Annotated in this window: 45 protein-coding genes and 3 pseudogenes; 27 read left to right on the forward strand and 21 right to left on the reverse strand. The window is 35.4% G+C overall.

Translation table 11 applies throughout. The features are described from left to right. Positions 1 to 440: 440 nt before the first annotated feature. The 5 genes and pseudogenes from ACFQ02_RS08430 to ACFQ02_RS08450 all read left to right on the forward strand — a co-directional run bounded on the left by ACFQ02_RS08430 (position 441) and on the right by ACFQ02_RS08450 (position 3,669). Positions 441 to 1,355, forward strand: coding sequence for a hypothetical protein (locus tag ACFQ02_RS08430; RefSeq protein ID WP_380821748.1), 915 nt, complete (start codon positions 441 to 443; stop codon positions 1,353 to 1,355). Beyond that, positions 1,355 to 1,738, forward strand: a complete 384-nt coding sequence (locus ACFQ02_RS08435; RefSeq protein WP_380821751.1) for a hypothetical protein — start codon at positions 1,355 to 1,357, stop codon at positions 1,736 to 1,738. The genes ACFQ02_RS08430 and ACFQ02_RS08435 overlap by 1 nt, the downstream gene beginning before the upstream one ends. A gap of 79 nt (positions 1,739 to 1,817) precedes the next feature. Beyond that, positions 1,818 to 2,084, forward strand: a complete 267-nt coding sequence (locus tag ACFQ02_RS08440) for a hypothetical protein (RefSeq protein WP_380821754.1) — start codon at positions 1,818 to 1,820, stop codon at positions 2,082 to 2,084. Further along, positions 2,032 to 2,406 (forward strand): hemagglutinin repeat-containing protein, encoded by a 375-nt coding sequence (locus ACFQ02_RS08445; RefSeq protein WP_380821757.1) that lies wholly within the window; start codon positions 2,032 to 2,034, stop codon positions 2,404 to 2,406. Before ACFQ02_RS08440 ends, ACFQ02_RS08445 begins: the two co-directional genes overlap by 53 nt. A gap of 223 nt (positions 2,407 to 2,629) precedes the next feature. Continuing rightward, a pseudogene (locus ACFQ02_RS08450) lies at positions 2,630 to 3,669 on the forward strand (IS481 family transposase). Positions 3,670 to 3,797: 128 nt separating this feature from the next. On the opposite strand, the gene ACFQ02_RS08455 reads toward ACFQ02_RS08450, so the two are convergent. From ACFQ02_RS08455 to ACFQ02_RS08475, 5 genes and pseudogenes are all read right to left on the reverse strand, one after another. Beyond that, positions 3,798 to 4,202 (reverse strand): hypothetical protein, encoded by a 405-nt coding sequence (locus tag ACFQ02_RS08455; RefSeq protein WP_380821760.1) that lies wholly within the window; start codon positions 4,200 to 4,202, stop codon positions 3,798 to 3,800. A 1-nt stretch (position 4,203) separates the two neighbouring features. After that, complete coding sequence (locus ACFQ02_RS08460; protein WP_380821763.1) at positions 4,204 to 6,243, reverse strand: integrase; 2,040 nt, start codon at positions 6,241 to 6,243, stop codon at positions 4,204 to 4,206. A 1-nt stretch (position 6,244) separates the two neighbouring features. Then, positions 6,245 to 7,414 (reverse strand): annotated as a pseudogene (locus ACFQ02_RS08465) (site-specific integrase); the annotation flags it as partial. Positions 7,415 to 7,755: 341 nt separating this feature from the next. After that, a complete protein-coding gene (locus tag ACFQ02_RS08470; RefSeq protein WP_380821765.1) occupies positions 7,756 to 9,027 on the reverse strand; it encodes a site-specific integrase in 1,272 nt (423 codons plus the stop codon). 151 nt (positions 9,028 to 9,178) lie between these two features. Continuing rightward, the gene (locus ACFQ02_RS08475; RefSeq protein WP_380821768.1) at positions 9,179 to 9,673 is read right to left on the reverse strand and encodes a single-stranded DNA-binding protein; all 495 of its coding nucleotides are present in this window, start codon (positions 9,671 to 9,673) and stop codon (positions 9,179 to 9,181) included. A 170-nt stretch (positions 9,674 to 9,843) separates the two neighbouring features. Between ACFQ02_RS08475 and uvrA the strand changes: the two genes are divergently transcribed. The 4 genes from uvrA to mreD all read left to right on the forward strand — a co-directional run bounded on the left by uvrA (position 9,844) and on the right by mreD (position 15,489). After that, the gene (gene uvrA, locus ACFQ02_RS08480; RefSeq protein WP_380821771.1) at positions 9,844 to 12,675 is read left to right on the forward strand and encodes an excinuclease ABC subunit UvrA; all 2,832 of its coding nucleotides are present in this window, start codon (positions 9,844 to 9,846) and stop codon (positions 12,673 to 12,675) included. 158 nt (positions 12,676 to 12,833) lie between these two features. Further along, positions 12,834 to 13,886: a rod shape-determining protein gene (locus ACFQ02_RS08485; RefSeq protein ID WP_380821774.1), complete on the forward strand. Its 1,053-nt coding sequence runs from the start codon at positions 12,834 to 12,836 to the stop codon at positions 13,884 to 13,886. Positions 13,887 to 13,956: 70 nt separating this feature from the next. Then, positions 13,957 to 14,982, forward strand: a complete 1,026-nt coding sequence (gene mreC / locus ACFQ02_RS08490) for a rod shape-determining protein MreC (protein ID WP_380821777.1) — start codon at positions 13,957 to 13,959, stop codon at positions 14,980 to 14,982. Positions 14,983 to 15,000: 18 nt separating this feature from the next. Next, positions 15,001 to 15,489 (forward strand): rod shape-determining protein MreD, encoded by a 489-nt coding sequence (gene mreD, locus ACFQ02_RS08495; protein ID WP_380821780.1) that lies wholly within the window; start codon positions 15,001 to 15,003, stop codon positions 15,487 to 15,489. A 161-nt stretch (positions 15,490 to 15,650) separates the two neighbouring features. Here the strand turns inward: mreD and ACFQ02_RS08500 are convergent, their stop codons facing one another. From ACFQ02_RS08500 to ACFQ02_RS08545, 10 genes and pseudogenes are all read right to left on the reverse strand, one after another. Continuing rightward, complete coding sequence (locus tag ACFQ02_RS08500; protein ID WP_380821783.1) at positions 15,651 to 16,493, reverse strand: DNA adenine methylase; 843 nt, start codon at positions 16,491 to 16,493, stop codon at positions 15,651 to 15,653. Positions 16,494 to 16,546: 53 nt separating this feature from the next. Beyond that, positions 16,547 to 16,672 (reverse strand): Com family DNA-binding transcriptional regulator, encoded by a 126-nt coding sequence (locus ACFQ02_RS08505; RefSeq protein ID WP_380821786.1) that lies wholly within the window; start codon positions 16,670 to 16,672, stop codon positions 16,547 to 16,549. Between the two features lie 134 nt (positions 16,673 to 16,806). Continuing rightward, a pseudogene (locus ACFQ02_RS08510) lies at positions 16,807 to 17,078 on the reverse strand (DUF3164 family protein); the annotation flags it as partial. 9 nt (positions 17,079 to 17,087) lie between these two features. Then, complete coding sequence (locus ACFQ02_RS08515) at positions 17,088 to 17,318, reverse strand: hypothetical protein (protein ID WP_075290826.1); 231 nt, start codon at positions 17,316 to 17,318, stop codon at positions 17,088 to 17,090. After that, a complete protein-coding gene (locus tag ACFQ02_RS08520; RefSeq protein ID WP_012341475.1) occupies positions 17,315 to 17,509 on the reverse strand; it encodes a helix-turn-helix domain-containing protein in 195 nt (64 codons plus the stop codon). The genes ACFQ02_RS08515 and ACFQ02_RS08520 overlap by 4 nt, the downstream gene beginning before the upstream one ends. A gap of 8 nt (positions 17,510 to 17,517) precedes the next feature. After that, positions 17,518 to 17,733, reverse strand: a complete 216-nt coding sequence (locus ACFQ02_RS08525) for a hypothetical protein (protein WP_012341473.1) — start codon at positions 17,731 to 17,733, stop codon at positions 17,518 to 17,520. 18 nt (positions 17,734 to 17,751) lie between these two features. Next, positions 17,752 to 17,946: a hypothetical protein gene (locus ACFQ02_RS08530; RefSeq protein ID WP_041605015.1), complete on the reverse strand. Its 195-nt coding sequence runs from the start codon at positions 17,944 to 17,946 to the stop codon at positions 17,752 to 17,754. A 9-nt stretch (positions 17,947 to 17,955) separates the two neighbouring features. After that, entirely contained in the window at positions 17,956 to 18,831 is an 876-nt protein-coding gene (locus ACFQ02_RS08535; RefSeq protein WP_380821792.1) for an AAA family ATPase, read from the reverse strand. A gap of 3 nt (positions 18,832 to 18,834) precedes the next feature. Beyond that, positions 18,835 to 20,820 carry a Mu transposase C-terminal domain-containing protein gene (locus ACFQ02_RS08540; RefSeq protein ID WP_380821795.1) on the reverse strand — a complete coding sequence of 662 codons (1,986 nt, stop codon included), beginning with the start codon at positions 20,818 to 20,820 and terminating at the stop codon, positions 18,835 to 18,837. 8 nt (positions 20,821 to 20,828) lie between these two features. Continuing rightward, positions 20,829 to 21,017, reverse strand: coding sequence for a helix-turn-helix domain-containing protein (locus ACFQ02_RS08545; RefSeq protein WP_041605240.1), 189 nt, complete (start codon positions 21,015 to 21,017; stop codon positions 20,829 to 20,831). 136 nt (positions 21,018 to 21,153) lie between these two features. On the opposite strand from ACFQ02_RS08545, the gene ACFQ02_RS08550 reads away from it, so the two are divergent. Together ACFQ02_RS08550 and ACFQ02_RS08555 are read left to right on the forward strand one after the other, a co-directional pair. Beyond that, positions 21,154 to 21,681 carry a helix-turn-helix domain-containing protein gene (locus ACFQ02_RS08550; RefSeq protein ID WP_012341470.1) on the forward strand — a complete coding sequence of 176 codons (528 nt, stop codon included), beginning with the start codon at positions 21,154 to 21,156 and terminating at the stop codon, positions 21,679 to 21,681. 191 nt (positions 21,682 to 21,872) lie between these two features. Then, a complete protein-coding gene (locus ACFQ02_RS08555; RefSeq protein WP_012341469.1) occupies positions 21,873 to 22,118 on the forward strand; it encodes a S24 family peptidase in 246 nt (81 codons plus the stop codon). A gap of 372 nt (positions 22,119 to 22,490) precedes the next feature. Here the strand turns inward: ACFQ02_RS08555 and leuD are convergent, their stop codons facing one another. The 4 genes from leuD to leuA form a co-directional block, all read right to left on the reverse strand. Further along, positions 22,491 to 23,093 carry a 3-isopropylmalate dehydratase small subunit gene (gene leuD, locus ACFQ02_RS08560; RefSeq protein WP_380821800.1) on the reverse strand — a complete coding sequence of 201 codons (603 nt, stop codon included), beginning with the start codon at positions 23,091 to 23,093 and terminating at the stop codon, positions 22,491 to 22,493. Positions 23,094 to 23,102: 9 nt separating this feature from the next. After that, positions 23,103 to 24,512, reverse strand: a complete 1,410-nt coding sequence (gene leuC, locus ACFQ02_RS08565) for a 3-isopropylmalate dehydratase large subunit (RefSeq protein ID WP_380821803.1) — start codon at positions 24,510 to 24,512, stop codon at positions 23,103 to 23,105. 73 nt (positions 24,513 to 24,585) lie between these two features. After that, positions 24,586 to 25,662 (reverse strand): 3-isopropylmalate dehydrogenase, encoded by a 1,077-nt coding sequence (gene leuB / locus ACFQ02_RS08570; RefSeq protein WP_380821806.1) that lies wholly within the window; start codon positions 25,660 to 25,662, stop codon positions 24,586 to 24,588. A gap of 11 nt (positions 25,663 to 25,673) precedes the next feature. Beyond that, positions 25,674 to 27,224, reverse strand: a complete 1,551-nt coding sequence (gene leuA, locus ACFQ02_RS08575; RefSeq protein ID WP_380821809.1) for a 2-isopropylmalate synthase — start codon at positions 27,222 to 27,224, stop codon at positions 25,674 to 25,676. A gap of 640 nt (positions 27,225 to 27,864) precedes the next feature. Here leuA and ccmA point away from each other — a divergent pair. The 9 genes from ccmA to ccmI all read left to right on the forward strand — a co-directional run bounded on the left by ccmA (position 27,865) and on the right by ccmI (position 34,756). Beyond that, positions 27,865 to 28,515: a cytochrome c biogenesis heme-transporting ATPase CcmA gene (gene ccmA / locus ACFQ02_RS08580; protein ID WP_380821812.1), complete on the forward strand. Its 651-nt coding sequence runs from the start codon at positions 27,865 to 27,867 to the stop codon at positions 28,513 to 28,515. Positions 28,516 to 28,517: 2 nt separating this feature from the next. Next, positions 28,518 to 29,183 carry a heme exporter protein CcmB gene (ccmB, locus tag ACFQ02_RS08585; RefSeq protein ID WP_380821815.1) on the forward strand — a complete coding sequence of 222 codons (666 nt, stop codon included), beginning with the start codon at positions 28,518 to 28,520 and terminating at the stop codon, positions 29,181 to 29,183. Between the two features lie 39 nt (positions 29,184 to 29,222). Continuing rightward, positions 29,223 to 29,954: a heme ABC transporter permease gene (locus tag ACFQ02_RS08590; protein ID WP_380821818.1), complete on the forward strand. Its 732-nt coding sequence runs from the start codon at positions 29,223 to 29,225 to the stop codon at positions 29,952 to 29,954. A 177-nt stretch (positions 29,955 to 30,131) separates the two neighbouring features. Further along, a complete protein-coding gene (gene ccmD, locus ACFQ02_RS08595; protein ID WP_380821821.1) occupies positions 30,132 to 30,338 on the forward strand; it encodes a heme exporter protein CcmD in 207 nt (68 codons plus the stop codon). Then, entirely contained in the window at positions 30,335 to 30,859 is a 525-nt protein-coding gene (gene ccmE, locus ACFQ02_RS08600; protein WP_380821824.1) for a cytochrome c maturation protein CcmE, read from the forward strand. Before ccmD ends, ccmE begins: the two co-directional genes overlap by 4 nt. Continuing rightward, on the forward strand, positions 30,849 to 32,801 hold the full coding sequence (locus ACFQ02_RS08605; protein WP_380821827.1) for a heme lyase CcmF/NrfE family subunit: 1,953 nt from the start codon (positions 30,849 to 30,851) through the stop codon (positions 32,799 to 32,801). The genes ccmE and ACFQ02_RS08605 overlap by 11 nt, the downstream gene beginning before the upstream one ends. Continuing rightward, a complete protein-coding gene (locus tag ACFQ02_RS08610) occupies positions 32,802 to 33,356 on the forward strand; it encodes a DsbE family thiol:disulfide interchange protein (RefSeq protein WP_380821830.1) in 555 nt (184 codons plus the stop codon). Then, the gene (locus ACFQ02_RS08615; protein ID WP_380821833.1) at positions 33,356 to 33,853 is read left to right on the forward strand and encodes a cytochrome c-type biogenesis protein; all 498 of its coding nucleotides are present in this window, start codon (positions 33,356 to 33,358) and stop codon (positions 33,851 to 33,853) included. Before ACFQ02_RS08610 ends, ACFQ02_RS08615 begins: the two co-directional genes overlap by 1 nt. Positions 33,854 to 33,856: 3 nt before the next feature. Further along, complete coding sequence (ccmI, locus tag ACFQ02_RS08620) at positions 33,857 to 34,756, forward strand: c-type cytochrome biogenesis protein CcmI (protein WP_380821836.1); 900 nt, start codon at positions 33,857 to 33,859, stop codon at positions 34,754 to 34,756. A gap of 93 nt (positions 34,757 to 34,849) precedes the next feature. On the opposite strand, the gene typA is transcribed toward ccmI, so the two are convergent. After that, complete coding sequence (gene typA, locus ACFQ02_RS08625; protein WP_380821839.1) at positions 34,850 to 36,700, reverse strand: translational GTPase TypA; 1,851 nt, start codon at positions 36,698 to 36,700, stop codon at positions 34,850 to 34,852. 344 nt (positions 36,701 to 37,044) lie between these two features. Between typA and glnA the strand changes: the two genes are divergently transcribed. Beyond that, positions 37,045 to 38,463, forward strand: coding sequence for a type I glutamate--ammonia ligase (glnA, locus tag ACFQ02_RS08630; RefSeq protein ID WP_380821842.1), 1,419 nt, complete (start codon positions 37,045 to 37,047; stop codon positions 38,461 to 38,463). Between the two features lie 75 nt (positions 38,464 to 38,538). Here the strand turns inward: glnA and infA are convergent, their stop codons facing one another. Next, positions 38,539 to 38,757 (reverse strand): translation initiation factor IF-1, encoded by a 219-nt coding sequence (infA, locus tag ACFQ02_RS08635; protein WP_049356144.1) that lies wholly within the window; start codon positions 38,755 to 38,757, stop codon positions 38,539 to 38,541. A gap of 189 nt (positions 38,758 to 38,946) precedes the next feature. On the opposite strand from infA, the gene rfbB reads away from it, so the two are divergent. The 6 genes from rfbB to ACFQ02_RS08665 form a co-directional block, all read left to right on the forward strand. Continuing rightward, positions 38,947 to 39,999, forward strand: coding sequence for a dTDP-glucose 4,6-dehydratase (gene rfbB, locus ACFQ02_RS08640; RefSeq protein ID WP_380821846.1), 1,053 nt, complete (start codon positions 38,947 to 38,949; stop codon positions 39,997 to 39,999). A 103-nt stretch (positions 40,000 to 40,102) separates the two neighbouring features. Continuing rightward, a complete protein-coding gene (gene pepB, locus ACFQ02_RS08645) occupies positions 40,103 to 41,398 on the forward strand; it encodes an aminopeptidase PepB (RefSeq protein WP_380821849.1) in 1,296 nt (431 codons plus the stop codon). 5 nt (positions 41,399 to 41,403) lie between these two features. Beyond that, a complete protein-coding gene (ndk, locus tag ACFQ02_RS08650) occupies positions 41,404 to 41,823 on the forward strand; it encodes a nucleoside-diphosphate kinase (protein ID WP_380821852.1) in 420 nt (139 codons plus the stop codon). 175 nt (positions 41,824 to 41,998) lie between these two features. Continuing rightward, a complete protein-coding gene (metK, locus tag ACFQ02_RS08655; protein WP_380821855.1) occupies positions 41,999 to 43,153 on the forward strand; it encodes a methionine adenosyltransferase in 1,155 nt (384 codons plus the stop codon). A gap of 309 nt (positions 43,154 to 43,462) precedes the next feature. Beyond that, entirely contained in the window at positions 43,463 to 45,184 is a 1,722-nt protein-coding gene (locus ACFQ02_RS08660; protein WP_380821858.1) for a ShlB/FhaC/HecB family hemolysin secretion/activation protein, read from the forward strand. 30 nt (positions 45,185 to 45,214) lie between these two features. Further along, on the forward strand, positions 45,215 to 51,892 hold a 6,678-nt coding region (locus tag ACFQ02_RS08665; protein ID WP_380821861.1), incomplete at its 3' end, for a two-partner secretion domain-containing protein.

A 51,892-nucleotide genomic window follows, 5' to 3' on the forward strand; every position in this document is an offset into this window, starting at 1 on the left:
ATTCTCAAGCTAATCAGAATATAAATAACTTGAAGTATGTTTATAAAATTGATAATCAAGAAGATGAAAGAAAACGGGAGCAAGCTAGAGATACTTTAAATAAAATTTATCCTAATGGTGGTATTAGGGAATTTAATAAAGTTAATGAGGGAAAATAATGAGAATTATCATTTACTTATTTGCCCCGTTCTTTATAACTAGTTGTTTAGTTTGGGATCTAATGCCGGCTTATTCATCTTATTGGAATGAAGATGTATGGAGACACATAGATACAAAGGAACCTTTACCTGATCACATTCATGTATCCTGTTTTCGTGAATCTCTTCAAGGGTTTGAAATAAGAGATATTTCGGGCTTTCCTGAAGTTATAGGCGTAGAAAATAAAAAACAATCAAATAGGAAATATGCCATTTGTTTAAGAAATAAAGGGTTTGTATTTAATGCCAGTTATAAATACTGCTATAAATTTAGAGAAATTTGTGATCGATATAATGAATATAGAAAATGAACAATTAGCAAGAATATACGCACATGGCATTATGAATAAGAAAGATGATGACCGCTTGCAAGGGGCTATTCAATATGGAGGCAAAGATTATTTAGAAAATGATGTTTTAGTGGTCAGAAAACCTTATACCTCACTTCAATCTGAACTGATTTACACCGTATTTGAGCGTTTAAGAGCAGGCTTGGATATGCCGAGTATTTTCGGAGCTTCAAATGCCAGCCGAGAGCAAGCAAAAGTTTGGGGATTATTGGAAGAATATAACCGCAATAATCCGAATGCACAGGTAGATTTAAAACATCTTTCACATAGTTTAGGTGTTTCAAGCACAAAGAATGCGATGAACTGGGCAAATTATAAAGGGATGAAATTCGATAATACGACATTAACCGCTAATACAGTGGATACGTCTTATCCGATGACAAATAAAACCATTGGAGGTAGATTATCTTTTGGTTTATATGATCAAGGTTATACAGAGAAAGCCTCCTCTTTATTTAGAGATGGAAAAGTGGAATATGCGGTAGCACCGGGCGATATTGTTGGTACAGGACTAGGATTACCATATTTACCGGGAAGTTGGAGTATTGGAATTGGCAACACCAATACAACGGGAAATAATTTTTCAAGAATACCGGGTAGGATTTTAACTGGGGATCATAATACTGCTTATTATAAAGATGATACTGTCATCAAGTTTTTAAGTACAGATAAGCAAGGACGAGTATTAAAAGAGAAGGTTGATAGCATAAAAAACTATCAAAAGGACATTTGGAAACATACTGAGCCTAAGACAAATACTATCCATTTTAGTAATGAAAAATTATTGAAAGATAAGGAGGATGAATAATGAGAATTACATTATTTATCATAGCCTTAATTTTATCTGGTTGTTATTTGGCAAATGGTTCACCAAATTCAAGTAACTTTTGGAAAAAAGTCTATGGGACTTATAACATTGGGGACTGGAAACACTGTCAGCGTGAATCTTATGATAAGTTGAATTCAACTCAAAGAGAATTGCTTGATAAGGGAGATAAAAATTGGGAAGAAGTTTACTCAAATCAAGATGAGTATAAGCTTTATAAAGAATATATAGATTTAGAGGATACTTATTTTTCAGATTGTCTTTATGCTCTTGGATATAGATTTAGACCGCCACTATCTTGGTGTCTGGCTCAGGATGGTAATAACACAAAAATATGTATAAATAATATGAAATATAGGAATTAGGAGTGATTTTTCTTATGAGATCACCGCAGCACGTTCAGATTATGAAAGTAACTACAAACGGACTTATGAGCAGAAAGGGGTGACGATTGCGGTGAATATTCCTGTGGTGCAAGCGATACAAGCGGTCGAAAAAAGCGTAAATTCTGCAAAATCGGTGGGTAGCAGTAAAAACGACCGAATCAACGCATTAGGGGCGGTGAATGCCAGTTTTGAGGCGTGGCGAACCGCAGAGCAAGTGGGCAAGTTAGCCGAAGCGATGGGGCAAAACCCAGCACAAGCCCTCAGCCAAAGATGTGAGTGTATCGATAACTTATGGCGAGCAAAAAAGTGTCGAAACCCAACATAGCAAAGGGAACAAGGCAGAGAAAAGCCAAATTAACGCCAGCGGTAAGGTCAATATCAAAACCGAAGGAGACGGCAAAAACTCGACCTTAACGATTGCAGGTAGCGATGTCTCAGGCAGAGGTGGTACGCTTCTGAAAGCTGAAAGCGATGTGGATATTTTAGCCGTGGATGAAAATCACCTTGAACGAAGTAAAAACAAATCCAGCGGCTTTAATGCTGGGGTAGCAATCAGCTACGGCTCAAGCGGTTTTGTGTTTGGTGTTACGGCAGGTGGCAATGTGGCAAAAGGCTACGGCAATGGCGAAAGCCAAACGGATAAATAAAACAACAGTTTCCAATCCTGCATACTGACAACCAAGATATTCAAAACTACAGTGAATTGAAAAGCAAAGTTCGTTTATCAGCGTTGACAATGGTGTGATGGCTGCTAAACAAGCCTTAGATGTAGAAGATCAGACTTGATCTGACAATTCACTCTAAAAAGTGAGAGTTTCCCGTTTAGAATATGAGTGTCCAAATTCAATCTAAACAAAAAAGGAAACTCTCATGTTTTATTCTAACAATCCCCTTATTAAACACAAGACTGGTTTATTAAATTTAGCAGAAGAACTGGGCAATATCGCTCAAGCCTGTAAGGTAATGGGCATGAGTCGAGATACATTCTATCGCTATCAACAAGCGGTTGAGCAAGGTGGAGTGGATGCCTTACTCAATCAAAATCGGCGTGTTCCTAATCTAAAAAATCGTGTGGATGAGGCAACAGAGCAAGCTGTTGTGAAGTTTGCACTCGATAATCCGGCATTTGGGCAGGTACGAGTCAGTAACGAACGCCGTAAACAAGGTATTTTTATTTCAGCCAGTGGTGTGCGTTCTATTTGGCTACGCCATAATCTCGCTAACTTTAAACAGCGTTTAAAGGCGTTAGAAAAAGCAGTTGCTGAGAAAGGCATTATTCTGAGTGAAAACTAAGTTCAAGCCTTGGAGCGTAAAAAAGAAGACGACGTGGCTTGTGGCGAAATTGAAACGGCTCATCCGGGCTATCTAGGTTCACAAGATACTTTCTATGTGGGGAATCTTAAGGGGTTGGACGCATTTATCAACAGACCTTTATTGATACTTATAGTAAAGTCGCATTTGCAAAACTGTATACGATGAAGACAGCGATTAGTGCAGCAGATATGCTCAATGATAAAGTTCTACCGTTCTTTGAATCCCAAGGATTACCGATGTTGCGTATTCTTACTGACCGTGGCAGTGAGTACTGTGGCAAGGTGGAAAATCACGATTATGAGCTTTATTTAGCGATAAATGACATAGAACACACGAAAACGAAAGTGAAACATCCCCAGACGAATGGTATCTGCGAACGCTTCCATAAGACGATTTTACAAGAGTTTTACCAAGTCGTATTTAGGAAGACAATCTATATGGATTTAGCAACATTACAAGCGGATTTAGATGAATGGTTAATGTATTATAATCATCATCGAATACATCAAGGAAAAATGTGCTGCGGCAGAACACCGATGGAAACATTACTTGATGGAAAACGGATTTGGGCGGAAAAGCATTTAAGCTCAAATTAATCTGACAGACACTGTGATTTTAAACGGGGACTGTCAGATTAGGTTTGATCTTCTACACTTGTTATTGATGGTAAGCGGTACTATCGTTGTCCTTAAATATTTAGCAAGATACCCCTAATCATAATAATTTATTGTCTATTTACTGCTACTAATGGCTTATTCAAATCATTCTCTGTCATACCTTTCATATAAGCATTATATTGCCATATAACAAATGTTTTTTTATATCTATCATTAATCTCCTCTAAGCGTTGAACTTGAGCCTTTAAATTATTTACCTGCTTTTGTAGATAATCTATAGTTACATTTTTTTCAGGAATAGCAGCTTCCTGTTCTTTCATTTTTTGTTTTCGTTTACTAAATGCTTTTTGAATATCTGGATAATTTGCCAAAGATTGTCTCTCAATACTTCTAACATTTAATAATTCTGCAACTTTATGACAAAGTAAGTCCCATGTTAATTTACTATCCCACGTATTGATGAGTAATAAAATTTCTTCTAAATTTTCTTCTGTAATAAGAATCTTCGGCATATTAAAACTCCATCAATCTATATAAATCATCATCTAATTTGGCTGTTTCTTCTTTTTGAATATCCACATACATTCCTTTTTCTAGCAAAGATAATTTCACTGGTGATGGATCATACTCGTCAGGCATTCTGAATAGTACCTCATTCGGGATATCATTATTTTCTAAAAACTTAATTTTTGTTCTTATATGTGTTAGTCGCCACCCTAAATTACTTATCCATCTATCAGCACCAAAATACCCCATTTTATGATGTTTTTTAGCTCTAGTGAATTGTTCCATAAGTAGTTGTTCTCTCTCTTTTAAGATTTCTAAAGATGATTCTAGATCTTTTATACAAACAAGTTCTTTACATGTTTCACATTCACCATGACGTGAGCATAGAGACATTGCATAATCATGTTCGCAAACACCTATTTCTGTTATGATCGCAACTCCAACTCTATCTTTTCCTAAATCTTCATAGGTAATAGGAAGTTTTAAATGAATTTTATCTAAAATTGAAATATCTTCCGAAATTAATAAATCTCTAGTCTCTTCACTTTTTTCCTTTTCTGTTCTATGGTCATAAAATTTATTATCAGCAACTCTTGCTCTTCCTGCCCAATTAGCTAAAGTTAGTTCATCCATACCTCCTCTTTCCGCTTTTGTACTTAGCCAATGTCTTGCATTATGTGATGGTAATTTGATGAATTCACCTTTTGATGTTCCTATGCAATGTTTTTCCCATAATGATGTTTTAGGTCTGGTCTCTGAATAGCAGAATCTATCATTAATTTGATTAACAGTCGGTAAAATAAAGGAAAAATTTTTAGGTGAAAAATCATCATGAAACTCGTTTTCCCTAAATAGTAATAATGTTTCGGAGACTTTAACCTTTTTATTTTTATCTGCGTACGGCCAAAAATTAAATTTTGAAGTGTATTTTCTATATAAAAACCTTCCTAGGGTATCATAAGTTATAATTCCATTATTTTCATTCATTAGCTTTTTAAACCATTTAGTATTAATTCCATTTCTTCCATCAATTCCTAAGATATTACCTATTTCAATCTCAGTTAAAGATTTCATTAATAAAGAAGAGTCTGACTGGATGTTGGTATCCAAAAACATCAACTTATTAGGATTCTCCTCAGCAAACCTTGCAGCTTTCCTAGCAAGGTAACTAATATCCGTTAAACGTTTAACAGCTTCTACAATGACATCTTGCATACTACTAGGAATCCATTTTAACCCCTCCTTGCCATTTTTAGCCGGTATCCAGCGAATACCCAATTGTTTATTTCCTAGGCTATCTTCTTCCCATTCTAAACAATTAATAGAAAGAGACATTAACTCTGAACAACGAGATGGTGCAACCATAAGTAATGCCATAATAGCTGTATAGTATTCTGTTTCCTTGTCCAAATTAGGGGCATCATGAAACAATTTTGCTACCAACATCATCTCCTCATCTGTTGGCATTTTTTGAGAGCGATATTCTTTTCCCTTTTCATCAAGCAGTATAGTTAAGTCTCTCGGGTACTTATAAGGATTGTTCCATATGGGTAAATTAGGAGTAATATAATTTATTCGACAAAAATCGAATAATTTTTCAAGTTGATATCCCAATTTATTAATTGAGTCTGAGCCTTTTTCATATTTTTTCATAGATAAAGACTCAACTTCTCTAATGACTAAATAATCTAAGAGTAATATGTTTGCACTAGATTTTACATTGTAAAGAGCTATTTCAACTAAACGTAATGCTTCAATGTGTCTTGCTAATTGTCTAATTGGTTGTAGAGAATATGTATAAAGAATATATGCCTTTGCGAAATCAATAAATGGCTCTGATAATGGCTTATATTTATAGGCTGTCGACTTAATTCTATCTGTAGAAAAACGAACTTGAACCGAATATATACCAAACTTTGCCTTCCATTGATTGTTTTTACAGCAGTCATTCCCAAAGGCAGTAAGTCTATTTTTACAAAAATCAATAAATTTGGCTAAATTTAATTCAGGATTATTATGTATTGGAGTAAAAATTGGATTATTCATATTAATGTTTCCCCCTAACTCTTTTCATCTCATTACAAGCTTGAACTACATATTCGACAGCCAAAATAATACGATCTTTAGAAGAGGCATAATCTATATTCTTAGTTTTTTTAAAGCGCTCTTCCTTCTCCTTATAGAGTTTATCTAAAATTTCTTGATGTGGGCCATTAAGTAATGGTCTAAATCTCGGGCATAAATAGCAATTCTCATAGCTACTTATACAAAATTTATTTGTACCACATGCTCCAATTGTATCTGAACCATTATTGGTTATAAATGATTGAGGGTCATGCCCTCTTTCACTCTCATATAAATTCTCTATAATTTTTCCTGCGAACGCTTGGGCTAACTTTCCCATATCTTTCCCTATAGTACGATCGATGTATTGAACGGTATCTGCTGTATTTTCAGTATAAACTTTGACATTTTGTGTATCAGAATGGTCTAAAAGTTCTGCAATGATATGAGCACCGACACCTTTTCGTCCCAAATTTGTTCCTCGGGTATAACGAAACCTTCTAGCACTAACATGAATAATTTCACCAGTTCGCTCTGAAATAGCTTTTTGTAGGATACAGAATTTACGCAATACACGAAATTCTAATTCGGAAGAGGAATAATGGAAAATATCTTTATCCAATAAAGATAAATCAAACATCTTATTTTCTATATTTCCTAATAGACATTTCCAATTTATGAACATTGGTAATTTCATTTTGTGATTAACAATAAATTTCTCATCTATAATTTTTAGTAATTTATTATATTGTTGCTCTATAAAATTCAACAAAATTAGGTATAAATCCTCTGTTATAGCCAGTTTTTTAAAACTCTCTCTAAATAGAGTACCTCTTTTTTTAGCACTAGGTATATATAGATAATAATTCCAAGTACCTTCTGATATTTCCTTTCTTAGATCCTCAAATTTCAAATGACGTATTTGTATTGGTCGTCTTGCAGTAGCTTGTAATAAATGAATATAGGCATATGTTTCAAATGAAATAAGATCTTCTTTCCAGAGCCTAGACAGCTCAAACATTAAAGCTAAAATTTCATTTTGAGTAAATGCACCAGTGTAAGGGCACCTTGTTAATACTGATATTCCTTTATCATTTCCACTTAAGGTAAAACTTTCAAGTAAGGAGACTACAGATTTATCAATCCCATCATATCCATATTCATACCAAGAGAGTAAAAATCCTTTTAATGTGCCTAAATACCATTCATTTTTTTCCTAAGATAGCTTTCCAATTTAATATCGCTGGGACATCAATTACTTTTAAATTGGTATCTATTACTAGCTCTTTAAATCTCTTATACATATTAATGGTATGATAACTAGAGTATTTTTCAGCATATATAGCCAATGTTTTCTTAAAACCATTTAGTGTTTTCTTATCTATATCTAATACAATTTGAGAAAAGTTAATTATAATATCTTTACTGATATGCTAGGAATTTTCATGCTTATAAAATTCATATCCATCTCTTGATTTTATTGGAAATTTATTTTTACTCATAATTATTGACCTTTTCTTGGAAATCTTTCTGTATCTCTAATAAAATTTTATTAGCTTTTTCACGAATATAACGTTGGTTATAAATATGGGCTGATTTTTCCGATATGTGCCCCATTAGATGTTGTCTCATTTTTGCCTCTTTTTCAGGTGAAATGTAGTCTTTATGAGAAATATTATGGTTTAAACCAGCATTATTTTTATCTATTTTTCTAGAAAACTCTAGATTCCATTCATGGCGAAATATATGTGGATGAATAATAGAAAATTTCTGATTTACTTTTTTCATTGTTGGAACAATAACATTGTCAAACGAACTTACACTAATAGGGTGACCTAATGTTTTTCCTTTACGATGAGTTACAAATAAATAAGGATGTTTATTTGCATAAGAAATTTTAGAACGATAATTCATAATATAATCATCTATAAGTTGAGCTATATGATTTGAAATAGGTAATCTACGCTCTTTTGTCTTAGCTACAGCCTGATTCCTTCTTGTATCATATTTTTCATCATGTGTTCTTTTAAGAAGAATTGAAGGTCTAGCTGTCGCTATATCAATACAATCCATTTTGATTGATAGTAATTCACCTCTTCTAATACCAAGCTCTTTTAGTAAAATAAACATTAAATGATTTCGTTTTCTAATGCCAATATCTCTAAATGGATTATTCGGATTTGAAAAATTTGCAATAGACATAAACTCATCTAAAAGTCCATCAGGTAATTCACTCTCTGATTTTATTAAGGGTACTTTATGATTTTTAGGTCTATGAGCTTTAATTAATGAGATAATTTCCATTAAATTTTTCCTGTATCCGTCGGAGATTTTTATGCTTTTAGATAGAAATAAAATATAGTCTGAAAGAGTAGTTAGCCTATTATATTTATGACTAAGCGATACAGATGGATAGCTATCAATAAACTGAGTGCGTCCCTTTGTAACAAAACGCTTCTTTACATAGTTAGTCTTTTTCTGTTTAGCAGCATTTATTTGCATGTGCCTAAAAAGAGATTCTAATTCACTTTCGGTCAGCAGTTTTTCGTTTTTAACTAAATCACTGATTATTAAGTGGTTATTATTTTCCCACTCCATTAACCATTGTAAGGTCACTAATTTGTTTCTAATTGTATTTACGGCAGAATATCGTAATTCTAGAGTAACCCACAAAGTAGAATAGAAATCAGGTAGTTCTGTTTTTTTATTAACCAATAAAGGAAAGCGTTCCCCATTCGTAAAAAGGATTGTTTCTAATCTATGCATATGACTTCAATTTTACAAAAAAATATATATAAATACTAACAACAAAGATATAGCTAGTCAAAATAAATGTAAAAAAAAGTAGAGCCTTGTTTTACAAGGCTCTACCTAGATATTCTATGATTTATTTTGACAGTTTAGATATATACGTATCTCAAAAAGGAATATCATCGTCAAAGCTGTCTTCAGGCGTTGGAGAAAGTGACGGAGATGGCTTTGGTTGTGAATAAGATGTTGGTTGGCTGTATCCCGTTTTTGGTTGCGTTAGTTTTGTTACGGAGCTAGGTGTATAGCCACCAGTCTGATTACGGTCAGACTTGCTATCTAACATTTGTAATACATCGCCTTGAATTTCAGTAATGTATCGATCTTGACCATTTTGATCTTGCCATTTGCGAGTGCGGAGTCTTCCTTCTACATATACTTTTGAACCTTTATGTAAATATTCACCACAAATTTCCGCTTGACGTCGATAGAACACGATACGATGCCATTCTGTGATTTCACGACGCTCATTAGTATTTTTATCAATCCAGTTTTCACTGGTTGCTACACTAATATTAGCAACAGCTTCGCCATTTTGCATAGTTCTTATTTCAGGATCATTTCCTAAATTACCCACAATAATTACTTTATTTACTCCAGCCATAGAATCCTCTACCTAACTTTTTTCTTATTCATAAAAATTCGTTCTATTTTGCCATTAAATAAAAAAAAGATCTATTAGTTAAATTAATTTTACTGGATATTTGCACAGTTTTTTGAAAGTATGCGATAATGATCGAAAATCTAAAATTGTTAATAAAATAAATAGACATCATGGAAAAAATTGATATTCGAGGGGCCAGAACTCATAATTTAAAAAATATTAATGTAGTCATTCCGCGTGATAAGTTAATTGTTATTACAGGACTGTCTGGCTCAGGAAAATCCTCTCTTGCTTTTGATACTTTATATGCAGAAGGGCAGCGACGTTATGTAGAATCTTTATCTGCCTATGCCCGTCAATTTTTATCTTTAATGGAAAAACCTGATGTTGACCATATTGAAGGTTTATCTCCTGCTATTTCGATTGAACAAAAATCTACTTCACATAATCCACGTTCAACAGTGGGAACTATCACTGAAATTCACGATTATTTGCGTCTTTTATTCGCAAGAGTAGGAGAGCCTCGCTGTCCTAATCATAATATACGACTGGCGGCTCAAACGATTAGTCAAATGGTGGATAAAGTATTGTCTCTGCCTGAGGGAAATAGAATGATGCTTTTAGCACCTGTGATCAAAGCCCGTAAAGGTGAGCATGTAAAAATTTTGGAGCATATAGCAGCTCAAGGCTATATTCGAGCTAGAATTGATGGAGAAATTTGGGACTTATCAGAACCACCGAAATTGGAATTGCAGAAAAAACATACTATTGAAGTGATAGTTGATCGCTTTAAAGTGCGGTCAGATTTAGCACCTCGTTTAGCGGAGTCTTTTGAAACCGCTTTGGAGTTATCTGGTGGCACAGCAATTATCGCCAATATGGATAACCCTGTTGAATCGGAATTGGTTTTTTCAGCTAATTTTGCTTGTCCACATTGTGGTTATTCTGTACCTGAACTAGAACCTCGTTTATTTTCTTTTAACAATCCTGCTGGAGCTTGTCCAACTTGTGATGGATTAGGCATTCAACAATATTTTGATGAAAATCGAGTAGTTCAAAATCCTACTATTTCATTAGCTAGAGGAGCAGTGAAAGGCTGGGATCGTAGAAACTTCTATTATTATCAAATGTTAATATCTTTAGCAAAACATTATGATTTTGATATTGAAAAACCTTTTGAGCAACTACCAAAAAAAATTCGCCAAATCATTTTGTATGGTTCTGATAGAGAAGAAATTGAGTTTCAATATATGAATGATCGAGGTGATGTTGTTTTACGTCGTCATGTTTTTGAGGGGATTTTAAATAACATGGCAAGGCGTTATAAAGAAACAGAATCTTTATCAGTGCGGGAGGAATTGGCAAAGAATATCAGTAGTCGACCTTGTACTGATTGTTGTGGTTCTCGTTTGCGTTTAGAAGCTCGTCATGTCTATATTGGTGAAACTAATTTACCTGCTGTATCTGAAAAAAGTATTGGTGAAGCGTTAAGTTTTATTGAAGAGCTGAAACTTTCTGGTCAAAAAGCTCAAATTGCAGATAAAATTTTGAAAGAGATTAAAGAGCGATTGCAATTTTTAGTGAATGTAGGGTTGAATTACTTATCTCTTTCTCGTTCAGCAGAAACGTTATCTGGTGGAGAAGCTCAACGGATACGTTTAGCTAGTCAAATTGGTGCGGGATTAGTTGGTGTTATGTATGTGCTTGATGAACCTTCTATCGGATTGCATCAGCGTGATAACGAGCGATTATTAAATACATTGCTTCATTTAAGAGATTTAGGTAATACAGTCATTGTAGTTGAACATGATGAAGATGCTATTATGGCTGCAGATCATGTTATTGATATTGGTCCTGGTGCAGGGGTTCATGGTGGGCATATTGTTGCTCAAGGAACACCAAAGGAAATTATGGAAAATCCAAATTCATTAACAGGATTATTTTTATCTGGTGCAAAGAAAATTGAAATTCCTAATAAACGAACCGCAGTTGATAGAAAAAAAATATTAAAATTGCTCGGTGCATCAGGAAATAATTTAAAAAATGTAGATTTAGAAATTCCAGTTGGACTACTAACTTGTGTAACTGGTGTTTCTGGTTCGGGAAAATCAACTTTAATTAATGATACTTTGTTCCCACTTGCTCAACAGGCACTAAATAGAGCAGAAAATGTTAAGTTTTCTCCTTACAAAGCGATTGAAGGATTAGAGTTCTTTGATAAAGTGATCGATATTGATCAAAGTCCTATTGGTCGAACTCCTCGATCTAATCCTGCTACTTATACAGGATTATTTACTCCAATTAGAGAGTTATTTTCTGGTGTTCCAGAATCTCGGGCAAGAGGATACAATCTAGGTCGATTTAGTTTTAATGTGCGAGGAGGTCGTTGTGAGGCTTGCCAAGGTGACGGTGTACTCAAAGTAGAAATGCATTTTTTGCCTGATGTATATGTTCCTTGTGATCAATGTAAAGGTAAGCGTTATAATCGAGAAACCTTAGAAATTCGCTATAAAGGAAAAACTATTCATCAAGTTTTAGAGATGACGGTTGAAGAAGCTCGAGAATTTTTTGATGCAATTCCTGCGATTGCACGCAAGTTACAAACTCTCATTGATGTTGGGTTGTCTTATATTCGTTTAGGGCAATCTTCTACTACTTTATCTGGTGGTGAAGCACAACGAGTAAAGTTAGCCACCGAGTTATCAAAGCGAGATACAGGAAAAACGCTTTATATTCTTGATGAACCTACTACGGGATTACATTTCTCTGACATAAAGCAATTGCTTGAAGTTATACATCGGTTACGGGATCAAGGCAATACAATAATTATTATTGAACATAATTTAGATGTTATTAAAACTGCTGATTGGATAGTTGATCTTGGACCTGAAGGCGGCAGTGGAGGAGGACAAATTATCGCAACGGGGACGCCAGAACAAGTCGCTCAAGTGGAGAACTCTCATACTGCTCGTTTTTTAAAAGCAATTTTAGCAAAAGGCTAAAAGATCATATTTATTTTGGAGTAAAGTGCGGTAAGTTTTATTAGATTTATTTGAAAAAGATCTGTTATAGATGCTAATTTTTTGATACATTTAGCACAATTTTTTTCATGTTCTCTGTTGAGAGTTTTTTTTAATCTAATTTATATTGCGGAATGTTTATGTTTAAAAGAATTCGAGGTTTATTTTCAAATGATCTTTCTATTGATTTAGGTACAGCAAATACCTTAATTTACGTGAAGGGGAAAGGTATTGTGCTAGATGAACCTTCAGTAGTAGCTATTCGTCAAGAACGTAACGGAGCATTAAAGAGTATTGCAGCTGTAGGTAAGGATGCAAAAATGATGCTAGGTCGTACTCCTAAAAGTATTATGGCGATTCGCCCAATGAAAGACGGTGTGATTGCAGACTTCTCAGTAACAGAAAAAATGTTGCAATATTTTATTAAACAAGTACATAGTGGTAATTTTATGAGACCAAGTCCTCGTGTGTTGGTTTGTGTTCCAGCGGGAGCAACACAGGTGGAACGACGTGCGATCCGAGAATCAGCTATCGGTGCAGGTGCAAGAGAAGTTCATTTAATTGAAGAGCCAATGGCTGCGGCAATCGGTGCAAAATTACCTGTTTCGACGGCTACTGGATCAATGATTATTGATATTGGTGGTGGTACAACAGAAGTCGCAGTGATAGCTTTAAACGGTATAGTGTATTCGTCATCGGTTCGAATTGGCGGGGATCGTTTTGATGAGGCTATTATTGCTTATGTTAGACGCACTTTTGGCTCAATTATTGGCGAGCCAACAGCGGAACGAATCAAACAAGAGATTGGCACAGCTTATATTCAAGAAGGCGATGAAATTAAAGAGATGGAAGTACACGGCCATAATTTAGCAGAAGGTGCACCAAGGACTTTCAGACTCAATTCACAGGATGTGCTAGAAGCAGTTCAGCAACCTTTAAATGGTATTGTTACAGCAGTGCGTACTGCACTTGAAGAATGTCAACCAGAACATGCAGCAGATATCTTTGAAAGAGGTATGGTATTAACTGGTGGTGGTGCGTTGTTGCGTAATATTGATATTTTGCTTTCTAAGCAGACTGGAGTGCCTGTAATTGTAGCAGAAGAACCATTGACTTGTGTCGCTCGTGGCGGTGGTGAAGCATTAGAAATGTTTGATGTCCACGGTGGTGATATTTTCAGTGATGATTTTTAATACCTATTAAAGTGCGGTTCTTTTTTTATAAGATTTATAAAAGAACTGCATTTTATTTCATAGTAATGCAATGAAACCCATTTTTACCAAAGCTCCCTCTTTAAGCATTCGCTTAGTATTGGCGATATTTGTTTCTCTCGCCTTAATTTTATCTGATGGTCAGAATCATGGCATGATTAAATTTCGCTCTTTGCTAGAGACTTCCGTAGGTGGACTTTATTATCTTGCTAATACGCCTCGTACTTTGTTGGATAATGTTTCTCAAAATTTAGTAGATAGCACAAAATTACAAATTGAAAATAAAGTATTGCGTGAGCAATTATTAGAAAAGAATGCGAATTTATTATTACTTGATCAATTGAAAGTTGAAAATCAACGATTACGATTGCTGCTTAATTCTCCTTTGCGAACAGATGAATATAAGAAAATTGCAGAAATTCTAACCGCAGAAACAGATGTTTATCGTCAGCAAGTTGTAATCAATCAAGGAAAAGATGATGGAGCCTATGTTGGGCAACCAGTGATTGATGAAAAGGGACTAGTGGGACAAATTATTTCAGTAGGTCGCCATACTAGTAGGATTTTGTTGTTAACAGACGTCACTCACTCTATTCCTGTGCAAGTACTGCGAAATGACGTAAGAGTAATTGCCAGTGGTACAGGACATAGCGATGAATTAGTATTGGATAATGTACCTCGCTCTATTGATATAGTTAAGGGTGATTTATTAGTTACATCTGGATTAGGTGGACGTTTTCCTGAAGGCTATCCTGTTGCCGTTGTAGAGAACGTTTCTCGTGATGGAAAAAATTATTTTGCGACTATTACTGCACGTCCTTTAGCCTCTATTGAGCGTTTACGATATGTATTATTGTTATGGTCTTCTAATGAAGATATGAGAAAAGTTGGGTCAATAACGCCAGAAGAAGTGCGTGATGTTGTACGTCAAAGGCTTAGAAATCAAGGTTCAGAGATCAATAAATTGAAAAAAGAAAAAGTGACAGTTCAACCTGAAGCAACTTCTTCACAAGATGAAACAGAAACTCATATTGATCAAACTTTGCCAATGGATGTACCTGTAGAACAACTAGAATAGCAGTTGGAAACAATGGATATGAAGAGTCAAGTTTTTTTACAATTTTTGGTGGTTATTTGCTTGTTTATTGTTGCCATGGTACTAGAAATTTCGCCATGGCCGTTGATGTTACAAAGCTTTAAACCAGCATGGGTTGTTATGGTCTTGATGTATTGGGTTCTTGCTATACCAAGAAAAATTAGTATTGGAAGTGCATTTGTACTCGGTATTGTTTGGGATTTAGTATTAGGTTCAATTTTGGGTATTCACGCTTTAGTGCTTTCTGTATTTGCTTATTTGATTAGTGCTAATCATTTGATAATCCGTAATCTATCTCTTTGGATGCAAAGTTTTTTAGTCATTATTTTTGTGTTTTCAATTCGTTTGAGTGTCTTTTTGATTGAACTTTTTTTACATAATGCAGATTTTAATCCACAAGAAATTTTTGGAGCAATTATGAGTGGTATTTTATGGCCATGGATTTTTCTGTTGCTCCGAAAAGTTCGTCGGCAGTTAGGATTAAGATAAAACGAACCGCACTTTGCATATTTTGGATATTCTTTGTAAACTGTCGATTTTTTTTGCATAATTTAGCGTTGTTTTTTGCATAATGTAATCACTAAAAACTATGCAAAATAAACTGCAAAAACAAAGCCCTTTAAAGTGAGTTTAAAGGGCTTTTAAATTACCTAAAATTTATAGACCAAATTATCCTCATACCTAGTCTGATAGTTTAATGAAGCATTGACGCTTATCCGCTCCGCTCCCTCAAACGCCTGCCAGTTTTGCCATTTGTCGGCAACCATCGCCTCAATAAACCGCACAAACTCACTTTTGGTCGAGCTGAAGAAAATATACGGTGGTTTGGTTAAATGAATGAGCCTTAAAAAGTCAATCAGATCAAAGTAATTTTCCTGTTTGTAGCTTTCTTGTTTGGTGCAAAGATAAGGCGGGTCAAGGAGTAATAATACTTTATCTTGTTTTTGAAAACGAGGAAGCAAGGTGTGAAAACTCTCGTGGGTAATCTCTAAATTATCCAAATAACCGACCGCACTTGGGTAGTCTGTTTGGCGAATGCCGTTCCAAAAGATTTTATTGAACAGCTCATCAAGACTGCGAACCTGCTGACCGCTAAACAGTAGCCATGAAGCCACACAGTTTATGTCAATATAACCATCAACCTGTTGAATTGTTTGGATAATCTGAGCGGTTTTATCGGCATCTAGGCGTTTATTCCTTGGGGTATTCTCCCCAATAATGGCGTAAAGTTGTTGGCGTAATCGGTTGGTGTCATCAATATGATTAAGCCGCTCGGTATAGCCATCAAAATCATTGTAAATCGCACGGGCTTGGGGTTTGAGATGTTTAGCGGTATGAGCCAATAAGCCACTACCGCCGAATACATCAATAATCGTCCAGCCTTTGCCATCATTGGGGATATTGTCATTAATAATTTGACTAACGTGGGTTAAAAACTGTCGTTTTTGTCCCACGAAAGGAAGAGGTGCTTGTTTGAAAAGTTGTTTTGCCATAGTGTCCTCACTATGGCGTTCCGGCGTTCTTGACGCTCCGACACTCTATTTTGTTAGTTGATTTTATTTACGGTTTTGCAACGCACGCATTTAATCTCTAAATGCGTTAAGCTGCCTGCTTTTGCCAATAGTTTGTTACAGCATTTGCAGCGAATATCAGTTAATTTTTGTTGTTGCATATAGATGTCCTTTTAAGGCATTTTTTGATACAATCCGCCTGCCTAGCTAGGTAGGCGGCATATGGCTATATGCAAGTGTGCTTTGCGTAGCTGGCATTATGGGTGTGCTTGCACCTGTAATGTCGCCGTCTTTATTTACCGTCATAGCTAAATAGCGTTACGTTGTGCCTTTATTGCCACCCAGTTTTGCGCCGTATTTTTCGGCGGAAAGTTCCACAAACGCCTGAATATCGCCAAAAATCCCGCCTTTAAAACGGCTCATTTCCACGTTTAAGGCTTTGGCTTTTTCTACCCATTCTTGCACCAGTGCATCGCGTTCTTTGTCGATGTCTTTCACTAATTCTTCTGGGGTAAGGTTGCCTTTTGCATCTTTCCAGTAGGTTTTGCCTTCGATTACAGTTTTCATTGTTTTCTCCTATGGGTTAGTTGATTGGTTACAGATATAAACGTCATAATTGGCGTTGATTTTTGGGGTAATACCACCCTTTATGAGTAGTAGATACACCACACCATCAATACATACCTCTTTAAGTTCGCCGTATGCGCTTACCTGATACCTTTTTATTGGCTGTATATCATTAAGTGGCGCTTTTTCAATGCACCCCGCCAACAAAAGTGCGGTGCAAATTACGGCAATTTTTTTCATTTTTCTTTTTCCTCTTTATCAATTTTGATGATGATTAACCGTTTTTTCTTACTTCCTTTATCGCCTAACTTAGCATAACGGTAAATCGTTGTTTTACTTAAGTTAAATTGCTTTGCTAACTGTTCCGCTGTGCCGTCTCCTAAGTTATCCTCACCCTCATAGACGGCGTAAATATCCAGAGACTTTGCCATTGCTCACCTCAAAACCAGTACACCGTACAATTTCCCACTTGAGTGATAAACCGCTCACGGCGTTGCCCGTTAATGCGTTCCACAATCTGCGTTGCATTTGCTATTAAGCGTTGGCTTGGGCGTAAAATTAAAAAACTCGGAAAACGCCCATCTTTTGATTTCACAATCTCCACACCCTCACGACGTAACGCATAAGCTGTGTCAATAATGTCTGCTCTTGCCATTTTCTTTCTCCTTAATCCTTATTTAGTCACTCTCGTTTGACGGTAAAAATTCAGCCATGCCTTTCTATTCTTTAATACGCTGTACAAAGTAAAGTCGTCCTCTTCTTCGCTCCATCCCCCTGCAGCAATCCATTTATCTTTTGAATTTTTAGAAATCAAAATGTCACCATTTTTTCCTATCCAGTTATCAAACTCTTTTGTTTTAAAGCCCATATTTCCTCCTTAATTAATCAACATTTCCGCATAACGGTTAATCAGTGCCTCGCTAATCGGTTTTCCGTGCATTTCCGCCACGCGGATCACGCCACGCATTAACTTGTTCAATCGTCTTGCGTTGCCTTTGCTTACTTTGTAAAGCAGGTCGTTAAATTCGTCCGTACCTAAGCCTTGCTGGGCAAGTAAGGCGATGTCTTCCTTATCTAGGGCGTTTTGTAAATCGCAATGTACGCCCGCACGGCTGTATAACTGGGCTAACTCACCATATTTACCTTTTAAATTAACGATTAATCTCGGCATTCCTGCCAACACCACACCGCACTTGGTTAAATCGTGGATACGGCGTAAATATTCCAAACTTTTCGTGCTTAATAGTTCCGCTTCGTCCACAATAATTAAGCGGTTTTCGCCAAGTTTTTCGGTGATACGGGTAAAGAGCTCGTGATTTAGTCCGTTTTCGTTTAGTCCCAACTGCTGACACAGATTTTTAAGTAACACTTTCGGGCTGTAACTTGGTTCAACTTCCACAAAAATGGTTTCAGGGTTGCGTTCCATGTAGTGTTTTAGTGCTTGGGTTTTGCCTAAACCTGCCGCCCCTGTGATCACTGCAATATCACTTTCTGCGTGGGCAATGTAGATAGCATCTAAACAACGCTGTGCCGCGTAAGTTTCCACAAATTCGCTGTTAAAACGGCGTTCCACCACCTTATCTTTTTCACGTTGCAACAAGCGGGCAACGGCCTCATCAATTTCATCGGTTTTCCCGTTGTAATTGCCTTTTAAATACTGGCTCACGGTGGTGATGGATTTCCCAATCGCCTTAGCAATTTGCCCCTGCGTTAGCCCTTGTGTCTGCATATAGCGCTGTAATTGCTCTTTCATTGTTTAACCTGCCTTTCTTTTTAATTGACGTTTCATTTCACTTGGGAAAACCGCAATTTCTTCCGCGTCTTCCTCCCATTCATTTTGTTTATTTATGCGTAACTGATGTAACCAATCCGCACTTTCTTTGTGTTCAATGGTAAGCACGGGGTTGAGTTCCGCATTAATTTCATCAAGTTGCTCTTGTTTTAGCTTCATTCGGCGTTGATGACGCTCTTTTCTTGTTTTCTCCACAAAACTCATCGGGAACGCATCACGCTTATTGCCATCAAGCTCTGCATAACAGACAAACACCCCATCTAGCCTGCGAATAATCACACGGCTTGGGTCGTGAATATCAAATGCCACCTGCACTTTTTCTCTATCTACCTCTAACAACTTCGCACTAAAGTAAAAGTTATTAAACAACCGCACCCAACCTCGCTCTGGTGTACGCTCTACCGCTGGGCGGAACAGATCCCGTGCTTCAACTTGGGTGAGGTAAACCAAGTTTTCTTCATTCGTTTTTGCCATTAATTCACGGCGTTTGGCTGCGGGGGTAACATTGCCGATTTCACTGTGTTTATGCTCGTTGTTGTACCAGTCTATGCCCGCTTGCACCGCATCTAAAAACTGATTCCAACTGGGTAACTTACCCATCGCCCCGCGTTGTTTCGGGGTTAAATCTTCAAGTGCGGTGCCTTTTCGCAACGCTTTTTCAAGAGATACCACGCCCGTGCTAACATTTCTCACCGTTTCCCTATCTGCACCGCTGCCGTGATAAGTTTCAAATTGGCGCGCAATGCGGTATAAAATCGTTTGGTGTACCCGCTCAATAATCCCACGCCCTTGTGGGTTGCCCGGTATCCCTGTTTGGTGATTGATACTTAAGCGGGGCAACATCCCTGTAATATCCCCATCAAGCATCCAGTTTTTCTCACCGCCCCCGTTATCTGAATAATAAATCGCGGGGATACCGTGCTGTTCAATGCCGTTTCGCAGTGCGTCTGCCACCGCCAGGGCGTTTTCTGACAGACTTGCCGACCACCCCACAATGTAACGACAAGGGGCGTCCATAATCAGCGTGATTTCAGGGATAAAAGGGCGACCGCTATCAGGGTGAGCCACTTTCATTTTCATACTGTGTCCATCGCCTACCCAGATGTCATTTACCAACAATTTCGACCAATCCCGCTTCACATAAGTGTTTAATGCCCGAAGCTCTGACCCCGTTTTACGCCCAATTTCTTTAATATGGCGAGGCAATTTGGCTAACGCTCTTCTGACACGATTAAGACTTGGCAACATCTCAAGCATTAAGGGTTGATCCTCAAAACGCTCTCGCCAATGTTGAGCAAAATACCCATAGGCTTCTGCCACATTAATGCCATTGGTTTGGCGGTATTCCGCTAGAAAATCAGGCAACCACGAAATGTCTTCTGCCTTTTTTGCCACCCGTTGCATAGGGGCAAGAGCTTTTAAACGTTCTTCTGGGGTGCTCGCTTTTTCATAATCCAACACCCATTGATTTAAGGTGCGTTCACCAATCACACGGCTTTCACCTTTTTTGTTATTCGCCTTAGCCACTAATGCCATTAATTCAGGTGATAACAAATTTTGTTTCGCCTGCTGGCAAAAAAACTTCACCGCTTTATAACGAGGTTGTGCTTGCTCCAACTGCAAGATATAAGCCACTAACGTCATTCTTGCATCTGCCGCTTGGCGTTGTTTTTCGGTGAGGTCTTCCAACACGACCGATTTCAACACTGGCAACTTTTTAGGCTTGCCCGCCACAACCGAGGTCGCAAATTTATCTCTGATTTCCTCTTGCACCTCTTGAGGGAGAGAGGAAAGGGCGTATTCAACACCACCGCCACGACCAACACGTTTACGAGATTGCCAATTTTCGCGTTTGGCTTTGTCTATTACTGCTTTTTTGGTCGTTGGTAAGATTACTAGCTGTAAACCTATTAACTCTTGAGCAGAATAGTATGGCTTTAGTTCACACATATGAACCTCTAACTTTCTAAAGCTATATTGAGTTTAATAGCAATTTCTCGTTCTCTTCCATAAAGGCATTTTGATTTTCCCGTCAATACTCGGCTAATTTCATTAGAGCTATAACCATTTCTTCGCCCCCATTCAGATTGCGTTACATTCATTTCTCTGAACCAATTTTTAGCTTCATCTCTCGTTCTTTTTTTCATATAAACTCCTCTATGGACTAAAAACATATTTTGAACTAGAATAAGAACAATACGAATTAATATGAAATCATAAAGTTCATTATTGTGTACTGAGTTCATATTAAATATGATTTTTATGAATTTCAAGAGGTTTTTTATGAAAAATTTCACAGACATCGCCAATCGATTAAAAACTGAACTATCATTAACGATGGATAAAGAGGTGGCTGAACTTTTAAAAATGTCAAAAAGTGCCTTTGCTGAAAGAAAGCGTAGAGGTGTATTTCCTGAAAATGCCTTAAGACTATTAGAGCTTGAGCGTCCAGATTTAAAACTGGATATCAATTACATTCTATCTGGGATTAGAGAACCAAATAATGCTAATAATGAGGATCTTGTGAACGCCATTAAAGATAAAGCAACTGAAATAGATATGGATGATTATTCTGCCACAATTAACCCTTCACTAATCACGCCTTCTGATGCAATAAATCCAGTTTTACTGAATATGGATGAAATAAAGTTACTGGCAAATTTTAGAAGAAGTGATACTCAAGGTAAGCAGTTAATCTCCGAAACAGCCAAAATGTGTTGTAAGCATTCAATCGCTAATATGCGTTTAGCTGAATACACAGAAAAAGAGTTATTAGACTACACAAAAAGAAATCCGAAAAAAAACGCCTAAAATTTATAACACATTGATTATATTGTTCTTTTATGTATTCTGTTTACTTTATAAAAAATTGGTACTAACTACACAGTTAAATAAATTTACTGTGTAGTTCTCACAGATGATAAAAGTAGAACTTGTTTGGCTACAAACAAAGCACTTAAAGGCTGAAAACTGTGCAATGTTTTTTGGTGAGCGGTGAAAGTATGTATCCAACCTTAAAAGATGGTGAAGAAATCATTGTGGATCGCTCTAAACGTAATTTAGTTGATGGGAAAATATTTGTTTTAAATAATGATGGGTCAATGCTAGTGAAAAAAGTGCAGTTAACCTATGATGGGGTAGAGTTAATTAGCGATAACCCAACATACCGCCCATTAAAGCTAGAAGCTGAAGAAGCAAATAGCCTTATCGTTATTGGGCAAGTAGTGCGTGGCTATCGTGATTTTTAGGCATAATCCCTCACAAAAATAAGTCAGATTTCACCTAAACGCACCAAAACCACAAGATTTCCCCCCAAAAAATAAAGGCGATTTCACCTGAAATCGCCTTGCCTAGTTTTTACTACCATTTTTAGAGTTTTAAACCTGTTTTAAAAATCTTTTAAAAACCATCTAAACCCTGATCACTTTTATGCAAAAAATAATCCAATTTTTACCCATTTTTTACCATTCCTGCTCATTTCCCTATTTTGCATAAAACCAACGCCCCAACCTCAACAAACCCAATAACCACAAGCCCTCACCTAACTTTTTCCGACCCAAATTTTTCTTTTACTTTATGCAAATATTGTTACTACCCCATAAATGCAGTTTGAATCTCTATTATTTAAGGAATTTCGGAATGTTATTTTCATAGGCAGCAATTTTATCTTCATGCTGTAATGTTAACCCAATGCTATCTAATCCGTTAAGTAAACAATGACGACGAAATGGATCCAATTCAAAATCGTATACTTTTTTACCTGTTGTAACCGTTTGAGCTTCTAAATTTACATGAATTTCTTTTTCTTGATGATGCCATACCCAATGAAAAATCTCATCTACTTGCTCTTCACTTAAACAAATTGGCAACATATGATTATTTAAGCTATTGTTATAAAAAATATCTGCAAAACTAGGAGCAATCATTGCTTTGAAACCATAATCGGCTAATGCCCAAGGAGCATGCTCACGTGATGAACCACAACCAAAATTTTTACGTGTTAGTAGGATTTTTGCTCCTTGATATTGTGGAAAATTTAGAACGAATTCAGGGTTTGGTTTAGTGCCTTCTGCATCAAGATATCGCCATTCATGGAATAAATGTTTGCCAAATCCTACGCGAGTGATCGATTGCAGAAATTGTTTTGGAATAATTGCATCAGTATCTACATTTGCTACATCAAGAGGAACGACTCGCCCCGAAATCTGTTTAAAACCTATCATTTTTGCTCCTTAATTTAATTTTAGCTGGCGAATATCAACAAATCTACCAAATACAGCTGCCGCCGCAGCCATTGCTGGACTGACTAAATGAGTGCGACCATTACGACCTTGACGACCTTCAAAATTACGATTACTAGTTGAAGCACATCGTTCCCATTCTCCTAAACGATCGTCATTCATTCCCAAACACATAGAACATCCAGGATTACGCCATTCTGCACCTGCTTCAATGAAAATTTTATCTAATCCTTCTTTTTCTGCTTGTTCTTTTACTAAGCCCGATCCTGGGACAACTAATACACGTTTTACATTACTTGCTATTTTTTGACCTTTCATTATTGTTGCTGCTATGCGTAAATCTTCGATACGTGAGTTAGTGCAAGAACCGATAAAAACTTGATCTACAGGGACTTGAGTTAAATCTGTATTTGCTTCTAACCCAATATAAGCTAAAGCTTTTTCTGCGGAAGCTCGCACTATAGGATCTACTATTTCCGCAGGATTTGGGACACGTTGATCAATACCAATTACTTGTCCTGGGTTCGTCCCCCAAGTAACTTGTGGTGAAATATCTTTAGCATCTAAAACTATGACTGAATCAAATTTTGCCCCTTCATCTGTTTTTAAAGTTTTCCAATATTCAACCGCACTTTCCCAATCTTTTCCCTTAGGAGCGTAAGGGCGATCTTTTAAATATTCAAATGTTGTTTCATCAGGAGCGATTAAACCTGCTTTCGCACCTAGTTCGATAGCCATATTACATATAGTCATTCGTCCTTCCATTGAAAGATCTCGAATAGCTTCACCACAAAACTCTACTACATGCCCAGTGCCACCCGCCATTGTTGTTTTACCAATGATCGCTAATACAATGTCTTTTGCTGTGATTCCCGCACTGACTTTCCCTCTAACCTCAATTTTCATATTTTTGGCACGACTTTGTTTTAACGTTTGAGTTGCTAATACGTGTTCTACTTCTGATGTACCAATACCGAATGCTAATGCACCAAATGCACCATGAGTGGCTGTATGAGAATCACCACAAACGATAGTCATACCAGGTAAAGTTAGGCCTTGTTCTGGTCCCATCACATGAACAATTCCTTGCTGCTTACTATTCATGTCAAATAAAGAAATGCCAGTGGATTTACAGTTTTTTTCTAGCTCTTTGACTTGAATTTTGGCTTGTCCTTGTAATTTGTTAACATCACGAATTTGAGTTGAAATGCTATGATCCATTGTGCCAAAAGTTTTATTTACTTGGCGGACTTGGCGATTTGCAACACGTAAACCATCAAATGCTTGTGGACTGGTGACTTCATGAATTAAATGTCGATTAATATACAAAATAGGGGTTTCGCCTTCACCTTCATATACAATATGGCTATCAAATAATTTTTCGTAGAGTGTTTTTTTCATAATTATCTCATTAAATTCAATAAATTATCTAAAAGTGCGGTTTAAAAATAGAAAAATTACCGCACAACTGTGATCATATTTCTTTAGCGATTAAGTCACCCATTTCAGATGTTGAGATAGGTTTTCTTTCTGTTACTAAGTCTGCTGTGCGATGACCTTGAGCTAGCACTTTTTTAACCGCACTTTCAATAGAAGCTGCCGCATCGTTTAAATTGAAACTGTAACGCAACATCATAGCTGCGGATAAGATTTGTGCAATTGGATTAGCGATTCCTTTCCCTGCGATATCAGGTGCTGAACCACCAGCAGGTTCATATAAACCAAAACCAGACTCATTTAAACTAGCTGAAGGTAGCATTCCCATTGAACCAGTAATCATTGCACATTCATCGGAAATAATATCGCCAAAAATATTTGAACAAAGTAGCACATCAAAAAATTCAGGCTGTTTGATAAGCTGCATAGTGGCATTGTCAATATAAATATGATCTAATTTAACTTCAGGATATTGTTTAGCTACTTCATTAACTGTCTCACGCCATAAAACTGAACTCATTAATACATTAGCTTTATCTATAGAAGTAACATGCTTCGAACGCTTCATTGCTGTGTCGAAAGCAACTTTAGCAATACGCTCAATTTCATAGCGATGATAAATTTCAGTATCATATGCTTTTTCATTTCTACCTGTTCCTTCACGACCTTTAGGTTGACCAAAATAGATTCCCCCCGTTAATTCACGTACAGTAATCATATCGAAGCCTTTAGCTGCAATATCTGCACGTAATGGACAGAGTTCTTCCAAACCCTGATATAAAGTTGCTGGTCGTAAATTACAGAATAAAGAAAAATGTTTACGTAATGGTAATAATGCCCCACGTTCAGGTTGTAGATCTGGCGGTAAGTGTTCCCATTTTGGACCTCCTACCGAGCCAAATAAAATTGCGTCACTTTCCTCACACCCTCTTAGCGTTTCCGCTGGTAATGGTTCATTGTAATGATCAATTGCAATCCCGCCCACATCAAAAGTGCGGTAGTTTAATTTAAAATTATGCTTTTGTTGAACTACGTCTAATACTTTCAAAGCTTGTGCCATAATTTCAGGACCAATTCCATCACCGCTTAACACAGCTACGTTATAAATTTGCATGATTTTTTCCTTTAATGTGAAATTTTATTTGATTTTAAATTTGCCACTTTGTGAGAACGATAAATTGCGTTGATAGCATGAATTAACGCTCGAGCCGAAGACTCCACAATATCTGTAGCTAGTCCTACTCCATGAAAGCGGCGACCTTCATGTTCTACCACAATATCTACTTGTCCCAGTGCTTCAGCTCCTTCTCCTTTAGCGGTCAAATTATAGTTTAGTATTTTTAAATCAATTTTTGTAATTTTTAAAATTGCATTGAATACTGCATCAACGGGACCATTACCACCATTAGATACCTGACTAATTTTGTTACCATCCAATTCTACTTGTACAAATGCAGAGGCAGGTAAATTGCTTATAGTCTGCGAAGTGATGACATCTAAATGTAAACGATCTTCATCACCTTGTTGCATACCAATAAAAGCAAGAGCTTCTAAGTCATAATCGAAAACCTGTCCTTTTTTATCGGCTAACTTTAAGAATGCAGAGTATAATTTATCTAAATCATATTCGTTTTCCTGATAACCCATCATTTCCATGTGATTTTTTACTGCCGCTCGACCAGAACGTGCAGTTAAGTTTAGTTTTTCTTTTTTTAGACCAATAGTTTCAGGAGACATAATTTCATAAGTGTTTTTATTTTTTACCATGCCATCTTGGTGAATTCCAGAAGAATGGGCAAAGGCGTTTGTTCCTACAATAGCCTTATTGGGCTGAATTGGCATATTGCACAATTGACTTACCATTTGGCTTACACGATGAATTTCTTGAGTGTTGATGCGAGTATCTGCATTAAATAATGCTTGACGAGTTTTAATTGCCATAACGACTTCCTCTAATGCAGTATTCCCTGCACGTTCACCAATACCATTTACAGTACACTCAATTTGTCTTGCACCATTTTGTACAGCAGTTAATGAATTAGCGGTAGCCATCCCTAAATCATTATGACAGTGTACGGAGATAACAGCCTTGTCAATATTTGGCACACGATTCATCACGTTGGCAATAATATTGCCATATTCGGTTGGCAAACAGTAACCCACAGTATCTGGAATATTGACTGTAGTCGCACCAGCTTCAATAGCAGATTCCACGATGCGACAAATGTTGTCAATACCCGTGCGACCTGCATCTTCACAAGAGAACTCTACATCGTCAGTATAGCGTCTAGCATGTTTTACTGCATTGATAGCCATTTTTATTACATCTTCGAAGGATCGACGTAATTTGGTTTCAACATGTAATGCCGAAGTAGCGATAAACGTGTGAATTCGAAAACACTCAGCTACTTTTAAAGCTTCTGCAGCTATATCTATATCTTGTTCTATAGCACGACTTAACGCACAAACTCGGCTATGTTTTATATGACGGGCAATGGTTTGTACTGATTCAAAATCTCCTGCAGAAGAAACAGGGAATCCCACTTCCATTACATCGACCCCTAATCGTTCTAAAGCAAAAGCGATTTGTAATTTTTCTTTTACGCTCAAACTAGCTTTTAATGCTTGTTCGCCATCTCTCAACGTAGTATCAAAAATAATGATTTTGTCTTTCATAGGGTGTCCTTCTATTTGTGAACATTACACTAAAATATGGAGTTTTGTCCTAAATTTATATGAAAAAACCCGCATCTTAGTGCGGGTTTAAAATTTGGTTGTTTAACTTTATTTCAGCCATAACCCATCCGCACAGTCATCTGTGAGTAGGAAGAGGTTGAGTAATAAAACTTGGTTAAACATAGTAAAATCTTTTTTGGTTAAAGTGAAATCTATACTACAGATAAAAAAATAGTTGTCAATATAAAATTAGTGTCTTATTTTGTTAATTGGCATGTTTGATCTTCTTGATTGGTTTAATTATCTGTTTTTATGGCGTTATTCGGTTTTATATTCCGAGTAATGTATCTTGGTTGTTTTTTTATCTTGTATTTTGAGGATTTTAATAGAGATAATAAAATGAGCAATGACATAATTATTATATTTAAGATTAAGAAGTTGAGAAAATATTCGAAGTGAGTTGTAAATTTGTAGTGAATATAAAATATAATGAAATGATTCCGTTTTGATTTTTTATTTGCGTTACATCAATAAGTTGCTTGATTACTTCTTAAGAGGTATTACTTTCTCTTGGTTTTATCTTTTTATTTGCTCTTTTTGTGCTAAAATTCTTATCAATCTTTTTTACTTACGATGCTTTATGTTAATAACCAATCATAATCAATTGCAATTAGAACAACTAGCTTGCCAGAGAGGCGATAAAATGCTTTTCGCAGATCTTGACTTTTGTTGGAAGAGCGGTGATTTTGTGCAAATTGAGGGGCATAATGGTATAGGTAAAACGAGTCTTTTACGTATTTTGGCTGGCTTATCTTCGCCTTTTGTAGGGAAAGTGCGGTGGAATAATATAGATATTCGCAGAAATAGAGAAGAGTATCAAAATAGTTTGCTGTACCTAGGACATCAAGCTGGTATTAAACCCGAATTGACAGCATGGGAAAATTTGTATTTCTATCAAAAAGTAGGAGCTTGTCAGCAGGGGGCGGAAGTATTATGGGATATATTACAGATCGTAGGTTTGCTTGGACGTGAAGATTTGCCTACAGCCCAATTATCTGCGGGTCAGCAAAAACGTATAGCATTGGCCCGATTATGGATTTCACAAGCTCCGCTATGGATTTTAGATGAACCATTTACTGCGATTGATAAGCAGGGTGTTGAGGTGTTGACTTCTCTTTTTGAACAACATGTAGCAAAAGGTGGAATAGTAATTTTAACTAGTCACCAAGAAGTACCAAGTGAAATTTTACAAAAAGTGCGGTTGGAAAATTATAAATTTTTAGGGAATTAGTGGTGATCTTTTTAGAAATTATTAAACGAGAGTTGAAAATAGCTTTTCGCAAGAAAGCAGAAATTTTAAATCCGCTATGGTTTTTTCTGATTGTGCTAACTTTATTCCCTTTAGTGATTGGACCCGACCCTAAATTGTTAGCAAAAATTGCACCTGGCATCGCTTGGGTAGCAGTGTTGCTATCATCATTATTATCATTTGAACGACTATTTCGTGATGATTTTGTTGACGGTTCTTTAGAACAATTAATGTTGACGGCTCAACCCTTAGTGATGACTGCGTTAGCAAAGATTATTGCTCATTGGTTTCTGACTGGTTTGCCATTGATTTTGTTGTCACCTATTGCTGGTTTGTTATTGTCTTTGGAGTTTTCAATTTGGTGGGCGTTAGTGCTTACAATGTTACTTGGCACTCCTGTACTGAGTTGTCTTGGTGCAATTGGTGTTGGATTGACAGTAGGATTACGTAAAGGTGGAGTATTGCTAAGTTTATTAGTATTACCATTGTTTATCCCAGTGCTAATTTTTGCAGCATCAGTATTGGATGCTGCTAGTTTAAGTTCACCTTACAATGGACAATTAGCAATATTGGCCGCTTTTTTGGTATCTGCAATTACCTTATCACCTTTTGCAGTGGCTGTGGCATTACGAATTAGTTTAGATCAATAATCATATTTTTATTTATCTGATTTTAAAGGAAGTTTAATTATGTGGAAATGGCTTCACCCTTATGCGAAAGCAGAAACGCAATATCGTATTTGTGGTAAATTTATCCCTTTTTTTGCAGTGGTTACTATTATCCTACTTTGTGTTGGGGTTGTATGGGGGTTAGCTTATGCTCCCGCAGATTATCAACAAGGTAACAGTTTTCGTATTATGTATATACACGTGCCAACTGCAATTTGGTCTATGGGCGTGTATGGTTCGATGGCGATCGCAGCAATAATTGCACTTGTTTGGCAAATTAAGCAAGCTCATTTAGCGATGGTTGCAATGCTTCCTATTGGAGCGGTGTTTACTTTTCTTGCATTAGTTACAGGAGCTATTTGGGGTAAGCCCATGTGGGGAACTTGGTGGGTGTGGGATGCTCGGTTAACCGCTGAGCTGATATTATTCTTTCTTTATTTAGGGGTTATGGCACTCTACACAGCATTTCAAGATCGTGCAATAGGAGCAAAAGCAGCGGGAATTTTGTGTATTGTAGGAGTAGTGAATTTACCGATTATTCACTTTTCAGTAGAGTGGTGGAATACTTTACATCAAGGTGCAAGTATAACTAAATTTGAAAAGCCTTCTATTGCGACACCGATGTTGATCCCATTGATTTTGTGTATTTTTGGTTTTATGACACTCTACATTTGGTTAACGCTAGTGCGTTATCGCGTGGAGTTATTGAAAGAAGATCGTAAACGAACTTGGGTTAGAAGTTTGATAAAATAACTCAGTTGAGTCAAACCAAAAACATTGCTATGCATGGTGCGGTTTGTTATTAAGAAATTGAATATTCTTTTGATTTAGAGCAAGCGAATAGCAGAAATAGAGATTTTTTAATAGTTTTAAACAGCTATTCCAGTATTATAGACTGATTTTAATTGATTTATATTGGGGAGAAAATTGATGTTTTTCCAGTCTTGGAGTGAATTTTTAAATATGGGAGGCTACAGTTTTTATGTGTGGCTATCTTATGGGATTTCTTTTGTTGTGGTTATGATGCTGATTGTAAAAAGTATGCTGGCAAAAAAAATATTATTTAAAGAAATTAAGCGGGATCTAGAACGTGAACAGCGTCGTCAAGCTGTAGATACTCAGAGAGGTTCGCTATGAACCCAAGACGTAAACATAGATTATCTATTATTATCTTTGTTGTTTTCAGTGTATCCGTAGTGACTGGTTTAGTACTTTATGCATTAGGGCAGAATATGGATTTGTTTTATACGCCATCGGAGGTATTGTACGGAAAACATAATGACACTAATACTAAACCTCATGTTGGGCAACGTATTCGAGTCGGAGGGATGGTCGTGGAAGGATCCGTTTATCGTGATCCAAAAAGCCTTAAAGTGCGGTTTGATTTAAATGATATAGGACCAGCGATCACTGTTGAATACGAAGGAATTTTGCCTGACTTATTCCGAGAAGGGCAAGGTATTGTAGCACAGGGGATTTTAACTGAACCAACGCTTTTACAAGCTACGGAAGTATTGGCTAAACATGATGAAAACTATGTTCCGCCTGAATTAGATGCTCAAATGCAAAAAGTACATAAGCCGATGGGGGTGTCTGATTTGAAAAGTGAGAGTGACAAGGATCGCCAAGCAAAGAAAGAGGGCGTAAATGATCGCTGAATTGGGTAATTATTCTTTAGCATTAAGTTTTGCTATTGCTTTGTTGTTAGCGATATTGCCTTTGTGGGGAGCAACTAAAGGTAATTTGTCATTGATGTTGTTGGCTCGTCCAATGACTTATGGTTTGTTTTTTACGCTAACTGTTTCTTTTTTCTCTCTATTTTACTTATTTGCTACAAATGATTTTTCTGTACAATATGTAGTGAATAACTCAAATACCACATTACCATTGCAATACCGTCTATCTGCTGTCTGGGGAGCGCACGAAGGCTCGTTGCTATTATGGATTTGGTTACTCGCATTATGGAGTGTAGCTGTGGCTCGGTTTAGTAGATCTTTGCCTCAGGAAGCAGTTGCACGTGTATTGGGCGTTATGGGAATTATTTCGATTGGTTTCTTAATTTTTGTTTTGTTTACCTCAAATCCTTTTGCTCGCACTTTTCCCGATTTTCCAGTAGATGGCAGAGAGTTAAATCCATTGTTACAAGATATAGGTCTTATTTTCCATCCTCCGTTGTTGTATATGGGCTATGTCGGATTTTCTGTTGCTTTTGCTTTTTCTATTGCTTCGTTAATGAGTGGTAAGCTTGATACCGCTTGGGCTAGATGGTCAAGACCTTGGACAATGGGGGCTTGGGTATTTTTAACTTTAGGCATTGTATTGGGATCTTGGTGGGCATATTATGAACTTGGCTGGGGGGGCTGGTGGTTTTGGGACCCCGTAGAAAATGCATCGTTGATGCCTTGGATTGCTGGTACAGCCTTGTTACATTCACTTGCGGTAACTGAGAAACGAGGTTCATTTAAGGCATGGACAGTGTTGCTTGCAATCCTTGCTTTTTCTCTTTGCTTATTGGGAACATTTTTAGTCAGATCAGGAATTTTGGTTTCTGTTCATGCATTTGCATCCGAGCCGACACGAGGCTTGTACATTTTACTTTATTTAGTTGTAGTAATTGGAGGCTCACTTCTTTTATACGCTTACAAAGGTAACCAAATTCGCTCAAGAGATAATGCAGAACGTTATTCAAGAGAATCGATGTTATTACTTAATAATATTTTGTTAATGACCGCACTTTGCGTTGTATTTTTGGGTACGTTATTGCCTCTTGTTCACAAAGAATTAGGATTAGGCACAATTTCTATTGGTGCACCATTTTTTGATCAAATGTTTTTATTTATTATGATCCCATTTGCCTTATTGCTTGGTATTGGACCTTTAGTCAAATGGCGACGAGATCAATTTTCTGCTATTCGTAAACCTGTCATTTTCAGTTTAGTTATCATGCTAATATTAGGCTTTACTTTACCTTATTATTTGCAAGATAAAGTGACTCTAAGTTCGGTTCTTGGAGTAATGATGTCAGTTATTATTACAGCACTAGCATTGTATGAATTACAGTATCGAGCGACACAACGTTCGAGTTTTTGGGTTGGATTGACTAAGCTTTCTCGCTCTCATTGGGGAATGGTATTAGCTCATCTAGGAGTTGCGATGACAGTATGGGGTATTGCTTTTAGTCAAAACTATAGTGTTGAGCGTGATGTACGAATGAATGTAGGAGATAGTGTAAAAGTTGCTAATTATGAGTTTACTTTCCAAGGGATTCAAGAAGCTAATGGTGCAAATTATTTAGGTGGTAAGGCTAAAATAGATATAAGTAAAAATGGCAAGTACGAAACGACTCTCTTTGCAGAAAAACGTTTTTATAAAGTAAGTAAAATGTCAATGACTGAAGCTGCGATTGACTGGGGGTTTTCTCGTGATCTTTATGTAGCATTAGGCGAAAGCTTAAGTAGTGGTGCTTGGGCGTTACGTTTATATTATAAACCTTTTATCCGTTGGATTTGGCTTGGAGGTTTGTTTATGTCATTAGGTGGATTACTCTGTATCTTTGATCGCCGTTATCGTTTTTCAGCATTAATGAAACAGGCTAGTTAAATGAAAAATAAAGAAAATAAAAAGCTTTATATACCACTTGTAGTATTCTTTATAATTGTGCTGATTGTTTTTATTCAGCTTATGAGAAACGCTGAAGGTGATGATCCTAAAAAATTAGAAAGTGCTTTAGTTGGAAAAACTGTGCCAATTTCTACCGCACTTAGTTTAGAAAATAAACCTTATGATCAAATGTTGTTCAAGCAAGGTAAACCAATTTTATTGAATGTATGGGCAACTTGGTGTCCAACTTGTTATGCAGAGCATCAGTATTTAAATCAGCTTGCTAAACAAGGGATTACTATCATTGGTATTGATTATAAAGATGATACTGATAAGGCATTGAAGTGGTTGAAAGAACTTGGAAATCCGTACCAAGTAGTATTGAAAGATCAACGAGGGACTCTTGGTCTAGATCTTGGTGTATACGGAGCACCAGAAACTTTTATCATTGATAGCAAAGGTGTAATTCACTATCGTCATACAGGAGATATTAATTCTAAAGTTTGGCAGCAAACATTATATCCTATTTATCACCAGTTGATGGAGCAAAACTAATGTTAAAAATTCGCTATTTTATAACTGCTCTTATATTTATTTTATTAAATTGTTCTGCTTTTGCAGCGATTGAGGCACTAAATTTTAGCTCTATTCAACAAGAAAAAGATTATCATTCTCTTACTCAGGAACTGCGTTGCCCACAATGCCAAAATAACAATATTGCTGATTCTAACGCTACTATAGCAGTAGATATGCGAGCGAAAGTATTTGAACTGCTACAACAGGGTAAAAGTAAAGAAGATATTGTAAAGTATATGGTAGAACGATATGGATATTTTGTGACTTATGATCCACCTATTACTATTGCGACTATTATTCTTTGGCTTGCCCCTATTCTATTAGTTTTAATTGGATTTCTTGTAATTTTTGGTCGAAAGTCGCAAGCGAGAAAGGAGTTTTTAAGTCCAAGTGCGGTTAAAATTAACGATGAATTAACAGATGATGAAAAAACTCGTTTAAATTTTTTATTACAATCAGGAAATAAAAGGGATTAAAAAATGAACTTTTGGGTAATCAGTTTGTTGTTGACTTTCATTACGGCATTAATTTGTTTTTATCCTTTGTTATGCCAGAAATGGGGAAATATCAATCATAAGACTCGTGATGATCTAAATAAAGCACTTTATTTTAACAGATTGCAAGAAATAGATGATGATGAAAAACGAGGATTGTTAGAAAATTCAACACAACTAAAAACGGAATTGCAAAAAACACTTTTACAAGATATTACAGAAGATAGTTCTAGACTTACAAAAGCGAATAACTTTAGTAAAATTTGGTTTATTTCCGCTACATTATTTTTATTTATCATAGCAATGTTAAGTTATCTACCGATTGGTAATTGGCAGATGGAAAAGGTTTTAGAAGAAAATTACCAAAAACTACCGCACTTTTACACTAAAATGCAGGAAGAGCAGAGCAAACCTTTGACTGAAATAGAACTACAACAATTCACCGTAGCATTACGTTTTAAGTTGCAAAAACACCCTAATAGTGCAGAGGATTGGTGGACACTTGGGCAATTAGCAATGGCTTTACAAAAGGGACAATTAGCTCATGACAGTTATGCTAAAGCAACCGCACTTGATCCTGAAAATGTGACATATAAGCTTGCCTTTGCTCGAGTTTTGATGTTTTCACAAAATGATATGGACAAAAACCAAGGGCAAAATTTACTTAAGGAAGTATTGCGAAAAGATCACACTAATATAGAAGCGTTGAGCTTGCTAGCGTTTCAATATTTTGAAAAAGGAGAATATAAGATGGCTGCCGTTAGTTGGGCAATGATGCTCCGTTTACTTCCTGAGAATGATAGTAGAATTCCCCTAATTGAGAAAAGTATAAATGCAGCGAGAGAGGCTTTAGCTGATTTGGAGCAAGCGAAACCAAAAAAGTAGATTAAATTATCATGTTTAAATTGGTAACTAAATGATTACATTAATAAAAGAGCGTTTACTTTAAACGCTCTTTTTATGTATAAATTATTTCTATTAGCGTGTGCTAGTACTGGTTGTAGTACGGTTAGCCCGTTTACGATCAGTTTCTGTTAGTAGTTTTTTACGGATTCTTACCGATATTGGGGTAACTTCAACTAATTCATCATCATCGATGAATTCAATCGCCTGTTCAAGAGAGAATTTTACTGGTGTAGTTAAGGCTATAGCATCATCTTTTCCAGATGCTCGCATATTAGTCAGCTTTTTACCTTGCAAACAATTTACAGTTAGATCGTTTGAACGACTGTGAATACCGATAATCTGTCCTTCATATACCTCTACACCATGGTCAATCATTAGTTTACCGCGTTCTTGTAGTCCCCATAGTGCATAAGCTAAAGCTTTACCTGTTGCATTGGAAATAAGCACACCATTTTTACGCTGACCAATTTCACCAGCTTTAATATCATCATAATGACTGAAAGTAGAATATAATAAACCTGTTCCTGAAGTCATAGTCATAAATTCATTGCGGAAACCAATCAATCCACGGCTTGGAATAATGTATTCTAAACGGGTGCGTCCTTTGCCATCAGGAATCATATCACGGACTTCACCCTTGCGAATTCCGAGAGCTTCCATTACTGCACCTTGATGCTGTTCTTCAATGTCAATAGTGACTTGTTCGAATGGTTCTTGCTTGTGTCCATTCTCTTCTCTGAAGATTACTTTTGGGCGAGATACAGCTAATTCATAGCCTTCACGTCTCATGTTTTCGATTAAAACGGAAAGGTGTAACTCACCACGCCCTGATACTCGAAACTCGTCAGGATTCTGAGTTTCTTCCACACGCAGTGCAACATTATGTACTAACTCTTTATTTAGACGTTCTAAAATTTGGCGTGAGGTGACGAATTTACCTTCTTTTCCACAGAATGGCGAAGTATTGACACAGAAGAACATTGTTACAGTTGGTTCATCAACACTTAAAGCTGGCAGTGCTTCAGGAGTATTAATATCACAAATTGTATCAGAAATATTCAATTCTCCTAAGCCAGTGACTGCTACAATATCACCTGCTTGTGCAATATCTTCTTCGTATCTTTGTAATCCTAAATGCCCTAACACTTGACCAATTTTACCATTGCGAGATTTTCCCTCACTATCGATTATAGTAACTGTTTGATTTGGTTTTACTGTGCCTCGTTTGATCCGCCCAATACCAATCACTCCCACGTAGTTATTATAATCTAATTGAGAAATTTGCATTTGGAAAGGAGCATCTAATTCTACTTTTGGCGGTTCAACATGCTTTACAATTGCTTCAAAGAGCGGTGTCATATCTGCAGCTAATTCTTCATGTTCTAAACCAGCCACGCCATTTAATGCTGAAGCATAAATAATTGGAAAATCAAGTTGCTCGTCTGTTGCTCCTAAATTTACAAATAAATCAAACACTTGATCTACTACCCAATCAGGTCTTGCTCCAGGTCGATCTACTTTATTTATTACTACAATAGGTTTTAAGCCATGTGCAAAAGCTTTTTGAGTTACAAAACGAGTTTGTGGCATTGGACCATCAAAAGCATCAACTACGAGCAATACGCTATCAACCATGGAAAGTACACGCTCAACTTCTCCACCAAAATCAGCATGTCCTGGAGTATCTACAATATTGATACGATAATCGTTCCAATTTATTGCTGTATTTTTAGCTAAAATAGTAATACCACGTTCTTTTTCAAGATCATTTGAATCCATTACTCGTTCGTCAGTATCAGTCCGACTAGACTCTAAAGTACCTGATTGTTGTAAAAGTTTATCTACAAGCGTAGTTTTACCATGGTCAACGTGGGCGATAATTGCAATATTACGCAATTTATTAATATCAATTTTATTTGTCATTTGGAAATTCTTAGCTCATTATTAAAATAGTCGTTAAAACAAATACTCAGTAAAGAGATTGCCTAAAGGGCAAGGATTATACAACTTTTTCTTTTATTGGGCTATTAAATAATAGAAAGGAGTATTACAAACAGAATTATTGTATAGGCTATAGAGTGATAATAGTGTTTTTTATTTATTTTCAAATTAAAATCAATTATTTTAGATATTTTTTTAATTATTTAATAAATTTTTATATTTTTTCAATAAATGCTTGTGTTTTATAAATGATATGCTATTTTTAGAAAGTGATTTATAATACACAACATCATTTATTCTAACAACTAAATTCAGAGGATTATCTTATGCCAAATGCAAGTGCTATTGCTAATGTGTTTAAATTAATTGAAGAAAACAACATTAAATTTGTACTCCTTCGTTTTACTAATATAAAAGGAAAGGAACATGGTGTTTCTTTGCCAGTAAGTCTTGTCGATGAAGATTTATTTGAAGATGGGAAAATGTTTGATGGTTCTTCTGTTGAAGGTTGGAAGGCTATCAATAAGGCAGATATGTTATTAATGCCAATTGCTGAGACTGCGGTTGTTGATCCTTTTGCACAAATTCCTACGCTTTCTATTCGCTGTAGTGTTTATGAACCAAGTACAATGCAAAATTACGATCGTGATCCTCGTTCAATTGCATTGCGTGCAGAAAACTACATGCGTTCAACAGGTATTGCCGATCAAGCATTTTTTGGTCCAGAGCCTGAGTTCTTCTTGTTTGATGATGTGCGTTTTGGCTCATCAATGAATGGTTGTTCATATGTAGTTGACGATATTGAAGCTGCATGGAATACCAATAAAAAATATGAAGAAGGTAACAATGCTTATCGTTCATTGAAAAAAGGTGGTTATTGTGCGGTTGCACCAAATGATACTGGGCATGACATTCGATCTGAAATGTGTTTACTTCTCGAGGAAATGGGCTTAGTAATTGAAGCTCATCATCATGAAGTAGCAACGGCAGGCCAAAATGAAATTGCAAGTAAATTTAATACGTTAACGCTAAAAGCAGACGAAACTCAAATTTACAAATACGTTGTACAAAATGTTGCAGCGGAACATGGTAAAACAGCTTGTTTTATGCCAAAACCAATTGTGGGTGACAATGGTTCTGGTATGCACTGTAATATGTCATTGAGTAAAGATGGTAAAAATTTATTCCAAGGTGATAAATATGCGGGACTTTCTGAAACTGCACTTTATTACATCGGCGGTATTATTAAACATGCAAAAGCGTTGAATGCTTTTACAAACCCGTCAACTAACTCATATAAACGTCTAGTTCCTGGTTTTGAAGCTCCTGTATTGCTCGCATATTCTGCAAGTAATCGTTCAGCATCAATTCGAATTCCTGCGGTTACTAGTCCTAAGGCGATTCGTATTGAAGCTCGCTTTCCAGATCCAACAGCGAACCCATATTTAGCATTCTCAGCATTATTAATGGCTGGTTTAGATGGTATAGTGAATAAAATTCATCCTGGTGATGCAATGGATAAAAATCTCTATGATCTTCCTCCAGAAGAATTAAAAGATATTCCTGCAGTATCAAGTTCTTTAGAAGATGCTCTTGATAACCTAGAAAAAGATTATGAGTTTTTAGTGCAAGGTGGCGTGTTCAGTAAAGAGTTTATTGATACATTTATTGCAATGAAACGCTTAGAAGTTGAACGTTTGAATATGACTCCACATCCAGTAGAGTTTGAAATGTATTACGCATAATCGAGAATGTAAAAGAGCGGTTTTTAACACCGCTCTTTTTTACTGAAGTTCATAGCCGAATAGGTTTAAAACTGATTAACGGCTACGGAAAATAATGCGACCTTTACTTAAGTCATAAGGCGTCATTTCGACAGTTACTTTATCCCCTGTTAAAATACGGATGTAATTTTTACGCATTTTGCCTGAAATATGAGCGGTTAAAACGTGACCATTTTCTAGTTCTACACGAAACATAGTGTTAGGCAGGGTTTCTAAAATTGTTCCCTGCATCTCAATACAATCTTCTTTAGCCATTAATTCCTCTAATTATTTGAGTAATAGATTTAAATAAAAAACGGACGAATTATACTCTCTAAAACCAAATTAACAAAGTAGTTTGTGTGGATTTATCTGAAATAGAGATTAAATAAGATTAGGTTGAAAAGATTATCTTTTAATTTATGATATGGCTAAAACAAAATTACTGAAAACAATTTTATTTTTATGATGAAAATTCTTATTACGGGTGGAGCGGGGTTTATTGGTTCTAATCTTATTCATTATCTTATGAAAAAAACCAAAAGTGCGGTAGTAAATGTGGATAAATTAACTTACGCTGCTAATATAAATTCTTTAGAGCAACAGATTGAAAATCCAAATTATTATTTTGAGCAAGTGGATATTTGTGATTTTGATAAACTTAGAAAGGTTTTCGATAAACATCAGCCCGATGCAGTAATACATTTGGCAGCAGAGAGTCATGTAGATCGTTCTATTAATAGTTCATCAGCATTTATTCAAACAAATATCATTGGAACTTATATTTTGCTTGAAGTTGTGCGAAATTATTGGTCTCCATTAGTAAATGAGAAAAAAAAGAATTTTCGTTTTTTGCATGTTTCAACAGATGAAGTATTTGGAGATTTAGAATCTTCTACGTTACTTTTTACTGAGAAAACAGCTTACGCTCCAAGTAGTCCTTATTCTGCGTCTAAAGCTAGCTCCGACCATTTAGTAAGGGCGTGGCATAGAACATATGGAGTGCCTATATTAATAACGCATTGTTCCAATAACTATGGTCGTTATCAGTTTCCCGAAAAACTTATTCCCTTAACAATTTTGCATGCAATTCATGGTAAGCCTATTCCAATTTATGGCAGTGGGATGCAAATTAGAGATTGGCTATTTGTAGAGGATCATGTACAAGCTTTATATGAAGTGTTAAAGCATGGTTGTGTGGGAGAAAGTTATAATATTAGCGGAGGGAATGAACAATCTAATTTACAACTTGTTGAATCAATTTGTTCAATACTAAATAAATTGAAACTAGATGGTGACTTAAATGATTATCCTCAATGTGCAAAGATAGATGACTTTAATTCATTAGTTACATTTGTATCAGATCGTCTTGGGCATGATTTTCGTTATGGAATAAATTCAACAAAGATAGTTTCTCAATTAGGTTGGAAACCGAAAGCAAATTTTGAACAAGAATTGAATAAGACAGTAAATTGGTACATTAAAAATCGCGATTGGTGGCAACCGCACTTTAAATAGATTAATTAAAGCAATCTTTATTTTTTTATTTATATTTTCTTTCTTTTTATCAAAACGATATAGTAAGATCAGTGCGTATTTGAGATTTTAATAGGATTTTTATATGCAAGTTATACTTTCTCTTCAACCCGCAGATGAAATCTGGGGTAATAATGCTCTGTTGACTTTTTCTAATAATCAAGCAGTTGTTCATCTTAAATCAATTTCTGATTCTGTGTCTGTACAGAAAGCTGCGCGTAAATTGAGCAATCAAGGAATCAAAACACCTAAATTAATAGGTGAAGGTTGGAGCTTAGAAAACTGCTGGGCATTTTATCAAGGTTTTTATTCTGCAAAAAATCAATCACAAATTTGTTTTCCTACTTTAATAGAGTCTGACAAAGAAGATTTAGAAAAACGCATTAAGTGCGGTGATTTTGTTAGAAAAATTATTAACTTACCATCAACTATTATCACGCCTCAAGCTTTAGCAAAATGTGCAGCGGATTTCATCACTAATATTGCATTACAATACCAGTCAAAAAGTGCGGTTAGTTTTCAAATCATTTCAGGGCAAGAGTTGGAACAGCAGAATTATCAAGGTATTTGGAATGTTGGTAAAGGATCAGTAAATGATGCTGCGATGTTACAATTAGATTTTAACCCAACTCAAGATCAGAATGCTCCAGTATTTGCCTGTTTAGTTGGCAAAGGAATTACTTTTGATAGCGGTGGTTACAGCATTAAACCTAGTGATTCTATGAGTACTATGCGGACAGATATGGGAGGAGCAGCATTATTGACGGGTGCATTAGCAATGGCAATCGCATCAGGATTAACTAAACGAGTTAAATTATTTTTATGTTGTGCAGAGAATATGGTTAGTAATAATGCCATGAAGTTAGGGGATATTATTACTTACAGCAATGGTGTGACAGCTGAAGTTTTAAATACTGATGCAGAGGGACGATTAGTTTTAGCTGATGGTTTGATTGAAGCTGATAAACAAAACCCGCAGTTTATTATTGACTGTGCAACTTTAACTGGGGCAGCAAAAGTGGCTGTTGGTAATGACTATCATTCTGTCCTTTCTATGGATAATCAATTAGTTAGTGAATTATTTAAAGCGGCTGAACAATGTCGAGAGCCATTTTGGCGACTGCCATTTGAAGAGTTCCATCGTTCTCAGATTTCATCTTCTTTTGCAGATATTGGCAATGTAGGATCAGTACCAGTGGGAGCGGGAGCGAGTACTGCTACGGCATTCTTATCCTATTTTGTGGAGAATTATGCACAAAATTGGCTACATATTGATTGTTCTGCTACATACCGAAAATCTGCTTGTGACCTCTGGGGAGCTGGTGCAACAGGACTAGGTGTACAGACATTAGCACAACTTTTATTAACTAAATCGCAATAAAGGGAATGTTTATGCAACAAACATTATCTATTATTAAACCTGATGCTACTCAGCGTCAGTTGGTGGGAGAAATTTTAGCTCGATTAGAGCAAAATGGTTTTCGTATCGTAGCGATTAAAATGGTTCAATTAAATCAAGAACAAGCAGAAGGTTTTTATATAGAGCATCGTGAGAAGCCTTTTTTTGCTAGACTAATTGAGTTTATGTGTTCTGCTCCTATAGTAGTAGCAGTATTAGAAAAACAAAATGCTGTGCAAGACTACCGCACTTTGATTGGGGCAACAGATCCTAAAAATGCTGCTGAAGGAACATTACGCAAAGAATTTGCTATAGATGGACGTCAGAATTCTTTACATGGTTCAGATAGTATCGAAAATGCTGCTCGTGAGATTGCCTACTTTTTTGCGGATTCTGAAATTTTCTAAAAATAGTGTACTTTTTATGTACTAGATACCCGATAATATATCGGGTATTGCTATTTTACGTCGTTATATAAAGTTGAATTTTGTACAATAAATCTTGATATTTTAATAAAAAAGAGTATTATAGACGTCTAGATGTAAAAACGTCTGAAAATAATTTTGCAATAAAGGAAAAGCTATGTCTTCATATTTATTTACTTCTGAATCTGTATCAGAAGGGCATCCAGATAAAATTGCCGACCAAATTTCTGATGCGGTATTAGATGAAATCTTAAAACAAGATCCAAAAGCTCGAGTTGCTTGTGAAACTTACGTAAAAACGGGAATGGCATTAGTAGGAGGGGAAATTACCACTTCTGCATGGGTAGATATTGAAAATTTAACTCGACAAGTAATTTGTGATATTGGTTATCAACATTCTGATATGGGTTTTGATGGACATTCTTGTGCGGTACTGAATGCTATTGGTAAACAATCTTCTGATATTAACCAAGGTGTTGATCGTGCTGATCCTTTAGCACAAGGTGCAGGTGATCAGGGGATTATGTTTGGTTATGCAACTGACGAAACTGATGTTCTAATGCCTGCAGCGATTACTTATGCTCATCGTTTGATGGAGCGTCAAGCACAAGTTCGCAAAAATGGTACGCTAAATTGGTTGCGACCTGATGCAAAAAGTCAAGTAACTTTGAAATATGAAAATGACAAAATTGTAGGTGTTGATGCCGTTGTGCTTTCAACGCAGCATTGTGATTCAGTCAGTCAAAAAACTGTTCACGAAGGCATAATGGAAGAAATCATCAAGCCAGTATTACCAGCAGAGTGGTTATCATCAAAAACTAAGTATTTTATTAATCCAACGGGTCGTTTTGTTATTGGCGGACCTATGGGTGATTGTGGTTTAACAGGACGTAAAATTATCGTAGATACTTATGGTGGAGCTGCTCGTCATGGTGGTGGTGCTTTTTCAGGCAAAGACCCATCAAAAGTTGATCGTTCAGCAGCTTATGCCGCACGTTATGTAGCAAAAAATATCGTAGCAGCAGGTTTAGCTAAACGTTGTGAAATTCAACTTTCTTATGCTATTGGGGTTGCTGAACCAACTTCAATTATGATTGAGACCTTTGGCACATCTAAAGTGAGTGAAACTTTATTAGTGAAATTAGTTCGTGAGTTTTTTGATCTTCGTCCTTACGGTTTGATTAAAATGTTGAACTTAATTCAACCTATTTATCGTCAGACAGCAGCTTATGGTCATTTTGGACGTGAGCAATTCCCTTGGGAAAAAGTGGATCGTGCTGAAGAATTGCGTTTAGCCGCGGGTCTGAAATGACTTAAAAGTGCGGTCATTTTTAAAGTCGAAAAATGATTATAAATTTGTAAAAATCGAAAGAGAGCTATACGCTCTCTTTTGTCATATACAGGGATTGAACTATGAAAAGTTAGAATAATATTGTAGCTAATAATGATTAGAATTTTAATTTGTTATGTCCTTAATTATTTAAATTACTGAATCAAAATTTTGTTCTCTCGGATAGAAATAAGCATATTATTAGAACTTATTTTTATTTTTAACTGGTCTTACCATTGACCTAGATAATATATAGTAAAATGTGACGCATTTTAGGATATGGAGCGTTTTATGCCAAAAAATAAATATAATAAGGTAAATATTCTATTTTTTTGTTATTTGCTAGTACTCTTTTTTATATTTCCTTTCATTGTTCAAGCGAAAGAAAGCAATCCTTTAACTGAAGAATTATCTCGTTTAAAAAATCAACAACATTTTGAAGATGTTAACCAAAATCTTAGAAAAGCAGAGCGTTTTTTAGAAGATAAGCAAGCAGATCAAAAAAAGCCTTCTGTTGACTTAATGGAAAAAACTACATTACAAAAAATTACTAAAATTACAGTTGATGTTGGTGGCGAAAAAGTTTCTTTGGATTTTGATAAAGTGATAAATAATTATCTAAATCAACCCCTATCGACTAAAACAGTTTTTGCTTTAACAAAAGAATTAACAGAAGTACTATATCGTGCTGGTTATGTAACAAGTGCGATTGGTCTAAAGTCATCAAAAATAACTAATGGTGAAATTCAATTTATTGTTCTTTGGGGAAAAGTTGATGATATTTTAGTAGAAAGGACTGCACCGACTTTATTTAAAGATAGAGCAATGATTTTGGCTTTGCCTGATTTAAAAGGCAAACTTTTATGTATTTATGATATAGATCAGATGATAGAAACACTAAATACAACTAATAAAACAGCGAAAATAAGTGTAGTTGCTGATGATAAGAAAGGATTTTCTAATCTTAGTATCGATAGACAAAGAAGTTATTATCCACAAATTATATTTGGATTAAACAATTCAGGTGCGGGAAATAATGCTAATGGGCGTAATCAAGCAACTTTAAATATTTCATGGAGTGATATTTTAGGAACAAATGATCGTTGGAATTTTTCAACGGGTCACCGTTTTTATAAAAACCGTAGTAACAATAGGCAGAATAACTATTCTTTATCTTACGTTCAACCTCTATCTTTTTCTTCTTTGGAAATTAAATTATCCGAATCTAGCTATGAAAAATTATTGATTGGTCTTCATAGCATTAACCCTACTAGTGGAAAAACTCAAGCAACAGCAATGAAACTATCTCATACTTTGTTGAGAAATAAAGAAACTATATTATCTATGTATGGGGAGCTTGAATTTAAAAGACGCTTTAGCTATTTTTCAGATATTTTAATTGGAAAATATCATAATAATAAGCTGAATTTAGGGTTATCTTATATAACTAATTTAGGTCATGGGAAACTTTATAGTGATCTTTCTTATTCAAATGGTTTGAGATGGTTTAATGCAAATTATTCTGCATATGATGAAAGTCGCGAAAAAACATTAAAACTTATTTCAGGAAGTATTAACTGGAATAGACCTTTCTTTTTTCTTGATAGACCAATGACATATCAATCGCGTTTAGGGATGCAATATAGCTTTGATAGCGTGTATTCTGAAAATCAGTTTTCAATTGGTGATGAATACACGGTAAGGGGATTTAAGGGCGGAGTTGGTTCTGGAGATAGTGGAGCATATTTATCTCAAACAATAACGATCCCTTTTTATCCAGAGAAAAGTTATTTATCTCAGATTAGCCCTTTTGTTGGTATTGATATAGGTAAAGTTTATTCAAAACGACCGCACAATATAGATACACTTATTGGATTTGCTTTAGGTGCTAAAGCCCAAATAGATAAATTTTCGTTGTCGATTACTTATGCAAACCCTATAAACGGAGTTGGCTCTTTTGAAGACAGTACTAAGAAACCCGTTTATTATTTTTCAGGCTCAATTTCATTTTAATTTTAATTTTTTATAGGATAGAGGAACATTATGAATAAGAATTGTTATAAACTTATTTTTAGTAAAACAAAAGGTTGTTTAGTCCCAGTTGCAGAATGCATTAAATCAGCAGTAGATAATGGTTCTTCTGATTCTGTATCAAAAAAAGCAGAAGAACAAACACCAATTAATAATTATCCACTATCAAATGTTTTTTTATCAGTAAAAACATTTTTGAATCCTGTTTCATCCGCAATATGTCTTAATTGGAAAACGGTTTCAATATTGATTGTTAGCATGGTTTCGACGCCTAATTTTGCACAATCAGCTGACTTAGAAAATAAACCAGCTTTAACTGATATTACAAATGGTAATATTAATATTGAATTAGATAATGAGTCTAATGGCAAAGTTCAATTACATCAAACAGAGAATAAAGTTATTATCGTTGATATTGCTACTCCAAATAAAAACGGGATTTCAGATAATAGATTTCAAAAATTTAATATCGAAAATGGAGCAGTTTTTAAAAATAATAAAGATCAACAGCGCTCAGAATTAGTGGGTTATTTAGAAGAAAATAAAAATCTCACAGGTGAAGAAGCTAAAGTTATTTTAAATCAAGTAACTGGTAAGGATTTAAGTAAAATTGAAGGTGCTTTAGAGGTTTTAGGTAAGCAAGCAGACTTAGTTATTGCTAACCCTAATGGTATTAATTTGAATGGTGTAAAAACTATTAATTCAAGTCGTTTTGTGGCAACAACGAGTGATAAGATTGATCCAGATAAAATGCAATTAAATGTTACTAAAGGAACGGTAACAATTGACGTAAATGGATTTGCAACAGATAACTTGCCTTATTTAGATATTGTTGCAAAGAAAATCGAACAAAAAGGTTCTATTGGAAATAAAGATAATGTAAAGAATAATTATCAAACAAACATTACATTTGTTGCAGGTTCTAGTGAATATGATCTTAATAAACATGAAGTTACCAAGAAGAACGGAGTTGCATCTAATGATGAAGTTGCAATTACTGGTGCTAGTACTGGCGCTATGTATGGCAAAAATATTAAATTAATCGTAACAGATACAGGTGCAGGGGTAAAACATGATGGCATTATTTTATCTGAAAATGACATCAAACTTGAAAGTAAAGAAGGCGATATAGATCTTGGTAATAAAGTTCGAGCTAAGAAAAAAATTGATTTAGGAAATGCAAAAAGAGTAACCGTATCTAATGAAATTAAAGCGGAAGAATCTATTACATTAAAAGCTGTCGATGCTAAATTAAAAAATGAAGGAAAATTAGCTTCTAAGAAAGTTGAAGTTAAAACAGATAATTCACTTGTATTAGATGATAAAACTAAAATTGTGGCAACTGATCTGGATCTTAAATCAAAGACATTAACTAACCAAGGTCGTATTTATGGTGGAAACGTAAAAATTGACACTAATAAATTAGTTAATAAAAAAGAAATTTACGCTGATAAAGATCTTGAAATTAAAACAAAAGGAAAAAAAGTAACTGTTTCTGTGGGCGATAAACAAAGTGCGGTAGTTAAAGAAGAAATAGTTGCAGATTTAGATGTTGGATTTGATAATCAGGGAGCTATTGCGAGTAATTCTAAAGCTAAATTGATTTTTAAAGATGACACAAGTTTTGTTAGTAAAGGTAATAAATTTATACAAGCAAAAGATGATTTATCTATTGAAGCTAAACATGTAATTATCAGTGAAAACGATGAGCTTCAATCCGCAGGTAAAGTAACTATTGATGCTAAGGGTAGTGTTGTTAATAATGGGATATTAGCGAGCGGTCAAACTCTTACTATTAATGCGAAAGCTGGCAATATTTATAATAAAGAAGGAATATTAGGTGCTCGTGAGAAATTGATATTATCTGCAAAAGGAAATAATGCGGATGATAAAGTTTCTGTGGGTAATATTATTAATGAAGCTGACTCATTATTGCATTCTGAGGGTGAAATAGAACTAGAAGCAAATAATACGGTATATAATTTAGGTAATATTTTTGCTAAAAGTGATTTGACAGTAAAAGCACATAAATTAGTAAATGATGTTCAATTATCTGGTTCTGTTGAAAAATCCACTAAATCATCTAAACCTATCCGATATCGTCGAAGTGATATTGCAAATCATGGTTGGCATAATAATTTTTATAACTTAGATATTAACCCTATAGAATTTGGCAAGTCCACTACAAAAGTTGAAAAAGCAGGATTGATTCGAGCGGAAGGTAATTTTAAGTTTATAAGCAATAAAAAAGATAACCAAGAAGCACAAATAATTAATCATGGTGTTGTTAATGTTAAAGGAACGTTTAGTTCTGATACAGATAAAATTGTTAACTCGATGAAGCCGTTTGAAGTAAACATCTTGACAGAATTTTTCAAAGCAAAACAAGATATTACTTTCTATTATCAACCAAAAGCCCGAGTGTTTTTAACAGGTTTATCAGGTCAAGCAAGTAAAAAATTTGATTCTTTAGAAGCGTTTTTCGATGGTTTGTTTGGGTCTCGTGAGATTTTAAAATCTAGCACTTATCATGCAGATAATTCGCAAGCAATGCTCTTGTTAAAAGATATACAATCTCCAACTTTCCAAAAGGCAATGACTTTAGTGTTTGGTGCAGACTGGCGAAATAATTCTCATGAGCAGTTATCTAAGCGTTGGAATGAATTCAAAGAAAAACAGGACGCTAATTTCACCTATCTTCCAGAAGAAAAAGCGAAATTCCTTGCAAATAAAATTGAAGGAACTGTAAAAACGTTAGAAAACGGTCAAGTTGGCAGTTTCTCTGAAACGGAGCAAATTACAGTAGGTAAACATAAATTTGACTTAAATAAAGTTGAATTTAAACCAGGAGTTGCTCAGACAGAAAATTTAAATGACAACAATATTGATTTATCTGCTTTATCAGATCTTTTATCTATACCAAATCTTTTCATTGATAATAGCATTCAGTTAGATAAAACATTTGAACCAGAAGAACTTGATGACGAAGATGAATCTTTATTGAAAACACAAAACGATGAACCTGATTTACTCAATCCAAATGAATTATCAACTAATGGAAAATTATTAGATAAGTTGTTGAAAGAGATTGGTGAAGATATTCATGTTACGCCAGAACCAGAAGAGGGTGAAGAAGAATATCGTCATACTGAGTTTCAAACAAGTGAACGTTTTGATTCTTTACCTGATGATGTTCAGAAACGACTAACTGAAAAATTTAATCAATTAAGACAGCAAGCCCAAGAAGAGCGTGTAAAACAAGCTGAAAAAGCAAAAGCTCAAAAAGAGCAAGAACAACAAGAACGTCATCAGGGTTATAAAATCGAAGAGAAACGTCAACAGGATAGTCAAGTAGAGAAAGAAAAAGAGCTTGCTAAGATTGCGGAAGAAAAAAAGAATCAAGATTTAGAAGAACAGAAATTGAATCTTCAAATTGAGAAAGAAAAGCAACAACAAGCTTTAGAAAAAGAAAAACAGAAACAGAAAGAAGTTGCTAATGAAAAAGAAAGAGCTGAAGAAAAAAGACGAATTGAAGAATATAAAAAATCTTTAGCGGAGGATCAAAAAGTAGCGGCTGAACTTTCAAAAAATCGTTTTTTAAAAGATGTTGATGATTCTCGTCCTAAAGTGGATACAGATCCTCTTTATAGAACAAAATTAAGCTACATTAACCAAAATGATTATTATGGGTCAAAATATTTTTTGAATAAAATTGGCTCAGAAAAACCGTCTAATGAGAAAGTGGCGGTGATTGGTGACAATTATTTAGAGCATCAGTTAATCACTAAATCTATTGAGAAAAAAGTTGATAATCATTTGTCATTAAAATACAAATTAAATGATGCTCAATTAGTTAAAAAATTAATAGATAATTCTTATTACGAGTCTCAAGAGCTAGGTTTAAAAGTAGGTGAGGCACTAACAAAAGAGCAACAGGCACAACTCAAACAAGATATTGTTTGGTATGTTAAAGCTAATGTTAATAATAAAGAAGTTTTATTACCGCAAGTTTACTTTTCAGATAAAACATTAAGAGATGCTGAAAAATTTAAAGGACTTGGTGATGCTGTTTTACGTGCAAATGAAATAGAGCTAAAAACTCAAAATACTTTAAACGGTGGCACTATTTCTGGGGCAAATATTGATATTGAGGCCAAGAATAAAATAAAAAATAAAGGGGATGTTTTAAGCGAAGGAAAATTACGTCTAGTTGGTCGAAAAGGTATTGATAATATCTCTCGCTCTTATGTAAACGATAATGGAGATGTTAACGTTCAGCGTGCTCGAATAAAAACAGATGGACATCTACATCTTGAAACAGAGCTTGATTCTGATATTAATTCTCAAGGTTCTGACATTAAAGGGAAAACAGGATTTGTTAAATCTCGTAATTTTAATACTACAGATTCTCATGAAACTGAATATTCCAGTAAAAAAGGTCGTATTTTTTCAAAAAAAGGTGAAAATATTGGCTACTATACAGAAACAAGTCAAAAAGCAAGATCGGTTGGGTCAAATACAGAATTTGATCATTTGCATTTAGCAATAAAAAATGATGTTAATCAAGTTGGAAGTAAAATCAAATCAAGAGTTGTAACTGGCGTTGTTCAAGGAAATTATAATACAAAAGCAGGAGAAAATGCTCAGTATGTGGAACGCCATGAACGCTTAGAACAACAGTATTCGTCTGGACATATTAGTGGCGGAGGTTATACGATTGCTCATGAGTATGATAGTAAAGATGGGGATAGAACAAATGTAGGAGGACTTACATCTAATACAGGAGCTGGTTTCGGATTTGGTCTTTCTATAGAAGATAGTAAAGAGAAAGAGAATTTATTAACTCATACAAATAGTGATTTGCAAGTTGAACACGGTATTTTACATGTGTTGAAGAAAGCAGAATTAGGTGGAGTAGATATTAACAAGCATAAATTCTCAAATTCACAAGGGGCTGAAACACAATCGGAACAATCTAAGCAAGCCAATGCAACAAAACAAGCATCTTCTGATGAGATGACTGAATCAACTGTAAAAGAAGGGGCTAAATTTAAAACATTATCTAAGAGTGAAGTTGAAGATTTAATGACCGAGAAGTCTTCAGATTTCTTTAACAAATATGAGAAATCTCCTGAAAAATCGGGCTTTGAGTTATCAGCAAAAGAAATCAAATCAACTAAACAAAAAGATGAATATCACCTTGATTCTGAACGTTCTGTATTCAAATTTGGTTTTGAAACGGAAGGACATTCTGCAATTGCAGATGCTACAAGCCATTTAGCAAAACAATTTGTTGATTCTCAAAGAGGAGTTAAACAAGATGGAACAGTTGCTTTGCAGCATGTTAGCGACATTGCAAACATTGTTACAGGTGAATTAGTTGGAGGTTCGTCTAAGTTTGGGTTTGAACGCAATTACGAAACACGAAAAGTAACAGAAACAGAAGATATACGTACTAAAATTGCGGGTAATATAACTCTTTCAGCCTATGGTGGAGATCTACAGCTGAAAAATGTAGAAAGTGATGCTAATAGTACTTTAACGCTTAAGGCTAAGCGTAATGTCAATGTGATAGATGGAGATAAAACAAAAGAAAGTATTGAAAGACAATCTCGCCAAAAATTAGCGGTCGGTTTAAATTCTGGATGTAGCATAATGGGGGCAGGGTGTAGCTTAGGTATCTCAGGATCTGTTGAAGGTAATGAAGGCTTTACTACAGAGAAGTCTATAACTCACAATAATAGTTTACTTAGAGCTAAAAATTTAAAAATCGCTGCAGGTAAGGATCTTAATTTAATTAGTTCAAATATTAAAGCCAACCACTTAGATTTACATATAAAAGGTAAAACTAATGTTGTTTCAAAACAAGATTCTTTTGACAAGCTTCATCAGGGGGTTGATTTCAGTGCTTCAGCAGGTGTTGCTCTTTCTAGCTCTACAATTATAAAAGGAACAGGAAGTCTTGGTGCGGGTTATACTCATGAAGTTGAGAATAGCAAACTTATTAATCAACAAGCAGGTATTACAGCGGATAAAATTACAGGTGAAATAAAGGATTTAAACCTAACGGCTGGTCATTTTATTAATAAAGATAAAAATAGCGGTTTCCGAGTATTAGGAAATGTTAGCAGTGAAAAACTTGATGATAATCATCATAAAGATGGTGGTTCCGTTGGTGTATCAGTTGGTATTAATGAACGAGGTGCTTCTTCATTTAATACGCGAGGAGGACGATCTGAACAGAAACATTATACTGCAACACAGCAATCAGCTATTTCAGGAGTCGATCTTAAAAATTCTAAAATTATCGGTGAGATTGTTGATGATTTAACTAAGACTAAAAGAGTTAATCGCAATGATGTATATGCCAGTACGCAATTTAACTTTGAAGTTGCAGATTTAGTTGAATTAGGTCAGAAAGCTAAAACGAAGTTACAATCTAAACAGCCTAAGACAGATAACGATAGTGAATTATTAACTCACAGAGTGGTTTCATCAGAACAAACGGTAGAGATGGTAGATAATCCACTTTATGATTCTATTCAAGGTAAAAATCGTTCTAATGATAATGAAACTTACAGCACTATAGGTGATGTCAACTCCGATATAGCACGTAAATCGAAAGCACTAGCGGAACATATTTACGAAGAAGTGGGAGCGGGACCTTATAGTACGTTAAGTGAAGTAAAT

This window comes from Seminibacterium arietis, from assembly GCF_042675725.1.
Classification (GTDB): Bacteria; Pseudomonadota; Gammaproteobacteria; order Enterobacterales; family Pasteurellaceae; genus Seminibacterium; species Seminibacterium arietis.

Bases quoted from the DNA above. Each gene is read 5' to 3' on its own strand.
- ACFQ02_RS08430 (WP_380821748.1), top strand. From the start codon at position 441: ATGCCAGTTATAAATACTGCTATAAATTTAGAGAAATTTGTGATCGAT.
- ACFQ02_RS08435 (WP_380821751.1), top strand. From the start codon at position 1,355: ATGAGAATTACATTATTTATCATAGCCTTAATTTTATCTGGTTGTTAT.
- ACFQ02_RS08455 (WP_380821760.1), bottom strand. From the start codon at position 4,202: ATGCCGAAGATTCTTATTACAGAAGAAAATTTAGAAGAAATTTTATTA.
- ACFQ02_RS08460 (WP_380821763.1), bottom strand. From the start codon at position 6,243: ATGAATAATCCAATTTTTACTCCAATACATAATAATCCTGAATTAAAT.
- ACFQ02_RS08470 (WP_380821765.1), bottom strand. From the start codon at position 9,027: ATGCATAGATTAGAAACAATCCTTTTTACGAATGGGGAACGCTTTCCT.
- ACFQ02_RS08475 (WP_380821768.1), bottom strand. From the start codon at position 9,673: ATGGCTGGAGTAAATAAAGTAATTATTGTGGGTAATTTAGGAAATGAT.
- uvrA (WP_380821771.1), top strand. From the start codon at position 9,844: ATGGAAAAAATTGATATTCGAGGGGCCAGAACTCATAATTTAAAAAAT.
- ACFQ02_RS08485 (WP_380821774.1), top strand. From the start codon at position 12,834: ATGTTTAAAAGAATTCGAGGTTTATTTTCAAATGATCTTTCTATTGAT.
- mreC (WP_380821777.1), top strand. From the start codon at position 13,957: ATGAAACCCATTTTTACCAAAGCTCCCTCTTTAAGCATTCGCTTAGTA.
- mreD (WP_380821780.1), top strand. From the start codon at position 15,001: ATGAAGAGTCAAGTTTTTTTACAATTTTTGGTGGTTATTTGCTTGTTT.
- ACFQ02_RS08500 (WP_380821783.1), bottom strand. From the start codon at position 16,493: ATGGCAAAACAACTTTTCAAACAAGCACCTCTTCCTTTCGTGGGACAA.
- ACFQ02_RS08505 (WP_380821786.1), bottom strand. From the start codon at position 16,672: ATGCAACAACAAAAATTAACTGATATTCGCTGCAAATGCTGTAACAAA.
- ACFQ02_RS08515 (WP_075290826.1), bottom strand. From the start codon at position 17,318: ATGAAAAAAATTGCCGTAATTTGCACCGCACTTTTGTTGGCGGGGTGC.
- ACFQ02_RS08520 (WP_012341475.1), bottom strand. From the start codon at position 17,509: ATGGCAAAGTCTCTGGATATTTACGCCGTCTATGAGGGTGAGGATAAC.
- ACFQ02_RS08525 (WP_012341473.1), bottom strand. From the start codon at position 17,733: ATGGCAAGAGCAGACATTATTGACACAGCTTATGCGTTACGTCGTGAG.
- ACFQ02_RS08530 (WP_041605015.1), bottom strand. From the start codon at position 17,946: ATGGGCTTTAAAACAAAAGAGTTTGATAACTGGATAGGAAAAAATGGT.
- ACFQ02_RS08535 (WP_380821792.1), bottom strand. From the start codon at position 18,831: ATGAAAGAGCAATTACAGCGCTATATGCAGACACAAGGGCTAACGCAG.
- ACFQ02_RS08540 (WP_380821795.1), bottom strand. From the start codon at position 20,820: ATGTGTGAACTAAAGCCATACTATTCTGCTCAAGAGTTAATAGGTTTA.
- ACFQ02_RS08545 (WP_041605240.1), bottom strand. From the start codon at position 21,017: ATGAAAAAAAGAACGAGAGATGAAGCTAAAAATTGGTTCAGAGAAATG.
- ACFQ02_RS08550 (WP_012341470.1), top strand. From the start codon at position 21,154: ATGAAAAATTTCACAGACATCGCCAATCGATTAAAAACTGAACTATCA.
- ACFQ02_RS08555 (WP_012341469.1), top strand. From the start codon at position 21,873: ATGTATCCAACCTTAAAAGATGGTGAAGAAATCATTGTGGATCGCTCT.
- leuD (WP_380821800.1), bottom strand. From the start codon at position 23,093: ATGATAGGTTTTAAACAGATTTCGGGGCGAGTCGTTCCTCTTGATGTA.
- leuC (WP_380821803.1), bottom strand. From the start codon at position 24,512: ATGAAAAAAACACTCTACGAAAAATTATTTGATAGCCATATTGTATAT.
- leuB (WP_380821806.1), bottom strand. From the start codon at position 25,662: ATGCAAATTTATAACGTAGCTGTGTTAAGCGGTGATGGAATTGGTCCT.
- leuA (WP_380821809.1), bottom strand. From the start codon at position 27,224: ATGAAAGACAAAATCATTATTTTTGATACTACGTTGAGAGATGGCGAA.
- ccmA (WP_380821812.1), top strand. From the start codon at position 27,865: ATGTTAATAACCAATCATAATCAATTGCAATTAGAACAACTAGCTTGC.
- ACFQ02_RS08590 (WP_380821818.1), top strand. From the start codon at position 29,223: ATGTGGAAATGGCTTCACCCTTATGCGAAAGCAGAAACGCAATATCGT.
- ccmD (WP_380821821.1), top strand. From the start codon at position 30,132: ATGTTTTTCCAGTCTTGGAGTGAATTTTTAAATATGGGAGGCTACAGT.
- ccmE (WP_380821824.1), top strand. From the start codon at position 30,335: ATGAACCCAAGACGTAAACATAGATTATCTATTATTATCTTTGTTGTT.
- ACFQ02_RS08605 (WP_380821827.1), top strand. From the start codon at position 30,849: ATGATCGCTGAATTGGGTAATTATTCTTTAGCATTAAGTTTTGCTATT.
- ACFQ02_RS08610 (WP_380821830.1), top strand. From the start codon at position 32,802: ATGAAAAATAAAGAAAATAAAAAGCTTTATATACCACTTGTAGTATTC.
- ACFQ02_RS08615 (WP_380821833.1), top strand. From the start codon at position 33,356: ATGTTAAAAATTCGCTATTTTATAACTGCTCTTATATTTATTTTATTA.
- ccmI (WP_380821836.1), top strand. From the start codon at position 33,857: ATGAACTTTTGGGTAATCAGTTTGTTGTTGACTTTCATTACGGCATTA.
- typA (WP_380821839.1), bottom strand. From the start codon at position 36,700: ATGACAAATAAAATTGATATTAATAAATTGCGTAATATTGCAATTATC.
- glnA (WP_380821842.1), top strand. From the start codon at position 37,045: ATGCCAAATGCAAGTGCTATTGCTAATGTGTTTAAATTAATTGAAGAA.
- infA (WP_049356144.1), bottom strand. From the start codon at position 38,757: ATGGCTAAAGAAGATTGTATTGAGATGCAGGGAACAATTTTAGAAACC.
- rfbB (WP_380821846.1), top strand. From the start codon at position 38,947: ATGATGAAAATTCTTATTACGGGTGGAGCGGGGTTTATTGGTTCTAAT.
- pepB (WP_380821849.1), top strand. From the start codon at position 40,103: ATGCAAGTTATACTTTCTCTTCAACCCGCAGATGAAATCTGGGGTAAT.
- ndk (WP_380821852.1), top strand. From the start codon at position 41,404: ATGTTTATGCAACAAACATTATCTATTATTAAACCTGATGCTACTCAG.
- metK (WP_380821855.1), top strand. From the start codon at position 41,999: ATGTCTTCATATTTATTTACTTCTGAATCTGTATCAGAAGGGCATCCA.
- ACFQ02_RS08660 (WP_380821858.1), top strand. From the start codon at position 43,463: ATGCCAAAAAATAAATATAATAAGGTAAATATTCTATTTTTTTGTTAT.